Raw genomic sequence first — 56,977 nt, 5'->3', positions numbered from 1 at the left:
GTGACCATAAGCTCTCCCGAATCAGGAGAGCAGATTAACCCCTGGATCTAATTTCAGGCGTCGGATATGGATCACTTTCGCACCGTTGGTAACAAAAAAGCCTGAACCTGTGGATGTTCCAGATTTCACCATTGATATGTTTATTCAATCTGCAAAAGCCGGGCGCTGGCTCTACGACTGATCATCCGTATCAAAGGTTTTGGCATAGGGGCAGGAGCCTTTAGTGATGTACGTGAATATGTAATTGCTGTTCTCATAGATGCAGAGCGTTTTCCCGTTCTTCGCCTGTTCCTGGGCTGACCCCACAACTGTAGACATATCCTGTCCTCACGACGAGGCCTGTTCGAAGGCCTCCACTCAGGATGAAGCCCCTCAACCACAAGTGAGAATAATTATCGTTTCCTCTTGTGTATGATATCTCTTTGGTCTGATAATACTTCACCATCATTTCCTGATTTCCAATGACTAATATGACCAACCACCACGCCGCCACGCCGTCGCGACAATCATTCCTGGTTGAAGACTTCTTCGATTTTGGCGAGCGTTATGGGATCGACTACCGTTTCCCGGCGCTGACGTCGCGCTACGATTGCGATAAATATCGGCGCATTGTCGTACGGGGGAGCGTGGAAGAAACTCTGCTGCCATCCGGTATTCAACTCACCCATTCCCACGTGCAGGTTATGCAGCCGTATGAATCGACCTCGCTGCGTAGTTCACCGATGTACACGCTGATCGTTCTGGAGGGTTGCTTACGCATCCGGCTGGGCGAACAGTATTTTATCGTGCGTCCGGGAACGGCGTTAACCACTCGGCTGGGCGAGCAATGGGTGATGAACGTCAGTCATCTGGCGGATGCGCAGTTGAAGACCATGGTGCTGGGGTTCTCTCCTGAAACCCTGCAGCTATCGTCAGCGGTGGCCGAACTGCTTTCCGTCTGGGGACAGATGAAACGTCCTTGTTGTCTATGGTCGGTACCGGAGTATTTACTGACCAGCATCCATGCCGCCCTGGCGTGCCAGGCCCCGCTCATCACGCGCCGGCTGCTGTTGGACGGGGTGGCGATGCAGGTACTGGGGTATGCAATGAGGGAGGAATGTCCGGTATCGCCGCAGTTCTCCGCCAGCGAATGGGGGCGGCTTGAAAGCGTGCGCCAGCGGCTGGAGCAGCAGCCGCAGCAGGAGCATACGCTGTGCGATCTGGCGCGCAGCGCGGCCATGAGCTCCAGTAGCCTGAGCGCCAAATTCCGTCAGGCGTATGGCGAGTCAGTGTTCGATTACCTGCGTGACTGTCGACTAGCACTGGCGTATCACCACCTGCAGCAGGGTTGCAGCGTCCAGCAGGCGGCCTGGATGTCCGGTTATCAACACGCCACCAATTTTGCCACCGCTTTTCGCCGTCGCTACGGTATCGCGCCAAGCGCGATACGCAATAGCTAACCCTCTTTTGTTGTTACTCATACATAACTCATCGCCGCGCATAGCCTGTGGATAGTACGCCGCAGCGATAATGGTGCCTCCTGTACTTTAAATAATGAGGTGTTGATAATGGGAATCGCCTTTATCCTGAAACGTTCTGTTCTTCTGTGTGGTCTGGCAGTCACCTTCCCGTCCTGCGGCTTTGCCGAAGATAGCATGACGGTTATCGGCTCTACGGCGGACTTTGCGGATGCCCCGACCAGCGGCTATACCGCTACCAGCAGTAAAGGAGCGACCAAAACAGACAAACCGTTAATCGTCACCGGGCAGTCGATTTCAGTCATAACCCGTCAGCAGATGGAAGATCAGGGCGCTTTAACGGTTAATGAGGCGCTAAACTACACCGCCGGCGCTTTCACCAACTTTGCCGGAGCGGCGACACGCTATGACACGGTGTCTCTGCGAGGGTTCCACGGTAGCGACGTCGACAACGTTTTCCTCGATGGCCTGCGGCTGATGAGCGATGCCGGTAGCTATAATGTGTTACAAATCGACCCGTGGTTCCTGGAACGTATCGACGTGATTAAAGGGCCCTCCTCTGCGCTGTATGGCCAGACCGTCCCCGGCGGTCTGGTGATGGAAACATCCAAAAATCCGCTGTTCACGGAACAGGGCCATATCCGCTTGCTGGGCGGCAGCAATAACACCCAAGGAGCCGCTTTTGACTACACCAACGCGATTAACGAACGGCTGGCGTTTCGCCTGACTGGTCTGACGCGTTCCAGCGATACGCAGTACCAGCACACGCGTGAAGAAAAATACGCCATTTCGCCGTCGCTGCTCTGGCAATCCGGTGAAAATACCTCTCTGCTGCTGCGGGCCTATCTGGAAAAAGCGCCTTCCGGGGGTTACCACAGCGCGGTTCCGGGCGAAGGCAGCATTACCGAACATAACGGCTATAAGCTGAGCAAGGGTTTCTATGATGGCGACAGTAGCCTCGATCAGTTCAAACGCCGTCAGCAGATCTACAGTCTGGCGTTTGCGCACCGCTTTAACGAAACCTGGGCATTCCGCACTAACGCCAGCTATTCCCACGCGAATGTCGATCTCGATCAGGTGTATCAGATCGGCTGGGACGCCAGCAATTCGGATCTGTTGAATCGCTACTACTCCGGCTCGCGATCGTCCCTCGACGCCTGGGCGATCGATAACCAACTGGAAGCGGACTTCAACACCGGCGATCTCCAGCATAAAGTCGTGCTCGGCGCGGAATACCATCAGTACAAAAACGATCTCAGAGACGCGAGTGGCTATGCCAATCAGCTCAACGCCCGTACCGGGGAAACCGTAGGCCCCCGCTATGGTTACGACTTCTATGGTAGCCAGCGGCGTTACTATCAGACGGGGATTTATCTGCAGGATGAGATAGCGTGGAACCGCTGGCACCTGGATCTTTCTGGCCGCTATGACCGCATTGTGTCACAGACGGATACCGACACCACCGACATAAAACATCGCCGTCAGGACGACCATGTCGGCGGCCGCGCCTCGCTGCTTTACGCCTTCGACCACGGTATCTCACCTTACATCAGCTACAGTCAGGCCATTACGCCACAGTCCCTGTCCGGGCAGGACGGCAGCATCCTCAAGCCCACCACCGCAGAGCAGTATGAGGCCGGGGTGAAATACCAACCGATCGGCACCAGGGATCTCTACAGCATTGCGATATACGATCTGACCCAGAAAGACGTGGGGAACCGCATCGTACGCGAGGCTTACTACGAGCCGGTCGGGAAAGTGCATTCGCAAGGGATTGAACTGGAAGCGCATAACCAGCTGACGTCAAATTTGAGCCTCATCGCCAATTATACCTTGAACCGGGTACGCTTTAAGGACGCGGTTGACGGCAACGATGGCCACACGCCGTACCTGACCCCCAATTCGATGGCTTCCGTCTGGGGGCGCTACCAGTTTGATTATGGTTTGTCCGCAGGCGCAGGCGTGCGCTACATTGGTAAACAGTGGGCGGATAACGAAAACAGTACCCGTTTAGCGTCTGTCACGCTGATGGATGCCTCCGTACGCGCCGATCTCGGCGCCTGGAACAGCAGCCTGAAAGGAGCCTGGCTACAGGTGAACGCTAATAACTTGACCGATCGTAAATATGTGGCCGCCTGCTATGGTACCGGCTATTGCTACTGGGGAGCGGAACGTTCAATTGCTGCCACCGTGGGTTACGATTTCTAATCGTTATCGCCTTGAGCTCTTCTATGACCAGGGTATCCGTACCTGCAGCAGGAAGGGCCATTAAGCAGCCTGGGATTTCGGGAACACGACCATCTGCAGGAGTGGCAGGCAAAAAATCCTCAGGCACCAGCCATACCACGCCCGAGACGAGCGGTTAAAGCCCAAGGGCGCTTTAGGCAAAAAAATAGGCTTCATCCCCCGGCGACTGCTGTCGCCGGGTAGTATGCAGGCTTAGTCCACCGTGCCGCGTGCGACCAGCGCCACGGCGCGAATCGGCGACGCCGACCCTCCTTTTATCTTCAGAGGCAGCGCCAGGAAAATAAACTGATTCGGCAGCTGACGCAGCTGGGTCAAATTTTCAATAATCAGGATCTCGCGATTAAGGAACACGTCGTGTGCCGGGTAGCCCTCGTGGACGAAGGCATCGATGGTCATGACGTCGGTGCCTACGGCGCGGATCCCTTTATCCGCCAGATAGGTCGCCGCCTCGCGGGAGAGGCCCGGCCAATCGCGCAGAAAGCGTGGTGGTTCGGCCGTCGCGCCCACCGGTCTTCATAGCCCGTATAAAAAATCACGATATCATTGGCTTTAATCGGCCGATTTGCTTGTTCCCACTGCTCGATATGCGAACGGGGCAGCGAACTGCTGGCCGGCGCCATCGACATATCGATTTTTACCGCCGCGCTGAACAACGTCAGCGGCGCAACGTGGTCGATAGTCTTGCCATCGCGAACAAAATGGGCGGGCGCATCCACATGGGTGCCGCAATGCTCGCCCAGGCTAATCTGGTTCAGAAACGCCTCATCTCCCTTATGCAACGATTCAACACCGTTGATAAAAAAACGGGGATGCGTTGGCCAGACGGGCATATCTTCTTCCAGCGCATGCGTAAGATCGATAATACGATAGTGCGTTAACAGATCAAGAATACTGCTGGTCATCTTATAAACCTCATCAATTAATGAACCGCTTTACTTACCGTCTCTTTGACCAGATACAGCGGGATACACCCCAGCACCAGTACGGCGGTGATTGCCAGATAATGCGCGGTGAAGCCGAAATCAGTAATAATCCAGCCGGCGATCGGCGCCACCAAAAAGCCGGCGCTGCCAACGGCCAGGCCAATCATCAGCCCCATACTGGACGCCGCCGATTTCGGCGCTGAATCAATCAGCAGCGCGTAGACCACCGGAAACGGCGAATTGCGGAACAGCCCCCATGCGATCAGAATGATCCAGCCGCTGGTCGCCGAGGTGATAAAATTGCAGGCCAGCGTCGCGGCGATCCACCCTGCCGTGATAATCCACAGGCACATCTTGCGGCCCTTAACATCAGAAAAACTTCCCCAGCCAATTTGCCCAAGCCAGCCGGTCAATCCGGAGGCGCCGGAAATGATCGCCGCCGTTGCCAGATCCAGTCCCACTTTCTGAGTAAGCTGCAACGTCAGGAACGTTGAAATCCCCATTTCCGCCCAGATGAAGCAAAAAATAATGGCGATGGCCGCGAGGCAATTGCGGTTTTTTAAACATGCCAGCCCGGCCAGCAAGGACTGTCGGAACGAAGGGCGTTCACTTTGGCTGACATCATCGGGCGGAGTCATCCCATTTTCCGCAATCCAGCTATAAACCTTATCCTGGCGCTTTCTGGTGGCAATACAGAGCTGAATGATAATAATCGGAATGCCGAGCAGCGGGATAAAAAGGAAGGCATTACGCCATGACGACGTCAGCGCAATCACCAGCCCAATCAGCACCGGTCCGATAAACTGCCCCAGGGGAAACCCGGTATGGTGTACGCCCAGCGCAAAGCCGCGGTTTTCCTTCTGCCACCATTCGCCAATCAGGGCGACATTGATCGGCTCCGATCCCCCGCTTCCCAGCCCCATGAAAACACGCAGCGCCTGGAACAGACCGTAGGAGCGGCTAAAGGCACTGGCGACGCCGGCCACAATCTCAATCAATACCGCGACGATCCAGCTCCAGGCGCGCTTGTAACCGGTGCCAATATAGTCTGATGCAAACCCGAGGATCAGCGCGCCGAGAAAAGTCCCGACGAAGCTTAGCGAATTCAACCAGCCCGCCTGCAGCGTCGTCAGATGGAACTCATTAATAATGGCTGGCATGAGCGTCGGTAGGATCAGCCGGTCAACCGAGTTCATCAGGATAGCCAGCGTCGTGACCAGCAGCATCAGCCACGAGACCGGATGGGCGCGCGGCAGAAATTTAAACAGACCTTTTTGGGGCGCAGCCGCAGCTTCTTTTTCTATTACATTACTCATAAAACCCCTCGCGTTGATTCACGGCATCGTACCGCGTTAAAAAGCAGACAGGTTGAATACTCCCGATGGCATCCGCTGATACGTTCCCGTCATGCATGAACGTGCTCTACTGCGTACGTTTGCCGCTATTTTTCAGTTTTCTATCCGGGCACGAGTGCAAAGCCGCCGGCGCCTGCGGCTCTCTTTGCGCGCCGTTCGCTATAACGTACCGATCGCGATAATTCTTGTCGGATCATCGCTGCCTTAACGCCAGCCGGTAAAACAGCCCAGCTTAATGATGATTTTCAGTAGGTTATAATTATCCCCCCTTAATTAAAGGACTAATGGTCAGGCCATTAAAGCGATAAATTTACCCGCATCTGCGGGTTTAACGTACGTCTCAAGTTTCCGAAGACGTATCAGGTCATGTTGATGTTAACAAAAAGTAATCAGTACATTTTTGTTAACCACCTGATTACATCAAAGCCACCGTATTGCCAAACAGCGGAGTAAAAAAATGCATGCTGAACCGATTAAATGATAAAAAATATCGCGATGAACGAAGGCTGCCTTAGACCCGCGACACGCAAAAATGTCTCGCTTCCGGCGCCCTGCCTAACGTTGATTTTTTCGCTCAGCGTGCGATTATGCGGCTACTCAATGGGGATCATGCCGGCGTTTTCGCCGACGATACGCCCTGGTTAAGCGAGGAAAGCCGAAACACAGGCAATATCAAATATGACGAGTAGATAAGGACAGAAGGATGAGTTCAGGAGAGATTATCAGCATCGTTGCGATCCCGCTGACAGCACTGCTTTCGTTTTCCCTTTTTATTATCAGTACCGCCAGGATCCCAAAAACCCGGCGCAAAAAAATCAGCGCCGCCGTCGCGAAGGCCAACATTGGCGAAAATTTTTTCCTGCGCCTCAAGACTTTTTGGCTAAACTATTTTTTCACCTGCTTTGGCCGACGCTTTCTTGCTAAAAGACAGCTAATAACTATTCCGCTATTTTCCCTGCTGTTTTCCGCATTTCTTTTTATCATCTGGTTCCTGTATGCGCTGTTCTTTCTCAACCCGCAGCATATTATTCCTACCCGTCTCCCGGTCGCCATTCGCGTCGCCGTACATGACTATTACCATTTTGGGCTCGGATACACCCTGCTGCTCGATGCGATTGTTATACAGCTCAGCCGATTTTATATTTTATCTATCGAGAAGCGTGGCTTTACGTTTAAATCATCCATACTTTATTTTATCAGCGCTATTATATTGGTCCTGCTGAGCCTTTCCGCGATTATTCTGCAGCTACAGCGAGAGGCGACCGATGCGCTATATACTGGTCTCGGCCTCTATTTTGAAGCGCGGGAATATCCGGTCTTCAACCCCGTTGATATTATCGCCTCATCTCTCAATCTGATTCATAATCACACGATGATTCACTTCACCTCAAAAGGCCCGTATTCCACCTATTTCGTGCCACAATCAGTGATGCTCTACTGCAGTGTATTTTCGCAACTGGCACTGTTTTTTATTATTCTGTCATGTTCGAGTATCAAACTTCTGGCTGGCATTAAACTCTTTTCGCTGCAGGCGCTGAATAAGATCGGCACGCCCACGCTGACCGCTTATGGATTATTAATCACGACGGCGCTGATTATCCTTTTGTCGATAATCAGTATCTTCGCCATCATAGCAATCGCTTAACGCTCGGGGCCCGGGCGCGGCGGGCCGCTTTGCGCCATCAGCCCTGGCCGAAAATAGCGATGACCGCATCCAGATGCTCTTTCATGGCCTTTTTCGCCGCCCGGGGATCGCGCGCCTCAAGCGCGGTAAGGATAGCAAGGTGTTCAATTTCAGAACGATGGGGCATATCCTGCGGCGTATAATGCAGCTGCAGCGCGCGGAACATCGTGCCGTATCGGTGCCCCAGCAGGTGGGCGATAATAAACGCATACGCCGGGTTACCGCTGGCCTGGGCGATTCGAATATGAAACAGCCGATCGCCGGGATGCGTCGCGGAACCCTGTCGGTTATCACGGCAATTCTGCTCATAGGCCTGGCGAATGGTGGCCAGCTCTTCATTTGAGGCATGACGCGCCGCCAGCGCCGCGGTCTCAGGCTCAATGAGTCGCCGGGTTTGCAGCAGGGAAAACGGCGGCAGCTCAGCGGTAAAATCGAGCTCGATATTGAGTTCGTCATCCACATCCGTCCACTGGTTTCGCCCCGCTCGCGCCATCACCGGCTCCTGCGGCTGCGCCACTGGCTGTGGTGAAGGCTCGCGCACGATGACGCCGTTTCCCACCCGCACGTCCACCAGCCCGATCACCTCCAGAGCGATCAGCGCTTCACGTACCGACGCCCGGCTCACCTGCAGCTGGCTGGCCAGCTCACGCTCCGCCGGCAGGCGGCTGCCGGGAGGAAACTCTTTATTATCGATTAACGTCTTGAGCTGATCTGCTATCTGCCTGTAAATCCTTGGGTTTTCTAATTTTTTTATCGGCATCTCTCACCTGCGACGTTTTATCAGTTAAGCGATTCAGCTTGCATTTATGCGACAAAAATCTTGCTGATTACAAATAGACATGTAAAGAATTGGTTAAATAAAAAAGCGTTCAGCAGGATATACATCGCACATCTTAACAAAAACAAACGGGCGGAAAGCGCTTTTTTTTATGCGCTCAATGGCCTGACCATTAGACCTTAAATTTTACTCATCGCTCGAGGAGCAAGCATGAACCTGACAGGCAAAAGAGTGCTGATCACTGCAGCCGGACAAGGGATCGGTTTTCATTCTGCGACCCTATTCGCTGGACATGGTGCCGAGGTCATCGCCACCGATATTCATATTGACGCGCTCAGCGGCATTCCGGGCGTCGAGGCCAGGGTACTGGACGTAACCAATCCGCAGGCTATTGTGGAGACCGTCGCCGCCATCGGCCCGATCGATGTCCTGTTCAACTGTGCGGGCGTGGTACACAGCGGGGATATCCTCTCCTGCAGCGACCGCGAATGGCAGTTCGCCCTCGATCTCAACGTCACCGCGATGTTCCACACCATTCGCGCCTTTTTACCCGCTATGCTCGAACAGCGCAGCGGTTCAATCATCAACATGTCTTCGGTCGCCTCCAGCGTCAAAGGGGTCCCAAATCGCTTTGCCTACGGCGCCTCTAAGGCCGCAGTGATCGGCCTGACCCGTTCCGTTGCCGCCGACTACGTCGCCTGCGGAATTCGTTGCAACGCCATCTGCCCCGGTACGGTGGAATCCCCGTCCCTACGCCAACGTATCGCTGCTCAGACCGCCGCAGAAGGCCGTAGCGAAGAGGCCGTTTACCAGGCATTCGTCGCCCGCCAGCCCATTGGCCGGATCGGAAAAACGGAAGAGATCGCGCAGCTGGCGCTGTATCTGGCATCAGATAGCAGCGCCTTTACCACCGGCACGATCAATATTATCGACGGCGGCTGGAGTAACTAACCGCCTGGACTTTGCATCAACACAAGGATTTTGCCATGAAATTGCTACGTTACGGACCCGCAGGCAAAGAGCGCCCAGGGTTACTGGACGCTCGCGGTATGCTACGCGATCTCTCGGCGCACGTTGACGACATCAGCGGTGAATGTTTACACCCCTCCACTCTGAACAAGCTACGTCAGCTGGACCCGAACGACCTGCCGCTCGTCGCGGGTGAACCGCGCATCGGCGCCTGCATTGGGCGGATCGGCAAATTTATCTGTATCGGGCTGAACTATGCCGATCATGCGGCGGAAACCGGGGCAGCCATCCCGCAGGAGCCGGTGGTCTTCAACAAATGGACCAGCGCCGTCGTCGGACCGAATGACGATGTGGAAATCCCCCGCGGTTCGCTGAAAACCGACTGGGAAGTCGAACTCGGCGTGGTGATTGGCACTGGCGGGCGCTACATCAGCGAAGCCGATGCGATGTCGCACGTGGCTGGCTACTGTGTAATCAACGATGTCTCAGAGCGCGAATACCAGATCGAACGCGGCGGCACCTGGGACAAGGGGAAAGGCTGCGACACCTTTGGCCCCACCGGGCCATGGCTGGTCACCGCGGACGAGGTGCCCGATCCGCACCAGCTGGATATGTGGCTGGAGGTGGACGGCAAACGCTATCAGAACGGCAATACCCGTACCATGATATTTACCATCCCGGAAATCATCAGCTACCTGAGCCGCTTTATGAGTTTGCAGGCAGGCGACGTTATCTCTACCGGTACGCCCCCCGGCGTAGGTATGGGGCAAAAGCCGCCGGTCTATTTACGCGCCGGACAGAAGATTCGTCTAGGTATCGCCGGCCTCGGCGAGCAGCGACAGAAAACCGTACAGGCTTAATAACCATACTCTTTTCCCCTTTAGGACACTGGAGCCGTAGCTCATGACCACTATCACTGCAGTCCGCGTAGAAGATATACGCTTTCCAACCTCGCTATCGCTTGACGGCTCGGATGCCATGAATCCCGATCCCGACTATTCTGCCGCCTACGTCATTTTAGAAACAGATAACGCCGCGCTTCGCGGCCACGGTCTAACGTTTACCATCGGCCGCGGCAATGAAATCTGCTGTACCGCTATTCGCGCGCTTGAACATTTACTCGTCGGCCGTCATCTTGCCGATATCACTGCGGATATGGGAAAGTTCTGGCGCGATTTGACCAACGACAGCCAGCTGCGTTGGATCGGGCCTGATAAAGGGGCTATCCATCTTGCCACCGGCGCTCTGGTCAACGCCGTCTGGGATCTGTGGAGTAAAGCCCAAGGCAAACCGCTGTGGCGGCTGGTGGCGGAGATGTCCCCCGAGGAGCTGGTGCGCTGCATCGATTTTCGCTACATCACCGACTGCATTACGCCACAGGAGGCGCTCGTGCTGCTGCAGCAGAGGGCGGAAGATAAAGCCCTGCGCATGGAGAAACTGCAGGCTGAAGGCTACCCCTGCTATACCACCTCGGCGGGCTGGCTCGGCTACCCGGATGATAAACTGCGCCGCCTGTGCCAGGAAGCCGTGGACGCAGGCTTCGATTATCTGAAACTGAAAGTCGGGCGCGATCTGGAGGACGATATCCGCCGGGTGCGCATCGCCCGGGAGACGATCGGCCCCGACCGTAAGCTGATGATCGATGCCAATCAGGTCTGGGAGACCAACGAAGCGATCCCCTGGGTTAAGGCGCTGGCCTTCGCCAATCCGTGGTTTATCGAAGAGCCGACCAGCCCGGACGATATCGAGGGGCATCGCCGCATCCGCGAGGCCGTCGCGCCCATCAAAGTCGCTACCGGCGAAATGTGCCAGAACCGCATTATGTTCAAACAATTCATCATGCGTGAGGCCATCGATGTGGTGCAAATAGACGCCTGCCGCATGGGCGGTGTTAACGAGGTGCTGGCGGTGATGCTGATGGCGGCAAAATATCAATTGCCGGTTTGCCCGCATGCCGGCGGCGTTGGGCTATGCGAGTACGTTCAGCACCTGTCGATGATCGACTACCTGTGTATCGCCGGGACGCATACCGGTCGGGTAATCGAATATGTCGACCATCTGCACGAACATTTTATCAATCCTTGCGTGATCAAGGGCGCAGCATATATGCCGCCGCAGGCGCCAGGCTTCTCAATTGAGATGTATCCCGCCTCCATTGAGAAATACCGCTACCGCGCCGGATAAACAGCAGCCTGGTGGTGAGTCCGTTCGCATCCGATGACCCGACGCCCCGGATTGAAGAGATACCTTGGTCCGGGGAAACGATCTGCTGTGCAACCCGCCACACGGGCAGCGCCATGCCACACCGCCTTTTCGCCTCTGCTGACTTCGCCTTCCATCCTCGCCACCCCATTGACAGCGCCAACTGTAACGTTACACTAAACCGCTATGGCGGAGTCATTCCATCAAAGAAAGCGATGCGGGATGAGGCTTGCAGACTCCGCGTCAGGAGGCCTGGATGAGACCCGGGGTCTATCACTCGCCCATTGCTGCAAAGGAGATGTATGGCAAATATTCGTGATGTCGCGAAACATGCTGGCGTATCTGTCAGTACCGTATCCAACGTACTCAATGGTCGTACCGATCAGATGCGCGAAGAGACCTTGACGCGTATTCAGCACAGCATGCAAACGCTGAATTACTTCCCTAACCGTGTCGCCCAGCAGCTTAAAACGGGTCAGGCCAAAATGATCGGCCTGCTGGTGCCGTCCATCGTTAACCCCAGCTTTGCCTCCCTGGTCCGCGAGGTGGATCTTGCCGCCAAAAAGCGCCATTACCGGGTGCTGATCGGTAACACCTACCGGCAAATCGAAGAAGAAGAAGCCTTTCTGGAAGATATGTTCGCCCACGGGGTGCGCGGCATTATCGTGGCCTCCTGCGATATTGAAAAAGCGCATTTTTCCCGGGCCGCCGCGCAGGGCATGATGATGGTCAACTACGACGGTCGGATGCCGGCCAGCGCCGTATCCGGCGGCCTGGCTCTCGACAGCGTCTCGATGGATAACGTCGAAGCCGGGCGCATGGCGACAGAACATCTGATTACCCGCGGGTGTCGGCATCTGACCTTTGCCACCGTCGCCGGTATGACCCCCAGCCGCGCGCATAAAATCGAAGGTTTTCTCAGCGCTGTACAGCAGCATGGCTTATTGCAGGAAGGGACGATCGTCGAAGAGAAAACGATGGCGGCCTATGGCGACACTGAAATGACCGAGCTGGGCCGATCGCTGGCGCAAAAAATCTGCCGACAGGCGCACCGCCCCGACGGGATCGTCGCCATTAATGATGCGCTCGGCATTGGTTTAATGGCCGGTCTGCACGAAGCCGGGATCAGCGTCCCGGGGGAGATCTCTATCATCGGTATCGATAATATTCCGTTATCCGGACTGGTCTATCCGCGATTGAGCTCGGTGATGCCGCCGCTGGCCGAGATGGCGGAGGTCATGGTGACGCGGCTAATTGAACGCATAGAAAACCCGGCCCTTCCGCCACAAGAGTTTTTGTTTCCCCCGGCTCTGGTGTGTCGCCAGTCGGTACGAGACGCCCCCTGAAAGCGGAGCCGGAGAAGAGCGATCGACTCTTCTCCGTCACTCACAGCACCGTCGGGCCAACGGTCAGCAGAATATTGGCAAAACGCCGGGTTTCGCCAGAGGCGATGGCTAACACCGTGTCCGATGATTTCGCCAGCGCGTAGAACGCCTCGCGCTCGACATACTCCAGTTCACTCGCCGCTGTCAGTAAATGGCGATATTCCCCGGCGATGGTATTATTAAAATCCGCCGGGCTGGACATCAGCCGCGCTTTTTCAATACTGATATAGCCGAGTATTTTTTCCAGAATCACCACGCTGCTGATTAATCCTGGGGAAAAATTAAGATAAATAATACGGGCCCGCGGTGCGGTGTTCGTCAATAAAGAATAATTGGCATCGGCAAGCAGAATCTGGGCTTTATGGCCACACTGCGCCAGCGCCTGAAGTAAATCCGGGTGAATAATATCTGACCTGATCATCAGTAAGCTCGCTTAAATTGGGCGGGGACATCCCCGCCCTGAGGTTTATGCCCGGTAAATACCGCCGTTAATATCGAGGGTTGCCCCGGAGATAAAGCCATCATATTCGGAGGCGAGGAAACAGATCGCCCGGGAAACATCTTCAGGCGTACCGACTCTTGCCAACGGAATGTCCGCGATGGTGCGGTCGGCTGACGCCTGCGTGGTATGCTGGTTATGAAAACGGGTCCCCAGAATCAACCCCGGCGCCACGGCATTGACCCGAATCCCAAACTCGCCCAGCTCGGCGGCAAGGGAGCGCGTCCACGTCAGCACCGCGCCTTTGGTCATCGAATAGACCAGGGAGCCGGAGTGTCCGCCGGAGCGCCCGGCTAATGAGGCCAGATTGACGATACTTGCGCCGTCCGGCGCGGCTTTTAACCACGGCAGCGCCGCCTGGGTGACATTGAGCATAGTGGTCATATTGACATCAATCACCGTACGCCAGAACTGCGGGTCGATCTCTCCGAGCCATTTACGGGCAATAATTCCACCGACGTTATTCACCAGAATATCTATCCCGCCTAAAAACTCCGCCGCTTCAGCAACGCAGCGCGCCGCATCCGCCTCATTCGTTAAATCGGCATACCCGCTGGCCGCTTTACCTCCTCGTTGTTGCGCAATCGCCATTAATTCCCGGGGGCCCTCTTCACCGCTAAAATAGTGAATATAAATATCGCATCCGGCTTCAATCAGCTTTCTGGCGGTCTCTTTACCAATACCTTGCTCCGCGCCGGTAATAAAGACTTTCTTTCTTGTTAACGATCCCATGGCCTGCTCCTTTTATTTCGCATAAAGCGCTAGCGGCATAGTCTATTTATCACTCGCGAGATATTCAGGGCGTGGACATCCCCACCCGCAGGCGTGTTAAATAGCACCGTCTGAGCGCGACTTTATTGATTGACAGAACGCCCCGCGGCGGGACGTATCAACACCGCAACTGCATCAGATACTGCATTCGCAATTAATAACCGGCCAGCCCCGGCAGCCAGGTAGTTAAGGGGGGGACCATCGCCACGATAATTATGCCGACAAACACCACCGCCAGATATTTCGCCATTGGCCGGATAACATGTTTCATTTCCACGCCGCAAATTGCGCAGGTGGTGTACAGCCCGAGCCCGATCGGCGGTGAAAAGAGGCCAAACCCCATGGCCAGAATCATAATGATGCCGAAATGGAGTGGGCTGAACCCCAGCTGAACCGCGATAGGCACCAGAATCGGCGCAAAGATAATCAGCGCCGGCGCACCTTCGAGAACCGCACCGAAAATAATCAGGATGACGATGGTTAAGAGCAGGAACAGCCAGGCCCCCTGTTCAACCCCAATACTCACCAGTAATTCAGCGATTTGCTGCGGGATCATCTGTATCGTCAGCGCATAAGAGAGGCTGGTGGCGCAGGCGACGATAAACAGTAGCACCCCGGACATGGCGGCGATATCGATGAACATTTTCACCGTCGCTTTAAACGTCAGCTCGCGAAAGGCAAGGCGGCCCACTACGATGGCGTAAATCACCGCAAAGGCGGAAATCTCCGTCGAGGTGGCAATCCCCATCATCACGCCGCGGCCAATCATAAAAATCATCACCAGCCCCACGGCGGCGCCAAGATAGAGCTGCGTGCGCGGACGTAAGACGGGATAGGCTTCGCTGACGTTGATTTTGCCGCCAAAACGGTTAGCGGCAATCATCAGCAGCACCAGTAAACAGGCCGCCGGGACCAGACCGGCAATAAACAGAGCGCCAATCGAAATGTTCGCCACGAAGCCCATGACAATCAGGTTAACGCACGGCGGAATGGTTTCCGCCATCACCGCCGAGGCGGCGAACACGCCCGCCGCTTCTTCGCCGTCCTGCTTCGCCCGGCGTACAGCGGGCATCAGCACCCCGCCCACCGCGGCCACATCCGCCAGCTTCGAGCCGGAGATCCCGGAGAAGAAGGCCATCGACAGTACGGTGGTCATATTTAAACCGCCGCGAAAACGTCCCATTCCCCGGACGATAAGTTCAACGAGGCGCGTCGACATCCCGTTGATCTCCATGGCGGCGCCGGCAAGCAGGAAGAACGGAATCGCCAGCAGCACAAAGTGATCCACCCCGGCGGCGACCTGCTGCGAGAAAAAGACAAACGGCAGAGAGGGATCGCAAATGAAGAACACCATCGCCGACATGCCGAGGGTGAAGGCAATCGGCACGCCGGCCAGGATACCGAGAACGAAACAGATCAGCATCAGCCCTGCCGCGGCGCTGGCGGGGTCGGCCATCAGCGACAGTTTCAGATAGCCTATCGCCGCCAGCGCCACGATCCCCAGCCCGCTGAGCAGCACCACCCGCAGCCGTTCGCGCAGCGCAAGTTCCAGTGCCGCCACCATCATCACCAGCGAGCCAATCAGCACCGGAATAACGTAGATCGTCTGCGGTAGCCCGCTCTCTGTGGTTTGCAGCCGCGCCGCCTGCACCAGGTCATAGCTGGAAATCACCAACCCAACCGAGACCAGAAACAGGATCCAGCGGCTGGCGTGCACCACGTAAGGTCGAATCCGTTCCGGCAGAAAACGCAGGAATAGATCGACGCCAATATGACCGCCTTTCGCCGTTGAAGTCGCCACCCCAAAAAACACCAGCGCAATCATCAGCGCCCGCGCCACCTCTTCCGCCCAGTGAATGGGGGAGTGCAGCGCATAGCGCCAGATCACGGAGGCAAACACCACCAGCACGTTGATAAACAACACCAATGCCCCGGCCCAGGCGGTTAGGGTGGTTAAAAACCGGCTCAGCTTGCCCAATAGCGTAAGGGCAACGCACTCATCCTTTGCTTTAGCTTTAATCGAGATATCTGCCATGTTGAGTTCTCTCCACAAGGTTGGCAAATCTCACCGCTTGCGTCAGCCAGAGCGCGGCCGGGCAAGCGGCGCGGATCATGACGGGTCTTTCGCCGCTGCGGTGATGCCGAACTGGATAAGGCGGTGGAGGGCGCGATGGCCTCCAAGTTTCGTAACGCCGGGCAGACCTGCGTCTGCGCCAACCGCCTGTATGTGCAGGACGGCGTGTATGAACGCTTTGCCGAAAAACTTCAGCAGGCGGTGGAAAAACTGCACCTCGGCGACGGCCTGCAGGCGGGGGTGACGACCGGGCCGTTGATCGATGAGAAAGCGGTTGCCAAGGTACAAGAACACATCGCCGATGCCGTCGGTAAAGGCGCGAGGGTGATAACCGGCGGGAAAGCGCATCAGCTGGGCGGTAATTTCTTCCAGCCAACCATTCTGGTCGATGTTCCCGCTGATGCGAAAGTCGCGAAAGAAGAGACCTTCGGTCCGCTGGCACCCCTGTTCCGTTTCAAAGACGAAGCGGATGTTATCCAGCAGGCCAATGATACCGAATTCGGTCTGGCCGCCTATTTCTATGCCCGCGATTTGAGCCGCGTCTTCCGCGTCGGTGAAGCGCTGGAGTACGGCATCGTCGGTATCAACACCGGACTCATTTCTAACGAAGTCGCGCCGTTTGGCGGGGTGAAAGCTTCCGGTCTCGGGCGCGAAGGTTCGAAGTACGGCATCGAAGATTACTTAGAAATTAAATACATGTGTATTGGTCTGTAAGCACATCGGCCGGGGCAGCGTCGATCATGGCGCCGGGGCTTCCCGGCCGCCGGCCGCCGGCGCGCCCTCTGCGCCTTCACCGCGCAGCACGTCGCGAAAATGGGTCACCAGCGGGCGTCGGTTAGCTTTATGCCACGCCGCCCACAGCTGCGTGGAGTAGCCCATCCACGGAATTTCACGCAGCGCGACGCCTTCCGGCGCATTATGCCGCAGGCTGTTTTGGATCAGCGCCAGGCCGAGACCCGCCGCCACCAGCCCAAGCGCGGTTAACGGCTCTCCCGCTTCCAGGCGAATATCCGGGTTAAAGCCCGCTCTGACGCAGGCGGCCACAAAATCATCGCGCGAATGCGCATCATCGTTATGGATCACCGCAATCCACTGCTGATCGGCCAGTTGCTCCGGCAACACGTTTTTCGCCTGCGCTAACGGATGGCTTTGCGGCAGCGCCAGCAGCATGCGGTCATCCAGCACCTGAATATATTCCAGATCCTGCTCGCCTTCCGACGGCGGCATATCCACCAGCGAAAAATCCAGGCTGCGCTGGCGTAAACCTTCAATCTGCGTGGCGGGAGGCTGGCTATAGAGCGCGATATGTACATCCGGGCGCGAAATACGCAGCGTGCGCAACGCAGTAGAGAGCACACCGGAGTGCATGGCATTTTCGATATAGCCAATACACAGCCCGCCGTCTTCGCCCCGCCCTAACCGCTTGCCCAGCGACTCCAGGCGGCTGGCGTGGGTCAGTAGCGAGCGCGTTTCCGCCAGAAAGGTTTGCCCGTCAGCCGTCAGGCGGATGCGCTGCTGGTTACGCTCGAACAACATCAGGCCCAGGCGCTCCTCAAGCTGGGCAATCTGGCGGCTCAGCGGCGACTGCGAAATATGCAGACGCTCGGCGGCGCGGCCCACGTGCTCTTCTTCGGCAACCACTACAAAGTATTTCAACTGGCGTAAATCAATCATGTTAGACCTCGAAGGACTTAAGTCAGACGAATTATGTCCTATCAAGTCACAACATCGCAAGTTATTGTGATCCTCGTCACAGGGATGAAGCATAAATCCCCTGAATGAACCCCTCCCATAGCGGGAAAAAATATTGAGGACATCTTAATGAGCATTAGACATATTCTTCCAGGCAACATCGGTTTAGGCGGCGCGCCGCTGGGCAACATGTACCGCGCCATTCCCGAAGAAGAGGCCCACGCCACCGTTAGCGAAGCCTGGAAACTGGGTATTCGCTACTTCGATACCGCGCCGCTGTATGGCTCCGGTCTTTCCGAAATCCGTATGGGCGAGGCGCTTTCTCAGTATCCGCGCGATGAATTCGTTCTGAGCAGCAAAGTCGGCCGCATTATGCTGGATGAACTGGAAGATCCGGCAACCCGCGACTTCGGTGAGAAAGGCGGTCTGTTCGAGCATGGGCGGAAAAATAAAATTCTCAACGACTACTCCGCCGACGCCACCCTGCGTTCGATCGAAGATAGCTTAACGCGTCTGAAAACCGACCATCTGGATATCGTCTGGATCCACGATCCGGCGCAGGATTTCTACGGCGATAGCTGGCTGGAGCAGTTCAATATTGCCCGCACCGGCGCCTTCCGCGCCCTGACCCGCCTGCGTGACGAAGGGGTGATTAAAGCCTGGGGCCTCGGCGTGAACCGCGTGGAGCCATGCGAACTGACGCTCGCGCTCGACGAACCCAAGCCAGACGCATTCCTGCTGGCTGGCCGCTACTCCCTGCTGGATCACAAGCGCGCGCTGCAGCGCCTGATGCCGGAAGCGCTGGAACAGAATGTCGATATCGTCGTCGGCGGCCCCTATAGCTCCGGCGTCCTGGCGGGGGGCGACCACTTCGAATACCAGCTGGCATCGCCGGCGATTCGCCAGCAGGTTGCGCAGATCCAGGCGCTTGCCGCCCGCTTCCAGGTTGATGTGAAGGCCGCTGCGCTGCAGTTCGCGCTGGCTAACCCGGCGGTTGCCGCGGTGATCCCGGGCTCCAGCCGTCCTGGCCGTATGGCGGAAGATCTGGCTGCGCTGCAGGTCGCTATCCCGGCAGAATTCTGGGACGAAATGCGCCGGCAGAATCTGGTTGCCAGCAACGCACCGCTGCCGACACGTTAATTTTTGCGGGGCCGAAAGGCCCCTTCCAGAAGATGGGAAATAGCATGAAACTGGATCTTTCCAATAAAGTCGCGGTGGTCAGCGGTTCCACATCCGGTATCGGTCTTGGCATCGCCAAAGGGCTGGCGCAGGCGGGGGCCAACGTCATTATCGTTGGTCGCCAGCAGAGCAGCGTCGATAGCGCGATGGCCGCAGTGACCAGCGAGCTGCCGGCCGCGCTGCTGCGCGGCGTCGTCGCCGATCTCAGCACCGAGCAGGGCGTTGCCACACTGTGCGCGGCGCAGCCACGGGCCGATATCGTCATCAACAACCTCGGCATCTTCAACGATAAGGACTTCTTTAGCGTTCCCGACGCGGAGTGGATGCACTTTTATAACGTCAACGTGCTGTCCGGCGTACGGCTGTCGCGCCACTACGCCGGGGGAATGGTCGAACAGGGCTGGGGACGCATTATTTTTGTCTCGTCGGAGTCCGGCGTGGCGATCCCTGCCGACATGATTAATTACGGCGTGACCAAAAGCGCCAATCTGGCGGTGTCGCACGGCCTGGCAAAACGCCTGGCAGGTACCGGCGTGACGGTGAATGCCATTTTACCCGGCCCGACCTTTACCGAAGGCTTGCAGACGATGCTGGCGGATGCCGCCGCGCAGTCGGGCCGTAGCCCGCGCCAACAAGCCGATGAGTTCGTTAAAACCGCGCGTCCGAGTTCCATCATCCAGCGCGCCGCGGATGTCGAAGAGGTGGCGAATCTCGCGGTTTATCTCGCATCACCGCTTTCTTCCGCGACCACCGGCGCCGCCCTGCGCGTCGACGGCGGTGTCGTCGACACCCTGGCAATGTAAATCTAATCAACTGAAATTAAGAGAGAAAATAATGGCTACGACCACTGTATCGATTGAAATCCCGACCTCTGCCGACAGCGTATGGCAGCTGATGGGCGGCTTTGACACCCTCCCTGACTGGCTGCCGTTTATCCCGCAAAGCGTTATCACAGAAGGCGGACGTGTACGCACCCTGACCACCGCCGACGGCGGTACCGTTATCGAGCGCCTGGAAGCCTTCGATAACCGGCAGCGCAGCTATAGCTATTCGATTATTCAGGCGCCGTTCCCGGTTGCCGATTATCTGGCGACGATCTCGGTTCACGCCACCGCCGATCGCGATATCAGCCGCGTGGAATGGAGTGGAAGCTTTACGCCGGTCGGCGTCAGCGAAACAGAAGCCGAAGCGCTGTTCTTCACCATTTATCATGACGGCCTGCAGGCGCTGAAAAACAACTTTTCCGCCTGATCGTATGATGCCATCCGGGGTGCGTCGGCCTCTCCGCCGCCCCCCTTCTTTATGAACAAAAGTAGAAAAGTATATTGTCCGTCGCTTTCTTTTTCCGCCGGCGGCTGCGCTTTACTATTTACGACATCAGGCAGTTCCACCGTAAAGGAGTGCCTTACATCACCAATGACAGGATAATGAACATGAAAACGATGACCGCTTTTCTTGCCGCAAGCGTACTTTCCCTGCTCGCCTTTGGCGCTTCCGCGCAGACCGTGACGGCCACAGGCAATACTCTGGATTCCGCAGAAGCGGCAATTGCCAAAAAAGCGAAAGAGCTGAATGCCACCGAGTATAAAATCACCAGCGCCCGGATGGGGAATAAAGTGATGATGAGCGCAGAGCTCGATAAATAAGCTGGCCGTATCCGCGGCCCGTCTTAACAATGTTGCCGCCGCAAGCAGCCAACATTGTCACGACGTGGTCTGGTAAAAAGCGCTCTCAGGGGAAGCGGTTTTTCTTCCCCTGACCCGTTCACCGGATGTTGCCATCACCGCCGCCGATGAACGACATATCGCCCGGCAGGGGTAACCGGACGGATAGGGCAGATATCAGGCCCGCAGCCTGATGGGTTCACTAAAGTCGTCGGCGGGTTCCAGCTTCAGGCTGAATGTCGCCAGCAGCGCGTTAGCTCGTTCGCGGAAATCACGCAGCGTTTTTTCCAGTTTCTCGCTCACTTCAGGGTCGTCGATAGCGACCGGTCGCCAGACCCCTTCTTTATCGAACAAACCAAACTGATAGCTGTAAGTAAAGCGTGATTCCTGCGCTTCCATCTCCATCCACCATCCCCAGAACTCCCGTTTTTCCGGCGCCGGTTTGACATTGACGCAGACTGCCAGGCAATCGAAAAAGAAGCGGTTGTCTTCACACTGCTCTTCGCGAATATAGGGGCCAAGAGCCGTGAATTTCTTAATCAGCTTACTCTTCAGGTGTCCACTCGGTAACGTCATTGCGATCTCCTTTAGTGATGCAACTGTTTTACCAAATCAATAAAATTTAGCAATATATTAACTAAATCTATGGTTGATCCAGCGGGCAATCTGTCGCAATGCGTGATCGAAATTGCGATAAATGGGCTTAAATGGGATCTCCAGCAGTTTGCCATCGGCAGATGACGAGGTGATTAAACGAGACTCCTCTTCCGGGCTGAAAGGATCGTTTTTCCAGAAGCCGGATAGCATCGGCGTCGGGCAGCGGCGCCCCAGAAGCCCCTGGGTTTTTAATGAATAGCGGTTCAGTTCGACGCGCAGCGCCTCGTCGGAAGCATCATGCATCCCCAGGCGCGACGCCAGAACGTCGAGATACATTTCCGGAACCCGGCCCTGATGCAGCGGATCCACCAGCAGGTTGTGCACCACCGGACCGAGACAGGCCACCGCTTTTAAACGCTGTGGCTCCAGATAGCCCAGACGCACGGCGATATTGGCGCCAAAACGGAAACCAAAGGTCGCCACCCGGGTATGATCGACCCACGGGACGTTCGGTAAATGCCTCAGCACATGTTGATGCAGCTGGCTGGTTTCCTGGGTTAGCTTCCATTTCGACGAGAGGCCGATCGAGGGCATATCCAGAGTCAACATGGCGATCCCCAGCGGCGCGAAGTAGTTCTCATACAGGCTGTAGTTGTCCGTCTGCAGCGCATCCAGGCCGCCGCACATCAGCACCACCGGGAACGGGCCTTCACCTTTCGGCATATGTAAAAAACCGGTCACCGGCGCACCGCCGGGAATCGGGAACTCCAGCTCGCGCAGTTCGCCCGGCAGGCGTCGGGCCGCCTCTTCATACGCGCGATAGGCCAGCACCTGCGCCTGTTCGGCCAGCTCATCACCTTTAATATGCGGGTAGGCGGCAATACTGTAGAGGTTCGACGCCCGCAGCCAGTGACGACCGCTCGCTATCGGATCGTCTTCCTGGCCGGCCTTCTGCTGCCAGGCCATCGCCTGCTTAGACCATTCAAAAATCCAGTTGCCGCCGCGATACCCCACCACGGTGTCGTAAAGTTCCGGATCCGTACGCTCCGCATCGCTCATGACAATGCGTGCCTGCACGTCAAGGATCTCCTGCGGCGACACGCCGCGCCAGGCCCACATCAGACGATTGATCAAGCGATACCAGTGGTCGACGTTGCTACCGTCGAGCGCAGAGTGGATCGGCTGTGGCGCACCGGAGGCAAACCGGCGCACCAGCGTCGAGGTTTCGGGATGTTTGAATCGAGGTTTAAACAGCGTTTCGCTAAGGTTAGCCTGGGACATGTGCAGCCTCCATCATGTTGCCACTCAGGCTATTGTAACCTGCATACGGGTAAAAAAAACCACGCCCGGCATAACCGGGCGTGGTAAATAGCACTGACCTTATCAATTAACGACCTGAGATCGGCGGTACGAACACCACGCCCATATCCCACGGTTGTTCAATCCAGGTATCCTGAGGAATATCAACAACATAATCATCAACCAGCGGGCGACCCGCCGGTTTAGCGAAAATGGTGACAAAATGTGCTTTTGGGTACATTTCGCGAATAGCGACGGCGGTACCGCCGGTGTCGACCAGGTCATCGATCACGATGAAGCCTTCACCATCACCTTCAGCACGTTTCAGGACGGTCAGCTCGCGCTGGTTGTCATGGTCGTAGCTGGAGATGCAAACGGTATCAACATGACGAATACCCAGTTCACGCGCCAGCAATGCGCCCGGCACCAGACCGCCGCGGCTCACGGCAATAATGCCTTTCCATTGTTCAGAAGGCATCAGACGATTGGCCAGTTTGCGGGCGTGAATCTGCAACATGTCCCAGGTGACGACGTATTTTTCGCTCATGTGAAGTGTCCCAGCCTGTGTTATACGGCTTAAATGATGTTCGAGGGGGAAAATGGTTGCGCGAGATTATAGAGATCTGACGCGCTAAAAACCAGTGTTAAGCGGCCATAGCGACGCTTTTTGCGTTGTTTACACTACCAGTCCGCGTGGAAAGTGGTATTCTCAACCCCACTGCGCAAGCCTGCGCTTGTGGTACTTTTTATTGCTAACCCTCGACCTGTAAAAGACTTTTGCAGGCGATCGTAAGGAGACTCATCGTGTCTGAATTGTCTCAATTATCCCCGCAACCGCTATGGGATATTTTTGCCAAAATCTGCTCCATTCCCCATCCGTCCTATCACGAAGAACAACTCGCTGAACACATCATGGGCTGGGCAAAAGAAAAAGGGTTACACGCAGAACGCGACCAGGTTGGCAACATTCTGATTCGTAAGGCCGCCACTGCCGGTATGGAAAACCGTAAACCGGTTGTTCTGCAGGCGCACCTCGACATGGTTCCGCAGAAAAACAACGATACCGTGCATGACTTTACCAAAGATCCGATCCAGCCATACATCGACGGCGAGTGGGTCAAAGCGCGCGGTACCACCCTCGGTGCGGATAACGGCATCGGTATGGCTTCCGCACTGGCGGTGCTGGCCGATGACAGCGTGGTTCACGGTCCGCTGGAAGTGCTGCTGACCATGACCGAAGAAGCCGGTATGGACGGCGCATTTGGTCTGCAGGCGAACTGGCTGCAGGCCGATATCCTGATTAATACCGACTCTGAAGAAGAGGGCGAAATCTATATGGGTTGCGCCGGCGGTATCGACTTTACCTCAAACCTCGCCCTGAGCCGTGAAGCGCTCCCGGCGGATTTCCAGAGCTTTAAGCTGACCTTAAAAGGGCTGAAAGGCGGCCACTCCGGTGGTGAAATCCACGTGGGTCTGGGCAACGCCAACAAGCTGCTGGCCCGTTTGCTGGCAGATTATGCCCAGGAGCTGGATCTGCGTCTGGTGGATTTCAACGGCGGCACCCTGCGCAACGCGATTCCGCGTGAAGCGTTCGCCACCATCGCCGTCGCGGCTGATAAAGTCGATGCGCTGAAAGCGCGGGTCAATGCCTTCCAGGAAATTCTGAAAAACGAACTGGCGGCAAAAGAGAAGAACCTGCTGCTGCTGCTGGATGCCGCCGCCAATGACAAAGCGGCGCTGACGGCGCAATCCCGCGACAGCTTCGTGCGTCTGCTGAACGCCACGCCAAACGGCGTGATCCGCAACTCTGACGTGGCCAAAGGGGTGGTTGAAACCTCCCTGAACGTTGGCGTCGTCACCATGACCGATGACAATGTCCAGATTCACTGCCTGATCCGTTCGCTGATCGACAGCGGTAAAGACTATGTTGTTAGCATGCTGGATTCACTGGGTAAACTGGCGGGCGCGAAAACCGAAGCCAAAGGCGCATACCCCGGCTGGCAGCCGGATGCGAACTCACCGGTGATGCATCTGGTGCGTGAAACCTACCAGCGTCTGTTCAACAAGACGCCGAATATCCAGATCATTCACGCCGGTCTGGAGTGCGGCCTGTTCAAGAAACCGTATCCGAATATGGATATGGTCTCCATCGGGCCAACCATTACCGGCCCGCACTCCCCGGATGAGCAGGTGCATATCGAGAGCGTTGGCCAGTACTGGACGCTGCTGACTGAACTGCTGAAAGCTATTCCGGCGAAGTAAGCTCCTGCCAGAAAAGAGAGCCCGGGTGGCGGCGCGTTGCGCCTTATCCGGGCCCTCTCACCTTCGCCATCAGATAATTGATAAACCTCTCGCCACGGGCTTCCACCTGCTGTTCTTCCACCACCCTGAAACCATGACGCTCAAAGCACGGTTTCGCCGTGATACTGGCCTCAACCGTTAGCGTCCCCTGCGGTATCTGCACAAACAGTTCCCTGAGCAGCGCGCTGGCCACGCCACGACGGCCGTAGTCCGGCGCGACAAACAGTAAGTCGATATGGCAGCCCACGGCGGTAATAAACCCAACGACCTGCTGGTCAAGCACCGCCACTCCTATCCAGGAGTGCTGTATTTTTTGCCGCCAGCGCGCCTCATCGACCTGCGCCCAGGCGGCAATTTGCGCCGGAGAATAATCGTGGCAGGCGGTCTCCCGGACCGCGCGTAGAAAAATGGTGACCAGGGCAGAAAAGTCGTCAGCCCGGTATGGCCTGATAATCGGCATCGTCATAATCCCAGTACCAGCTGCCGCTCCAGCTGGGGATCGAGCAACGTCACATGTAGCCCCACCAGCCGCACGCCGCGGCCGCCCCGCCGTTCATGCCAGGCTTTGCAGGCAGTGGCGAGCAAATCATCTTTATTCAGCCGCGGCCAGACGTGTTCCTGAGTGGTCTGCTGAAAATCATTGAATTTCAGTTTTACGCCCTGGCGGGCAATCAGCAGATCCGGCTTGACCTTCACCAGCCGTCTCTCCAGCTCCTGATACAGGTTCTCGATAATCGCCTCACACTCGGCCCATTCGTGGATATCCGCCACCAGCGTACGCTCGACGCCAAGTGATTTACGCTGCCGCGTATTGTTGATTTCCCGCTCATCGATCCCCTGACTGCGCTCCCATAAGATCCGGCCAAATTTACCAAAGCGGCGGAGCAGCATCGCCAGATCGCTTTTCTGCACATCCTCGCAGGTACGCAATCCCATATTTTCCAGTTTTGCGGCAGAAACTTTGCCCACGCCGGGGATCTTTGCCAGCGGCAGCGTTTTCACAAATTCCGCCACCTGGTGCGGCGCAATCACAAACTGGCCGTTGGGTTTATTCATATCGGAGGCAATTTTCGCCAGAAACTTTACCGGGGCGATACCGGCAGAGGCGGTCAGTTGAAGTTCGTCATAGATCGTCTGGCGGATCTCTTCCGCCATCAGCGTGGCTGAACCTTGACAGTGTACGCTGTCGCTGACGTCAAGAAACGCCTCATCCAGCGACAGCGGTTCAATCAGCGAGGTATAGCGCGAGAAAATTTCCCGGATATGGGACGACGCCTCTTTATAGGCGTCAAAGCGCCCGGGAAGCAGCGTCAGATGCGGACAAAGTTTAAGCGCCATCGCGGTTGGCATCGCGCTGCGCACGCCAAACTGACGCGCCGGATAGTTGGCGGTGCTGATCACGCCTCGCTGCACCCGGCTACCGCCGATGGCGATGGGGATATCCCGCAGCGCCGGATTGTCACGCATCTCGACCGCCGCGAAGAAGCAGTCCATATCGACATGGATGATTTTACGCATAGTTAGCCCTCACCTACCACTGGACAAGTATACAGCACAACTCTGTCAGATGAGAAGAGAGCGACCCCGGCTCGGCGTAGGGTCCTTTTTTGTTACGTGGAAAATAAGAGGGGACAGGAGATATCGCCCGGCGCCGCTGCTCTCGACCGGGCGACAGAAGGAGGCGTAATCAGAGGATCCGCCTCTGCTGGCGCTGCGCTTCGCGGGCCATGCGTTTTTTCCGCGCATCGCACGGCTCAGGACAATCACAGATCTTTTCCAGCCCGAGCGCGGCAATCCCGCCGCAGCTGCCCTGGATGCTTTTGCGTCTAACCAGATACCCCAGAGACATACCCAGGATCACCAGCGCGAAAATAACAAAGGTTGCCACGAACACCGTCAACATCATCAACCTCCAAAGTCATCCAGCATGATGTTTTCATCCTCGACGCCAAGCTCTTTCAGCATTTTAATAACTGCCGCGTTCATCACCGGCGGCCCGCACATATAAAACTCGCAGTCCTCCGGCGCCGGGTGATCGCGCAGATAGTTCTCATACAACACGTTGTGAATGAAGCCGGTGTGACCGGTCCAGCCATCTTCCGGCTGCGGATCGGAAAGCGCCACATGGAAGGTAAAGTTCGGATTTTCACGGGCCAGCTGGGCAAACTCATCGTCGTAGAACATCTCGCGCAGCGAACGCGCGCCGTACCAGAAGCTGATTTTACGCGTGCTGTGCAGGCGCATGAGCTGATCGAAAATATGCGAACGCATCGGCGCCATACCGGCTCCGCCGCCGATAAAGACCATTTCCGCTTCGGTATCTTTGGCAAAGAACTCGCCGAACGGCCCGGAAATCGTCACCTTATCGCCGGCTTTCAGCGACCAGATATACGAGGACATGATCCCCGGCGGGGCGTCCGGCACTTGCGGCGGCGGCGTGGCGATACGCACGTTGAGCATAATGATGCCCTTCTCATCCGGGTAGTTAGCCATCGAGTAGGCACGCAGCGTTGGCTCTTTAACCTCGGAAACATAGCGGAAGAGGTTAAATTTATCCCAGTCCGCGCGATACTCGTCCGGCACGTCGAAGTCAGCATACGCCACCTTGTGCGACGGACACTCGATCTGGATATAGCCCCCGGCGCGGAACGGTACGGCTTCGCCGTCCGGCACGCGCAGCTTCAGCTCTTTAATGAACGTCGCTTTGTTATCATTGGAGATAACTTCGCACTGCCATTTTTTCACGCCGAAGATCTCTTCCGGCAGTTCGATCTTCATGTTTTGCTTCACCGCGACCTGACAGGCCAGCCGGCAGCCCTCTTTCGCCTCACGTTTGGTAATATGGGAAAGTTCGGTCGGCAGGATATCGCCGCCGCCCTCTTTCACCATCACCCGACACTGGCCGCAGGAACCGCCGCCGCCGCAGGCGGAGGAGACAAAGATCCCGTTGCTGGATAGCGTATTCAGCAACTTATCGCCCGCTGGCGTGTGGATCTGTTTATCCGCCTCGTTATTGATTTCAATGACCACGTCACCGGCGTTGACCAGCTTCGAGCGCGCCGCCAGGATCAACCCTGACAGTACCAGCACGATCAGCGTGAACATGACGACGCCAAGAATAATTTCCATACTTTCCGCCCTTATAGCTGCACACCGGAGAATGACATAAAGCCCAGCGCCATCAGACCCGTGGTAATAAAGGTGATCCCTAACCCGCGCAGACCGGCGGGCACATTGGCGTATTTCATTTTTTCACGGATCCCCGCCATCGCCACAATCGCCAGCATCCAGCCGATACCAGAGCCGAAGCCATACACGATGGACTCCGGGAAGTTATAGTCACGCTGCACCATGAAGGAGACGCCGCCAAAAATCGCGCAGTTCACGGCGATCAGCGGCAGGAAAATCCCCAGCGCGTTGTATAACGCCGGGAAATATTTATCGAGGATCATCTCGAGGATCTGCACCAGGGCCGCAATAACGCCGATAAAGGTAATAAAGTTAAGGAAGCTTAAATCGACGCCTTCCACCAGCGCCCCGTCACGCAGCACCAGGTTATAGACCAGGTTATTGATAGGCACCGACAAACCCAGCACCACGGTGACCGTCAGGCCGAGGCCAAAGGCGGTCGAGACCTTTTTCGAGACCGCCAGGAAAGTACACATCCCGAGGAAGAAGGCCAGCGCCATGTTTTCCACAAACACCGCGCGCACAAACAGGCTGATGTAATGAGCCATAATCGGTTACTCCTTTTCCTGCTGTTCAGGCTTCCAGCTACGCAGCGCCCAAATCAGCAAACCGATGATAAAGAAGGCGCTCGGCGCCAGCAGGAACAGGCCGTTCGGCTGATACCAGCCGCCGTTTTGCACCGTCTCCAGCACGGTGATGCCAAACAGTTTGCCGCTGCCGATAAGCTCGCGCAGAAAGCCGACCATCATCAGGATTGCGCCATAGCCCAGACCGTTGCCAATACCGTCCATAAAGCTGGCCAGCGGCGGCGACTTCATGGCATACGCTTCGGCGCGCCCCATCACGATACAGTTGGTAATGATAAGCCCGACAAATACCGACAGCTGTTTAGAGGTCTCATAGGCAAAAGCGCGCAGCAGCTGGTCCACCACAATCACCAGCGAAGCAATAATCGCCATCTGGACGATAATGCGCACGCTGTTGGGAATATGGTGACGGATCATAGAGATAAACATACTGGAGAATGCCGTCACCAGCGTCACCGCAATGGTCATCACCAATGCGGTTTCCAGTTTGGTGGTCACCGCCAGGGCCGAACAGACCCCCAGGACCTGCAGCGTGATGGGGTTATTGGCCAGCAGTGGCCCCACCAGCACGCGCTTCATTTCTTTCATATCGCCCAGTTCAGCCATTATTCAGCCCTCCCTCACGAACTTTTTTCAGCAACGGGCCAAACCCCATATCACCCATCCAGAAATCAAAGCTATGCTGCACGCCGTTCGAGGTCAGCGTCGCCCCGGACAGCCCATCAACGGCATGGACATCGCCCGGACGCGCCCTGCCCTTCACCACTTTCAGCGCCGGATGGCCGCGATCGTCAAGCACCTGCTTGCCGACAAACTGCTGACGCCAGTTGGGATTTTCCACCTCCCCACCTAACCCCGGCGTTTCGCCGTGATCGTAGTAGGTAATCCCTTTCACCGTACGACCGTCGGTGTCGAGGGCGACAAAGGCGTACATCACCGACCACAGGCCGTTGCCATAGATGGGCAGCACCACTTCCTGAATCTGCCGCTGCTCATCGCGCACCAGGTAAATTTCGACAATATTACTCCGGCGTTTAATGCCTGCCGGGTCCTGGCTGACATCCAGCGCGATACTTTGCTGTGGGTCTTTCAGCGCCTGCGCCTGGTTGAATTTGCCCGGATCTTTATCCAGCAGTTCGCCGGTGGCTAAATTCACCAGCCGCGGGGAAATACGGGCAGCAAAGACGGAAGCCACCTCATCCGCGCTCATCTCCGGCTGCATCAGCCCGGCAACCGCGAGAATATTGCGTTGTTTATCCAGCGCACGTTGCTCCTGCTGGCGCGACTTCAGACCCACGGCGGACCCGGCGACTACGATGGAGCACACCAGGCAAAGCACCAGCACCACCAGCAGCGTTTTGCCGATGCTATCGTTACTTTTCTTCTCAGCCACGCGACTTCCTCCGCTTAATATTGGCCTGCACCACCAGGTAATCGAACAGCGGCGCAAAGAGATTGGCGAAGAGGATCGCCAGCATCATCCCTTCCGGATAGGCCGGGTTGACCACCCGAATCAGCACGCACATCACGCCGATCAGCAGGCCATAGCTCCATTTCCCTTTATCCGTAAACGATGCAGACACCGGGTCCGTCGCCATAAACATCATGCCGAAGGCAAAACCGCCGAGCACCAGATGCCAGTACCACGGCATGGCGAACATCGGGTTAGTGGCCGAGCCGATGAAATTAAACAGCGTCGCCGTCGCCATCATGCCGATCATCACCCCGGCAACGATGCGCCACGAGGCAATGCGCGCGAAGATAATGATTGCGCCGCCAATCAGGATCATCAGCGTCGAAACCTCGCCGATGGAGCCGGGAATATTGCCAAGGAAAGCCGCCATCCAGCTGACCGGCTGGCCGCTGGTCACATTCACCAACGCCTCGCCGCCGCCGCTTGCCCACTGGGACAGCGGCGTCGCGCCGGAGAAACCCTCCGCGGCGGTCCACACCAGATCGCCGGAAATTTGCGCCGGCCAGGCAAAGAACAGGAAAGCGCGCCCCGCCAGCGCCGGGTTGAGAAAGTTACGCCCGGTCCCGCCGAAAATCTCTTTGGCAATCACCACGCCGAAGGTAATCCCCAGCGCCACCTGCCACAGCGGCAGCGTAGGCGGGACAATCAGCGCGAAGAGAATCGAGGTGACGAAGAAGCCTTCATTGATCTCGTGCTTACGCACGATAGCAAACAGCACTTCCCAGAAGCCGCCGACGATAAAGACGGTCATGTAGATGGGCAGGAAGAACACCGCGCCCAGCGTTATCATGCTGATCCAGCCCGCATCGGCGCTGAAGCTGACTCCCAGCCACTGCGCGAGGCTGTAGTGCCAGTCTGCGGCGATCACCTGCTGCAGCTGCTCTGCGCCGTACAGTTTATGCAGCGCCGGCAGGGTTTGCAGGCCGACGTTATACATCCCCCAGAACATCGCCGGGAAGACGGCAAGCCAGACCAGAATCATCATACGCTTGAGGTCAATAGCATCACGAACGTGAGCGGCGCCGCGCGTCACCTGGCCCGGGGTGTAGAACAGCGTCGCCGTCGCTTCGAACAGCGGGTAGTATTTTTCCAGCTTGCCGCCGTGAGTAAAGTGCGGCTCAAGTTTGTCAAACAGTTGCTTTAAGCCCATCACTTAGCCTTCCTGCTCAATCTGGGTTAACACGCTACGCAGCGCCGGGCCGTATTCATACTTGCCGGGACAGACGTAAGTGCACAGCGCCAGGTCTTCTTCATCCAGTTCCAGGCAGCCCAGCGCCTGCGCGCTATCTCTGTCGCCCGCGAGCAAATCGCGCAGCAGTATGGTGGGCAGAATATCCAGCGGCATTACCCGCTCATAGTTACCAATCGGCACCATGGCACGCTCGCCGCCGTGGGTATCGGTCGAGAAGTTAAACAGCTTGCGCTTGAGGAAGTGGCCCAGCGTGGTGCGGGTAATGGAAAATTTGTCTTTCCCCGGCATCACCCAGCCAAACAGTTCCTTGTCACGCCCCTCTTTGACCACGCTGACCTGCAGATGAAAACGCCCGAGGAAGGCATGAGGCCCCTGCGCACGGCTGCCGCTCAGGACCGAGCCGGAAATGACCCGGTTTTCACCTTCCTGTAGCTCGCCAGCCAGCAGTTCATCAAGGCTAACGCCGCTGCAGGTTTGAATCAGCCGCGGCTCTTTAACCTGCGGGCCGCCGAGCGCGATCACCCGTTCGCTACACAGTTCCCCGTCGAGGAACAGCCGGCCGATGGCGATAACATCCTGATAGTTAAGGTGCCAGACCTGTTTGCTGAGGCTGACGGGCTCAAGAAAATGAATGTGAGTGCCCACCAGCCCGGCAGGATGCGGCCCGGCGAACTGGTTAAAGGTCACCTGCCCTGACGGGTGACCGCCCAGCTTACCGCCGCTGGCCTGGCAGACATGAACTTTGCCCGCCGTCAGGCGGGTCAGTATGGTGAGGCCGGCGTCGAAGGCCTCGCGCCGGGCGCGAATCAGCGGCTGAGGATCCGCCGCCAGCGGCTGGGTATCGATGGCGGTAACGAATATCGCCGCCGGCACGCTGCCTAGCGCCGGGGTTTTACTGAACGGGCGAGTACGCAACGCCGTCCACTGACCGGATTCCAGCAGCTGTTGCTGGACGGTTTCCCGCGCCAGCCCCGCCAGCTCGTCGGGCGCATAGCGGGAGAACTGCACGGCCTCGTCGCCGTCGACATCAATCACCACCGATTGCAGAACCCGACGTTCGCCGCGATGGATAGCGCTAATGACCCCGGCGGCAGGCGCGGTAAAGCGGACGCCAGGGTTCTTTTTATCTTCGAACAGGGTTTGCCCTTTTTGCACCCGGTCGCCTTCGCGGACCGCCATTGAGGGGCGCATACCGACATACTCTTCGCCCAACAGCGCGACGCGTTTAACCGCGACGTTCAAAGTGATCTGCTGTGATGGCATGCCAGCTATGGGCAAATTCAGCCCTTTCGTGATTTTAATCATATCGTTAGCAGGTATCCGTAACCTAAACCCCGGCATCAGGCCGAGGCCAGCAACATTGATGGGAAATCAGAGAAAAAGGAAAAGCGAGGTCCTGGTGATTCACCAGACGGGAGAGAAGCATCCTTTCTTACCCTGATCATTTAGCGGCGTAAGTGTAACATTTCGTAAGCGGAGGCTATAGGTAAACCACGATTAACTCGCTATAAAATGAGACATGTTGCGCAAAGTTCTCACTGCACTTTGACGCCAGATTGGTTATAAAGGAAAACTAAATTGTAAACGCGGTGCGGCCGCGCTTGCGAAAAACTGCCGTGATGCTAATGTGAGCGCTCTAAATCCAGAAAAGTCTGATTTCGGGTATCTCTTGCCGTCCTGGCAATGTGGTTTTTGATTTATCAAGGAACAAGCAGTATGCGCAAAATCGCATTCTTTATTGCGATGCTTCTGTTGCCGTGCGTTTCATTTGCTGGGCTACTCAGCAATAACGGCCCGACGACGCCGGTTAGCAAAGAATATAAGCAACAATTAATGGGTTCCCCGGTTTACATTGAGATCTTCAAAGAAGAGCGCATGCTCGATCTTTACGTCAAAATGGGCGAAACCTGGCAACTTCTCGACAGCTACCGGATCTGTAACTACTCCGGCGGCCTCGGACCGAAACAGCGTCAGGGCGACTTCAAAAGTCCGGAAGGGTTTTATAACGTGACGCGCAATCAGCTAAAGCCTGACAGCCGTTTCTATAAAGCCATTAATATCGGCTTCCCGAATGCTTACGACCGCGCGCATGGTTATGAAGGTAAATACCTGATGATTCACGGCGCCTGCGTATCCATCGGCTGCTATGCGATGACCGATACCGGCATCGATGAGATTTTCCAGTTTGTCACCGGCGCGTTAGTGTTCGGCCAGCCCAACGTGCAGGTCAGCATCTATCCCTTCCGCATGACCGATGCCAATATGGAACGCCACAAGTACTCTTACTATGCGGATTTCTGGAAACAGCTGAAGCCCGGCTACGACTATTTCCAGCAAACCCACAAGCCGCCTGTTGTCTCGGTGATGGATGGCCGTTACGTGGTGAGCAAACCGCTCAGCCATGAAGTTATTCAGCCGCAGCTGGCGTCAAACTACACGGTCCCCCAGGCAAAATAGCGCCCACTCACCTGGCATAATCTTATTCCAGGTCTCATTGCCGGTCAGCGGCTGAGTGGCGATAACGGTGACCACATCATCAGGTGTGGTCTCTCGTTGAAAGTCGATTTCCACATCCTGATCCAGCAGCGTTGCCACGCCAAACGGCGCCCGGCGCGTAATCCAGTGCAGGTTCGTCGAGCAAAACGCCATCACATAGCGCCCGTCCGACAGCAGCATATTGAACACGCCTTTTTCCCGCAGCTCACCCGCCAGCGTCGCGATAAACCTGAACACGTCCACCATATCGTCCGGCGTGCCCGCATAGCGCTCGGTCAGGCAGTGCAGGATCCAGCAGAAGACTTTTTCGCTGTCGGTCTCGCCGATCGGCTGAAGATTCCCCGTCTCCAGAGACTCATAGCCTTCCAGCTGACCGTTATGCGCGTAGGTCCAGTTGCGCCCCCACAGTTCACGGGTAAACGGATGGGTATTTTCCAGGGCGACGATACCGCGGTTAGCCTGGCGAATATGGGCGATGACCGAGCACGATTTGATCGGGTAGTCCTGTACCAGCTTCGCTATTGGCGACTGAAAACTGGGCTGGGGATCTTTGAATGTGCGACAGCCTTTACCTTCATAAAAGGTAATGCCCCAACCGTCTTTATGGGGACCGGTTCCTCCACCGCGCTGGACCAGCCCGGTAAAGCTAAAGCAAATATCTGTTGGCACATTCGCGCTCATCCCGAGCAATTCGCACATACATCACCTCACACCACTCAGCTTAAACACAAAAGGCGTTATTACCGCCGCCGCTCTGAACACGGCCAGCGCGCAACAACCGTAGCGAATGTACGCGAGGGTTTGCGCGCTGGCCCGGTGCAAAATGGCAAACAGAGTCGCCTTTTAAGCCTTCACCATCTCTTTTTCGATCAGCATAATCAGAATATGAATCACTTTAATGTGAATTTCCTGAATGCGGTCGGCATAACCAAAATGCGGCACGCGGATTTCAACATCGGCGGATCCCGCCATTTTACCGCCATCTTTACCGGTCAGGGTAATCACTTTCATCCCCTGCGCACGGGCAGCGTCAATCGCTTTAATCACGTTACCGGAGTTGCCGGAAGTGGAGATCCCCAGCAGCACATCGCCGGCGCGACCGACGGACTCGACGTAGCGGGAAAAGACGTACTCGTAACCAAAATCGTTACTGACGCAGGACAGGTGGCTGACATCTGAAATCGCAATCGCCGGATAGCCGGGACGATTCTCACGATAGCGCCCGGTCAGTTCTTCCGCAAAGTGCATCGCATCGCAGTGGGAACCGCCGTTGCCGCAGGAGAGGACTTTGCCACCGGCCTTAAAGCTATCTGCCAGCAGCACCGCGGCACGCTGGATGGCGTGAATATTGGCTTCGTCCTGCAGAAAGTTAGCCAGCGTTTCCGCCGCTTCGTTCAGTTCGTTACGAATAAGATCCTGGTACATGAGGATAATCCTTCAGTATTGGTGGAATAACCCTGGCAGTGTACCGGATAGCCGCCGGGGCGAGAAGCAGCAGGCGCGCTTATCCGCCGGGGTTTTGATTTTACGTGCCGCTTTTACGTACAACAATGTGAGCAAGGTTGTAATTATTTTGTAAACACATTGCTAAAACAAATTACATCCACTACAACCATATCATCACAAGTGGTCAGACCTCCTACAAGACAGGGAGCATTTCTCTATGATGATTTTGAGTATTGTTGCAACCGTTGTTCTGCTCGGTGCACTCTTCTATCACCGAATCAATCTCCTGCTCAGCAGTGCGATTTTACTCGCCTGGACCGCCGCGCTTAGCGTGGCCGGGCTGTGGAATATCTGGCTGCTGGTACCGCTGGCGATTATCCTGCTGCCGTTTAACTTCGCGCCGATGCGTAAGTCGATGATGTCGGCACCGGCATTTCGCGCGTTTCGCAAAGTGATGCCACCGATGTCGCGCACCGAAAAAGAAGCGATTGACGCGGGCACCACCTGGTGGGAAGGCGATCTGTTCCGCGGTAACCCGGACTGGCAAAAGCTGCATAACTATCCACAGCCGCGCCTGACCGCCGAAGAACAGGCGTTCATCGACGGCCCGGTAGAAGAAGCCTGCCGCATGGCTAACGACTTTGAAATTACCCATGAGATGGCCGATCTGCCGCCGGAACTGTGGGCGTATCTGAAAGAGCATCGCTTCTTTGCGATGATCATTAAGAAAGAGTACGGCGGCCTCGAGTTCTCCGCTTACGCTCAGTCCCGCGTGCTGCAAAAGCTCTCCGGCGTTTCCGGCATTCTGGCGATCACCGTCGGCGTACCGAACTCTTTAGGCCCGGGCGAACTGCTGCAACATTACGGTACTGAAGAACAGAAAAATCACTATCTGCCGCGTCTGGCCCGTGGCCAGGAAATTCCATGCTTTGCCCTGACCAGCCCGGAAGCGGGTTCAGATGCCGGCGCGATTCCGGATACCGGCGTCGTCTGCATGGGCGAATGGCAAGGCGAGCAGGTACTGGGCATGCGCCTGACCTGGAACAAACGCTACATTACCCTGGCTCCTGTCGCGACCGTGCTGGGACTGGCCTTTAAACTCTCTGACCCGGATCGTCTGCTGGGCGGGGAAGAAGAGCTGGGAATTACCTGCGCGCTGATCCCAACCACCACGCCCGGCGTGGAGATTGGCCGTCGCCACTTCCCGCTGAACGTCCCGTTCCAGAACGGACCAACGCAGGGTAAAGACATTTTCGTACCGATCGATTACATCATCGGCGGCCCGACGATGGCCGGTCAGGGTTGGCGGATGCTGGTAGAATGCCTCTCCGTGGGCCGCGGTATCACCCTGCCGTCTAACGCCACCGGCGGGCTGAAATCCGTGGCGATGGCGACCGGCGCTTATGCCCACATTCGCCGGCAGTTCAAAATTTCTATCGGTAAAATGGAAGGTATCGAAGAGCCCCTGGCACGCATCGCCGGTAACGCGTATGTCATGGATGCCGCCGCTTCGCTGATTACTTACGGGATCATGCTGGGAGAAAAACCGGCGGTGCTGTCGGCTATCGTGAAATACCACTGTACCCACCGCGGCCAGCGTTCAATTATTGACGCCATGGATATCACCGGCGGTAAAGGCATTATGCTCGGTGAAGGTAACTTCCTCGCCCGCGCCTATCAGGGTGCGCCGATCGCCATCACCGTGGAAGGAGCCAACATCCTGACCCGCAGTATGATGATCTTCGGTCAGGGGGCGATTCGTTGCCATCCGTACGTACTTGATGAGATGGCCGCCGCGCAGAACAACGATGTGGACGCGTTCGACAAGCTGCTGTTTAAGCATATCGGCCACGTCGGTAGCAATAAAGTGCGCAGCTTCTGGCTGGGCCTGACCCACGGCCTGACCAGCAGTACGCCGACCCGCGACAGCACTCGCCGCTACTATCAGCACATGAATCGTCTGAGCGCGAACCTGGCGCTGCTGTCCGACGTCGCCATGGCGGTGCTGGGCGGCAGCCTGAAGCGTCGCGAGCGGATTTCCGCCCGTCTCGGCGATGTCCTGAGCCAGCTCTATCTCGCCTCGGCGGTACTGAAGCGCTATGACGATGAAGGGCGCAATGAAGCCGACCTTCCACTGGTTCATTGGGGGGTTCAGGATGCGTTGTATCAGGCGGAGCAGGCGATCGACGATCTACTGAAAAACTTCCCGAACCGTTTCGTCGCTGGCGTAATGCGCCTCGCCATCTTCCCGACCGGCCGTCACTACAACGCGCCGTCCGATAAGCTGGACCATAAGGTGGCGAAAATCCTGCAGGTGCCGAGCGCCACGCGTTCCCGCATCGGCCGCGGCCAGTATCTGACCCCGAGCGAACATAACCCGGTCGGTCTGCTGGAAGAGGCGCTGCTTGATGTCATGGCGGCCGACCCGATCCACCAGCGTATCTGCAAAGAGCTGGGTAAAAACCTGCCGTTTACCCGCCTGGATGAACTGGCGCGTAACGCCCTGACCAAAGGTTTAATCAATCAGGATGAGGCCACGATCCTCACCCGCGCGGAAACCAGTCGCCTGCGCAGTATTAACGTGGATGATTTCGCGCCGGATGAGCTGGCGACCAAACCGGTAAAGTTGCCGGAGAAAGTCCGCAAGATTGAAGCGGCCTGAATCATAAATTAATCACATCACGATCGGGGCGGGGGTTTTCCCCCGCCTTTTTTTAGCTCCGTCACCGGCGGACGCATCACCAGCATTAGCATTTTTTTAACAAAATATTCCTCTCACCATCCTGCGGCTGATATGGTATTAAAATAATGATAACGCCCTAATGATACTGGAGTTCACCACCGTGCCTGGCCTGAAAATTACGTTGCTGCAACAACCTCTGGTGTGGATGGACGGTCCCGCCAACCTACGCCATTTCGATCGTCAACTGGAAGGTATTACCGGGCGTGACCTGATTGTTTTACCGGAAATGTTCACCACCGGCTTCGCTATGGAAGCGGCAAAGCAGTCGATGGCGCAGGAAGAGGTCGTTGACTGGATGCGGGCAAAAGCGATGCAAACTCATGCCCTGATCGCCGGTAGCGCCGCGCTGCAAACCGAGCGCGGGCCGGTTAACCGCTTCCTGCTGGTGGATCCCGACGGCGCCACGCGCTTCTATGACAAGCGGCATCTGTTCCGGATGGCCGGAGAACATCATCATTATGAGGCGGGCAGCGAACGGGTTGTTTTTGAGTGGCGCGGCTGGCGGATTCTACCGCTGGTCTGCTATGACCTGCGTTTCCCGGTGTGGTCACGCAACCATAACGACTACGATTTAGCGCTGTACGTGGCCAACTGGCCCGCGCCGCGCTCGCTGCACTGGCAGTCGCTGCTGGTAGCCCGGGCCATTGAAAACCAGGCCTACGTCGCCGGTTGTAACCGCGTCGGCACCGACGGCAACGGCCATCATTATCGCGGCGACAGCCGTATCATCAGCCCACAGGGAGAAATTCTGGCCACCGCCGAGCCCCATCAGGCCACGCGCCTTGATGCCGAGCTGTCGCTGACGGCGCTCACCGAGTATCGCGAGAAATTTCCCGCCTGGCAGGATGCGGATCCTTTTACCCTCGGGTAAAGCGAGATCCAAAAGGGGGCGCTATTCGCCCCCTTTTTACGCCACCAGGATTTAGCTCACCAGCGCCTGCCCGTCCTTGCGGCTTTCGGTCGCGGCGACGTAATGGCCCTCCGGCAGGCGATAAATCGCCTGTGCGCCGCCGAAGTTGTAGTCCTGCAGCGGGTCCTCCACCACAATCTGATGCCCGCGCTCGCGCAGCCCCGCAATCACGTTGCGGCTGAAGGTCGATTCAACCACCACCTCCCGCCCCTGCACCACCCGCCAGCGCGGCGCGTCGATCGCCGCCTGCGGGTTTTGTCCATGCAGCATAATGCGCAGGGCCATCTGCATATGCCCCTGCGCCTGCATCGGACCGCCCATCACGCCAAACGACATCAGCGGCTTGCCATCGCCATCTAACGCAAAACCGGGAATGATGGTATGGAACGGCCGCTTGCCGCCCGCCAGCGCGTTCGGGTGGCCGGGATCGAGCACAAAGCCGCAGCCGCGGTTTTGCAGGCTGATGCCGGTATCAGGGACCACGACCCCGGAGCCAAAGCCCATATAGTTGGACTGAATAAACGACACCATCATTCCGCTGGCGTCGGCCGTCGAGAGATAGACCGTTCCGCTCTGGGTCGGAGAACCGTAGGTAAAATCGGAGGCCTGCTGCGGATCGATCAGCGCGGCGCGGGATTTCAGATACTCGTCGCTTAACAGCGTCCCGGCAGCAAACTCCATATGATCTTCGTCGGCAACGTAGCGATCGAGGTCCGCCAGCGCCAGCTTCATTGCCTCAATCGACAGATGCAGCGACTGTACCGAATCGGGGTCGTAGCGACCGATATCACACTGTTCGAGGATCCCGAGCGCAATCAGGGTGGCGATCCCCTGGCCGTTAGGCGGCAGCTCCTGTACCGAACCGCCGGCAAAATCACGCGACAGCAGTTCAACCCAATCGGCGCGGTGGTTAGCCAGATCGTCCGCCGTCAGATGCGCGCCGTGCTCCCGGGCGAATGCCGCAATCTTCTGCGCCAGCTCGCCGCGATAGAACGCCTCCCCATTGGTTTCGGCGATCAGCGCCAGGGTTTTCGCCTGCGCTGGGTTACGGAAAATCTCGCCGACCCGCGGCGCGCGGCCTTGCGGCGCAAAGCAGGCGCTGAAGCCCGGCTGATCTTTCAGTTTGTTATAGCCCCGCTGCCACAGGTGACCAATCAGCGGCGAAACGGGAAAGCCGTTACGCGCATAGTCAATGGCCGGCTGCGCCAGCGTGGTGAGCGGCAGCGAACCGAAGCGTTCCGCCAGCGCCACCCAGCCGGAAACCGCGCCCGGGACGGTGACCGCATCCCAGCCGATTTCCGGTACCGCGCCTTTGCCGGCGAACAGATCGGCATGCCAGCTGGCGGGAGAGCGCCCGGAGGCATTCAGGCCATGCAATTTTTCACCGTCCCAGATAATGGCAAACGCATCGCTGCCGATACCGCAGCCGGTCGGTTCCACCACGGTGAGAGCCATCGCGGTGGCAATCGCCGCATCAACCGCATTGCCGCCCAGCTGCAGCATCCGCATCCCCGCCTGCGCCGCCAGCGGCTGCGACGTCGCCACGGCGTTGCGCCCCATCATCGGTGGGCGACGTGAAGCATAACCGGTCGAGAAATCAAGCGCTTTTGTCATTATGACTCCTTAGTCATGGCGCGGATCGAGCGCATCGCGCAGCCCGTCGCCGAGTAGATTAAAACCCTGTACCGCCAGGAAAATAGCGACGCCGGGGAACACAGACATCCACGGCGCCTGTTCAAGAAAACCTTTTGCCGTATTGAGCATCGAGCCCCAGGAAGGGTTCGGCGGCTGCTGGCCAAGGCCGAGGAAAGAGAGACTGGCCTCGGCGATAATTGCCGAAGCAATCGCCAGCGTGGCCTGCACCAGAATCGGCGACATCACGTTAGGAAGGACGTAGCGCAGAACGATCCACCGGTCCGGCAGGCCGATGGCCCGCGCGCCGTCGATATACTCTTCGTTACGAATGGCGATCGTCTGGCCGCGGGTCAGACGGGCAAAGATCGGCATCGCCGACAGGCCGATGGCGATCATCGCGTTACTCAGGCTCGGTCCTAAAAATGCGCCGAGGGCGATCGCCATGATCAGAAACGGACAGGCGAGCAGCGCTTCGATAAAGCGTGATATGACGCCGTCCCAGATCCCCTGAAAATAACCCGCCACCAGCCCGAGCGGAACACCGATAACCACCGCGATAAGTACCGACATACAGCCGGCCATCAGCGAGGTGCGCGCTCCCCAGACAATCCGCGAGAGAATATCGCGCCCCAGCTCATCGGTGCCGAACCAGTACATCTCCGATGGTGGCTAACGCACCATCAGAAAATTGGCCTTGACCGGATCGAACGGCGCGATCCACGGCGCCAGGAGCGCAATCAGCACGAAGATGCCGACCACCACCGCGCCGATCACCGCGCTTTTATTGGCGAGAAATTTCTTCAGTACCCGGTTTTGCGCACGCGGCTTGACGAGCGCCACGCTCTGCGTTGTGAATTCCGCCATGGTTAGCCTCGCATTTTCGGGTTAATGAGGACGTAGAGCACATCGGCCAGCAGGTTGAGCATCAGGAAACCGATCGCCACGATCAGCACCACGCCCTGCACCACCGCGTAATCGCGGTTAAACACCGAATCGACGATCATCTTGCCGAAGCCGGGAATGGTGAACACCTGCTCGGTCAGGACCGCGCCGCCCAGCAGCTCGCCAAACAGCAGCGTGGTCAGCGTGATGACCGGCACCAGCGCGTTGCGAAAGGCATGCTTTAAGATCACCGCTTTTGGTAGTAGCCCTTTTGCCCGCGCGGTACGTATATAGTCCGCTTTCAGCACCGCGATCATCGAAGCGCGGGTGTGGCGCATCAGCGTGGCCGCCAGACCGGTCCCCAGCACCGCCGCCGGCAGCAGCAGCGTGCGCAGATTTTGCAGCGGCGCCTCGCTAAACGGTACAAATCCGGAGGCGGGCAGCCATTGCAGATTGACCGAAAAGACCAGGATCAGCAGGATCCCTAACCAAAAATGCGGTATTGAGATCCCCGAGATCGCCACGAAGTTCGCCCCGTGATCGATCCAGCTGTTTTTGTTCACCGCCGCCAGAATCCCCATGCTGATGCCGACGATCAGGGCAATAATCATTGCCAGCAGCGACAGTTCCAGCGTCACCGGCAGCTTGCTGGCGATAAGCTGCGTCACCGGCTCATGAGTACGTAACGAGACGCCGAGATCGCCTTGCAACGCGCGGGTCAGCCAGTGGTAGTACTGCACCGGGATCGGCGCATCGAGGTTTAACTCCGCTCGCAGCTGGGCAATCACTGCCGGATCGCGCTCCTCGCCCGCCATGGCGATCAGCGGGTCGCCGGGCAGCAGTTTCTGTAGCCCAAACACCATCATGCTCACCAGCAGCAGCGTCGGTATCGCGAGCAGCAGCCGTTTGCTAATCAGTTCCAGCATGGTTTCTCCTCACGCCTCGATTATTGCGTCAGCGACAGACCCGCTACGCGTACGATGCCGTCCGGGTAAGGTTTAAAGCCCTGTACTTTTTTGTTGAGCCCAAAAATGCGCGGCTCAAAGTAGAGATAGGCGATCGGCATGTCGGTTTGCAACTGGTGAACGACCTTGTCATACAGCGGCTGGCGAACGGCCTGATCGTTGCTCAGTCGCGCCTGAGTCAGCCATTCATCGACCTGTCCGTTGCTGTAACGGCCGTCGTTGAGGGTGCCCTTGCTATGAATAAAACCGTAGATACTGCCGTCAGGATCCGGACGTCCCGACCAGCCGGAGAAGCTCAACTGGTAGTCACCGCTCTGCTGGCGATCGAGCAGCGTGGCAAACTCGGTCATCTGCAAATTGAGGTTAAAGCCCGCTTCGGCGACCATCGCCTGCAGCACCTGCCCCACCTGCTGCGAGGTCGGGTTATTCGGTACCAGCAGATTGACGTTCAGCGGCGTGGAGACTCCCGCGGCTTTCAGCAGCGCCTGCGCTTTTTCCACATTACGCGGTGCAACCGGAAGCTTGACGTGATACGGGCTAACCGGCGAGAAGGCCTGATTTGCCGGAGTATATAGCCCTTCGAATACCACCTGGTTAAGCGCATCGCGGTCGATAGCTAAGGAGAAGGCTTCACGAACGCGGGCATCTTTAAACGGATCGTTGGCCGCTACTTTGCCGTTATTAATGTTGAAAGTGATACCCTGATAGCCCAGCCCCGTGACTTTAGCGAGCGCCAGTTTGCTGTCGGCTTCAACGGTTTTTACGTCGCTGGCGGCGATACCTTCCGTCAGCTCGAGATCGCCGGCGCGCAGGTTAGCCAGCCGGACCGAAGCATCGGGGATCGGCAAATAGATAAGCTTGTCAAAGTGGTAGGCGCCTTTATTCCAGTAGTTGTCAAAACGGCTCAGGACGATACGATCCTGAGAAACCCGGCTGTCGAATTTGTAAGGACCGGAACAGACCGGATGAGCGGCAAAATCCGCTTTTTTCGCCGCTTCCGGCGCCATCATCGCCCCGGCGCGATCGGTCAACTGCATCAGCAGCGCGGCATCCGGCGTTTTCAGATGCACAGCGATTTGCAGCGGGCCGGTCACCGCCACCGATTCGATTGAGGAGATCTCGCTTTTGCGCAGTGAGCCTTTCAGCGTCAGCGCGCGATCGAGGTTATATTTTGCCGCTGCGGCGTCGAACTTCTCGCCGTCGTGGAAGGTGACCCCGTCGCGCAGGTTCATGGTCAGCGTTTTACCGTCATCGCTCCACGACCAGTCCGTCGCCAGCCCCGGCACGATCTTGAGATGCTCATCGACGTCCACCAGCCTGTCGCACAGCGAGGCGAAAACAAAGCGGCCGTAGTAGGTGCGCGCCAGATGGGGATCGAGCATATCGGGATCCGCCCCCAGGCCGATGCGCAGTACGCTCTCTGCATGCGCGGGCAGCGCCGCACCAAGCAACATAACACTTCCCAGAACGGTCAAAAGAGAATTACGCATTGTCATTATCATGAGTTCCTTGCAGCAAGGGATGAGTGAGTGGCCGCGTGTTCAAACAGCGCGCGGCGGCGCAGAAATGCGGCGGACGGCGGAGCAATCTGGATCACGCTGCGATCGCGGTTGATCTCCTGCCAGCGGTGGCAGGCGATCTGCCGTCCGCCGTCAAGCAGCTGGTTAATCGGTTCGCTTTGCCGACATTGATCGCTGACGTACGGGCAGCGGGTATGGAAACGGCAGCCCGTCGGCGGGTTGGCCGGATTAGGTAGATCCCCCTGTAGCAGCGGAGCCTCACGCTGCACGCCCGGTTGCATTTGCGGCGCCGAAGCGATCAGCGCCTGGGTATACGGGTGCAGCGGCGCATCGAAGATCTCATCGACCGTCGCCAGCTCAACGATTTGCCCGAGGTACATCACCGCCACGCGGTCGCTCATATGGCGGATGACCGCCAGTCCGTGGGCGACAATAATCATCGTCAGGCCAAGCTGATGCTTAAGACTCTCCAGCAGATTCACCACCTGCGCCTGGACGGAAACGTCCAGCGCCGACACCGGTTCATCGCCCAGCAGCAGCTTAGGCCCGGAGGCCAGCGCGCGGGCGATACCAATACGTTGGCGCTGGCCGCCGGAAAACTCATGTGGATAACGGTCGGCCCATGCCGCCGGTAGCCCCACTGTTTTCAGCAGTTCAGCGACGCGGTAGTGCCGATCGGCCTTTTTCATATTCTGATGTAGCCACAGCGGTTCGCCGACGATCTGCTCCACGGTCATCCGCGGGTTCAATGACGCAAAGGGATCCTGAAAGATGATCTGCAGCTCGCGACGCAGCTGGTTGAGTCGGGTTCCCGTCGCGTCAGTAATTTCCTCGCCCTGCCAGAACACCCGCCCCTCGCTTGCGGCCAGCAGACGCAGCAGCAGGCGGCCAAGCGTCGATTTCCCCGAACCGGACTCGCCAACAATCGCCAGCGTTTCCCCCGGCATAACCGCCAGCGACACCCGATCGACGGCGGTGACATGACGCGCTGGCGCGAAGAGCTTTTTCGGCCCGGGAAACCATTTACTCAGATCGCGGGCTTCAAGAATGGGTAGGGTCATGCGATTTCTCCCAACGCAATATGCTGCTCCAGCGGAGCACGGAAACAGGCGACCTGATGGCTGGCGCCTAAGGTCTGTAATGGCGGCTTCTGCTCATGACAGCGGACCTGCGCGAACGGGCAGCGGCTTGCAAAACGACATCCTTTCGGCATCGCTTCCGGCAGCGGTACGGAGCCCGGGATAGTCGAAAGCGCCCCTTTCCGGGCGCTGAGGGAGGGAATCGACCCCATCAGACCGATGGTATAAGGGTGCTGCGGGTCAGCGAAAATCGCCTCGACGCTCCCCTGCTCCACCACCTGTCCGGCATACATCACCGCGACCTGCTGGGCGACTTCCGCCACCACGCCTAAATCGTGGGTAATCATCAGTACCGCGGTGCCGGTCTCTGCTTTCAGGTCATTCAACAGCGTCAGGATTTGCGCCTGGATCGTGACGTCCAGCGCGGTGGTCGGCTCATCGGCGATAAGCAGCCGCGGATGGTTAATTAACGCCATGGCGATCATCACCCGCTGGCGCATCCCGCCAGAGAGCTGATGGGGATACGCCTTCAGGCGCATTTCCGCCGCCGGGATCTGCACTTTTTCCAGGATCTGCAGCGCGGTTTTCATCGCTGCCGCGCGCGGCATCTTCTGGTGGCGCATCACCGCTTCACTTAGCTGATCGCCAAGGGTGAAAGCGGGATTCAGCGAAGTCATCGGTTCCTGAAAAATCATCGCCAGCTCGTTGCCCCGCAGATCGGCATATTCCCGCGGCGACAGCTTGCGCAGATCGTGGCGGCGAAACTGCATCTCGCCGCTGACAATTTGCGCGCTGGCGGGCAACAGCCCCATCAGCGCCAGCGAGGTGATGCTTTTCCCACAGCCGGACTCTCCCACCAGCGCCAGCGTTTCCCCCGCCTGGACAGTGAGGGAAATACCGTCCAGCACGCTGACCAGCGAACCGGCGAATTTAACGTTGAGGTTTTGCAGGCGCAGTACCGGCACGGCTTCCTTAAAGGGGATCGTCGTCATGGCGTGTATCGTCCTCAAGATGAATGGCCTGGATCAGGGCATTTTGCAGGGAGAGCAGATGCTCGCGCATCGCGGCGGCAGCTTCATTGGGCTGGCGTTGAATAATGGCGTTGATGATGGTGTGGTGGTGAGAGTTATAGTTATTAACGCGTTCCGGCGTACGCGCCAGCTCGCGTAAATGCTGCCAACCCGGTTCGCGGCGAACGGCATCAATGGCGTCAAACAGGCCCAACAGCAGACGATTGCCGGCAGCTTCGGCAATGGCGCGATGAAACGCGCTGTCCCACAGCTCGTTAAGGTCGCGATCGTCAGGGCTGACCTTATTAATCCGTTCCAGCAGGCGCTGCATCAGCGCAAGATTTTCCCCGGTAGCGCGCAGGGCTGCGAGGCGAGCCAGTCCGGGTTCGAGCTGCAGACGCGCCTCCATGACCTCCAGCAAATTGGTTTGCTGCACCAGCCCCTGAAGCACCAGCGGCTCAACGGGGGCCGCAGGCCCAATAAAGGTGCCCTTCCCTTGTTTGCGCCAGATGCGCCCCTCCTCTTCCAGGACGTCCAGCGCCCGACGAATCTCGCGTCGCCCTACGCCCAGCGTCTCCGCAAGTTCGCGTTCGGTGGGCAGCGGTACGCCTGGGGTCGATTCATGCTGATTGATAAGCCCGCGCAGTTGCTCCAGCGCAGTGCTGGAATTTGCCAGAAACGGTGACGCCTTTTCCATATTGGTTCGCCTGCTTTCATCATTTCTTTGGTTTTATTAACAATAAGTTATTGATATAGATGTGTACCTGAGACCATAGAGATCAAGCAATTTCCGAACCAATCATCTATTGGTTCGGAAATTATTTGAAATATCTGGATAAGGCCATGAATAAAGGCAGGTTTATTATTACGATTTTGTTGCGTTAGGGGAGCGGATAATGACCATGCCAGAGGGCGAGCGCACAAAAACGGTGCATTACATGCACCAAAACTGATCACATGTTAAATAATTGCACCTAGATTATTAACTTTTTGTTAATAGAAAGCATAAGGGAAATGGGTGGGGGGCTAAAACGACGAAAGCCTGAATCATTGCTGATTCAGGCTTTCTGAATAGTGGCGGAACGGACGGGACTCGAACCCGCGACCCCCTGCGTGACAGGCAGGTATTCTAACCGACTGAACTACCGCTCCACTTACTGTTCCCCTAGGAACGAGGCGAATATTACGGACTCCCCGTAACGCCGTCAACGCTTTTTCTTCACTTTTGAATCGTTTGCTGCAAAAATCGCCCACCCGGCTATTTTTAGCGCATATTCCAGCGAATCAGGCGCGCCACAGGCAACTGCCACCCTTCTTTTGGACCAGATCGAGGCGGGATTCATGGTTCGCGATCTCTTCATCAGAGGCATAAACCACCCGCAATTTACTGGCAGCACGGACAACGCGCTGTATTCCCATTTCTCCCGTCTGCTGCTGCCCCTCGCCTTCCATCGAAAATGCCATCGTCGTCTGACCGCCGGTCATCATCAGATAAACGTCGGCCAGAATCTGGGCATCGAGTAACGCCCCGTGCAGCGTTCGTTTGCTGTTATCTATTTCATAGCGTGAACACAGCGCATCGAGGCTGTTACGCTTGCCGGGGAACATTTTCCGCGCCAGCGCGAGGCTATCGGTTACCTTGCAGAAGGTATTGGTTTTCGGAATACCGCGATTCAGCTTGCTGAATTCATAATCCATAAAGCCGATATCGAACGACGCGTTATGAATGACCAGTTCCGCGCCGCGGATATAGTCCATAAACTCTTCAGCCACATCGGCAAACACCGGTTTATCCATCAGGAACTCATCGGCGATTCCGTGAACGCCGAACGCTTCCGGATCCACCAGCCGGTCCGGCTTCAGATAAACGTGGAAGTTGTTGCCGGTAAGGCGACGGTTAATCACCTCCACCGCACCGATCTCGATGATCTTATGTCCTTCGTAATGCGCACCGATCTGATTCATACCGGTGGTTTCCGTATCGAGAACAATCTGTCGTGTAATTGCAGTGCTCATATCAGTCATTTATGTCAGACTTGCCGTTTACATATCGATTTCAATTACAGGAAGTCTACCAGATATGCTTAAACAGGTAGAAATTTTCACCGATGGTTCGTGCCTGGGAAATCCAGGCCCCGGCGGTTACGGTGCGATTTTACGCTATCGCGGGAAGGAAAAAATCTTTAGTCAGGGTTATCACCTCACGACCAATAACCGGATGGAGATGATGGCGGCAATTGTCGCTCTGGAAGCGCTGAAAGAGCAGTGCGAAGTGATACTCAGCACCGATAGCCAGTATGTGCGCCAGGGGATCACCCAGTGGATTCATAACTGGAAAAAACGCGGCTGGAAAACCGCTGACAAAAAACCGGTTAAGAATGTCGATCTCTGGCAGCGCCTGGATACCGCGCTCGGCCAGCACCAAATTAAATGGGAGTGGGTCAAAGGCCACGCCGGACATCCGGAAAATGAACGCTGCGACGAGCTGGCTCGTGCTGCCGCCTCTAACCCGACGCAGAGCGATATCGGTTACCAGGCGGAAAACTAATTCTCCCCGTTGCGCCACTGCCGCGTGGCGCCAACGGTCTGCCGTAGCGGCGTTTTCGCTTTCCCTGATTTCAGCGGGTTTAAGGTCAGCGGGATCGTACGCTTACGGGCGACGATCAGCTGCAGACAGCCCAGCGCCGGCAGATGAGTACTCAGCAACTTACCGCCGTGCCTGGACCAGGGCAGCACCTGGTAGCGGCCATGGTGCAGCACTTCAAAATTCAGCAGCGCCAGCCAGTCCAGCTGGCGCATCAGCGTAAACATCCGGCTATTGTAGGGCGCGGTTTTACGCAATACCGGCACCAGTTTACGCAACCCCATCAGGCTCACGGGGTTAAAGCTGGTCAAAATCATCCAGCCGTCATCAATCAATACCCTGTCCGCTTCACGCAGCAAACGATGCGGGTCGCTGCACCAGGGCAAGGTATGCGCCAGCAGGCAGGCATCGACCGATTTTTCCGCAAAGGGCAGATGTAGCGGGTCGGCTTTCACCTGAATAGGGTTCCCCTGCAAAGAAACGTTCACCTGATGCGAGATAGCACAGGATTCCGTATTGATTTCCGCGCTCAGATTGCCAATCTTAAGTAAATGAAAGCCATATAATTTAGCCAGCCACGGTTTCATCTGCCGTTCCAGCGATTCGCGATAGTATTCGCCCCAGGGCATACTGGACCAGTGCTCTGGCGCTGTAACTGTCTGAGGTATCCTTGCCGGCTTCATCGTAACCTTCCGCTACGCTTTGAGAGGTAATTTATGAATCTTATCAGCATTCCCGCCTTCCAGGACAACTACATCTGGGTTCTCAGTACGGATAACGGCCGTTGTCTGATCGTCGATCCCGGCGAAGCGGCGCCGGTACTGGCCGCCATAGAGGCTAACCGCTGGCAACCCGAAGCGATTCTGCTGACCCACCACCACCACGATCACGTTGGCGGCGTAAAACAACTGCGCGAAAAATTCCCCGGACTCGTTGTTTACGGACCGGCAGAAACCCAGGATAAGGGAACGACCCACCTTGTCGCCGACGGCGATCGGCTGACTATTTTGGGCCGCGAATTTTCTATTTTTGCCACGCCGGGTCACACTTTAGGACACATCTGTTTCTATAGCGCACCTTATCTATTCTGTGGCGATACAATGTTTTCCGGCGGCTGCGGCAGGCTGTTCGAAGGAACGGCTGAGCAGATGTATCAATCATTTAAGAAAATAAATGCCCTTCCTGAGGATACTCTGATTTGTTGCGCACATGAGTATACTTTAGCAAACATGAAGTTTGCCTTGAGTATCCTGCCTCATGATGTGGATATAAGCGATTACTATCATAAAGTTAATGAGTTACGCGCGAAAAAACAAAAAACACTCCCCGTAACTCTGAAAAATGAGCGCCGCATAAATATATTTCTACGCACAGATGATAATGATTTAATTAAAGAAATTTCAAAAGAAACAAATTTGCAACACTCTGCACAGCGATTTGCGTGGTTAAGGTCAAAGAAAGATGACTTCTGACATTTAACGCTTGTCATTCGTAGCCTTCACCGTTATTCTTGCTCGTCTTTTAAGCAACTATTGACACACACATGAAGGCACGAGCGATTTTACTCGCCTCCGTCCTGCTGGTGGGGTGCCAGGCGTCTAAGCACGATGGTAACGTCCAACAGCACGCACAGAGCCTTTCTGCAGCTGGTCAAGGGGAAGCAGGTAAGTTCACAAGTCAAGCGCGCTGGTTAGATGATGGAACCTTCTACGCGCAAGACCAGGATCTGTGGACTTCCATAGGCGACGAGCTAAAGATGGGAATTCCGGAAAATCCCCGGATTCGCGAACAAAAACAGAAGTATTTACGTAATAAGAGCTATCTCCACGATGTAACTTTACGGGCAGAGCCGTATATGTACTGGATAGCCGGGCAAGTTAAGAAACGTAACATGCCAATGGAACTGGTATTACTACCCATAGTGGAGAGCGCTTTTGACCCGCACGCAACGTCTGGCGCCAATGCCGCAGGCATCTGGCAGATCATTCCGAGCACCGGGCGCAATTATGGTTTAAAACAGACCCGCAGCTATGATGCGCGTCGTGATGTCGTCGCCTCTACAACGGCGGCGCTGGATATGATGCAGCGTCTGAACAAGATGTTCGACGGTGACTGGTTATTAACCGTCGCCGCGTACAATAGCGGTGAAGGCCGGGTACTGAAAGCAATGAAAGCGAACCGTTCGCGTGGGAAACCCACCGATTTCTGGTCGCTGCCATTACCACGGGAAACCAAGGTCTACGTACCTAAGATGCTGGCTTTGAGCGATATTCTCAAAAACAGCAAGCGCTATGGCGTAAGACTGCCGACGGCAGACGAGAGCCGTGCGCTGGCGCGCGTGCGCCTCGACAGTCCGGTTGATATTAGCCAGCTGGCGGATATGGCAGGCATGCCTGTCGGCAAGCTGAAAACGTTCAACGCCGGCGTCAAGGGTTCTACCCTCGGTGCAAACGGGCCAAAGTACGTGATGGTGCCGCAGAAGCATGCCGCTCAGCTGCGTGAATCTTTGGCCTCAGGTGACATTGCCGCCGTACAGCCTACCCAGCTGGCGGACAACACGCCGTTGACCAGCCGTAGCTACAAGGTGCGTTCTGGCGATACGATTTCCGGAATTGCTTCCCGGCTCGGCATATCGACCAAAGATCTGCAGCAGTGGAATGGTTTGCGTGGTTCAGGTCTGAAAGTGGGCCAGAACCTGGTGATTGGCGCAGGAAGCAGCGCGGAACGTCTTGCCAGCAATAGCGATAGCATTACCTATCGCGTGCGTAAAGGCGACTCGTTATCGAGCATTGCCAAACGTCATGGCGTCAACACACGTGATGTGATGCGCTGGAACCGCGGCACCGACGATCTGAAACCCGGCGATCAGCTGACGCTGTTTGTGAAAAATAGCGAAAGGCCGGACTCCTGATACATCGGATAAAAACAAAGGCACCGTTTAGCGGTGCCTTTTTGCTTTATACCGCTTTATGCGCTTCAAACATAATCGTATCGCTGGTAAATGAGCCGTCTTCCTGCAAGGCAAAATAGGCTTTTACCTCTGCGGACGCACTCTCCTGATACAAGCGAATTGCCTCCACCAGCGGTGCCGGCGTGCGCATCCGCGCCACCCACGAGGCAAACTCCAGCGGCAGACGGTCGGTCAACAGATGATTGATAACCAGCCCGGCCTCATTCGCCAGCGCCAGCCACTCGCCGCTGGCGTAGTTGCGGACATGGGAAGTATCGCGCAGCGCTTCAACCGTTTGCAGCCAGACATCGCGCACCGGGTGGCCGGGCGACATCACATCCATAATCATCATCACCCCGCCAGGCTTCAGGACGCGTTTTACCTCCCGCAATGCCTGACCCACATCATGCCAGTGGTGAGCAGAATAGCGGCTTATCACCACCTCAAAGCTGGCATCCGCAAAAGGCAGCGTTTCCGCATAACCTTGCTGAGTCACAATATTCGAGAAACCTTTATCCTGCGCGGCCTGGGCGACAACCTCCAGCATCTGGCTGGATAAATCATAGGCCGTCACCTTTGCCACCTGCCCGGCCGCCGTAAAACTGGCATGACCCGCGCCACATCCCATATCCAGAACATGCGCATGGGGGAAATCAGCCAGCCGCTCGGCCAGGCGTTGCAGATCGCGTCCGGATGCATGGACCGCGCTGGTCAGGTAAGCGCTTGCCTGCGAGCCAAACTGCTTTTCGACGTTGTCATGATGAGAGCGTGTTGTCATTGGGTTGTCCTTCGGTTGTTTGAATAATAAAGGCGGCACCATGCTTACACAGGCCCGCCCCATGGCAGGCCTGACATACCTCTATTAATCAGGCTTGCCGGGACTGAATTCGACTAGTAGCGGGTTGTGGTCGGAGGCGCTGGTCACCAGCACGGAAGCGTCGTGAACGCTTAACCCCCGATAGAAGACAAAATCGAGCGGGCGACCAAACGCACGACGGCGCTGATCGTCCGGAAAGCGCACTTCGCGCAGCGCCATTTCGCGCGCAAAGCGATAAAGCGCATTCATTCTTGGGCGACTCCAGGTATTAAAATCGCCAGCCATAATCACCGGGCCGCTGTGATGAGCAATCTGGTCGCCGATGGGCAACAGCTGTTTACTGTAAACATCCACGCCCCAGCTGAAATTCACCGCGTGGATATTAACGACCATCAGCAAACGCGTATCCGGCAGCGGATAGACGGTGACCAGGGCCGACTTCGCCAGCCGCAGAATCGGCTCGCGCTCGCGTAACGGACAGCAGTAAACAGGATGGGCCGAAGCCAGGGTCATCACGCCGGAGGGATGCTGCGGCAGGACCAGAGCGGGTACCTGATCGGCAGCCAGGTAATTCGTGGTGGCGAATCTGACCAGTTCAGGAGTGGTTTGCGCTTCCTGTAACAGCACCAGATGGGCATCTTTACCAAAGTTTTTGAGAACCGACTTCCACTCAGCGCGCTGCTGCTTAAAGATATTCCACACCAGGACGCGGATTTTTTCATCCGCGCTTAACGGGACGCCGGCAGGAAATGCCTGGCCAATGCTTGCAAACGACCCCGGAGGCAAAATTCTCTCCGCGGGCTGTCCGGCGACATAGCGCATAGCATAAGTATTCTTTCGCAATTTAGGCATCAAACCTCGATAACAGGAAACCAGCCCGACTGCGGCTGGTTCTTCTGTTATAGGGACTTTCTTAGGCACTTTCAATGCAATTCGCGAGAAACCTTTACCCTTCGACGGAAACGGCCTTTGCCGGGCGGGAGTTATCCAGACGGCCGCTCAGCGCCACCAGCAGCAGCGCGACTAACACAATCACCGCGCCAATCCACGGCGTCTGAGCCAACCCATAGCGCTCGACGGTTTGACCACCAATCACTGAACCCAACGCGATACCGACATTAAAGGCGGCAATGTTCAGACCAGAAGCGACATCGACCGCGCCTGGCGTATATTGCTCGGCTTTTTGCACGACATAGACCTGCAGTCCCGGGACGTTGCCGAAGGCAAAAATGCCCATCACCAGTACCGTAGCCAGGGCTGCGTACTGAATGCTGGCGGTAAACTGGAATACCAGCAGCAGGACGACTAACGCCGCAAAGATAGCCTTTAGTGCCGCAACGGCGCCATATTTATCCGCCAGCTTACCGCCCCAGACGTTCCCAATCGCGACCGAGATCCCATATCCCAGCAGAATCCAGCTCACCGTTGCGGGGCTAAAGCCCGCCAGCTCCTGCATCATTGGCGCGAGGAAAGTAAACGCGGTAAAGACGCCGCCGTAGCCCAACGCGGTGATGGCATAGATAATCAACAAACGCGGATGTGTTAATACTTTTAACTGATCGGCCAGGCTAGCGCTGGCGCGGGCAGGAATATTATTGGGTACCAGAATCAGGCTACCGATCAATGCAATCACGCCGAGGATCGACACCGCAAGGAAAGTTTCACGCCAGCCAAAGTGCTGCCCGATAAAGGTCCCAATCGGTACGCCGGTTACCAGCGCCACGGTTAAACCACCAAACATAATCGCGATTGCCGAAGCGGCTTTTTCTTTTGCCACCAGGCTCGTCGCAATGGTTGAGCCAATTGAGAAGAATACCCCGTGCGCCAGACCAGTGAGCAGGCGCGCAAAGATCAGCGTTTGATAGCCCGGCGCCTGCCAGGCCAACAGATTACCGGCGGTAAACAGCACCATCAGCGCCAGCAGCAGTTGTTTACGCGGCATACGCCCGGTCAGCGCGGTGAGTACCGGCGCGCCAATCGCTACGCCCAGGGCATAAATAGAGACCAGCAGTCCCGCCGAAGGCAGCGAGATAGCCAGCTGTTCAGCGATGGTGGGAACCAGACCCACAATCACAAATTCAGTGGTGCCAATCGCAAAGGCACCGATGGTCAAGGCAAGTAACGCCAGTGGCATAATTTACTCCGTATCATCAGGATTTAGATGACACGTAGTATGAAGCGATGTTTAAATAACAAAAACTATCAAAGTCTCAATATAATTTTGCTACAGGTGCAATAATGAGAGCCACTTCAGAAGAGATTGCCATCTTTGTCGCCGTGGTTGAAAGCGGCAGCTTCAGCCGGGCAGCAGAGCAACTGGGACAGGCAAATTCTGCCGTCAGCCGGGCGGTGAAAAAGCTGGAAGGAAAACTGGGCGTCAGTCTGCTGAACCGGACAACCCGCCAGCTCAGCCTGACTGAGGAGGGAGAGCGCTATTTTCGTCGTATGCAGGGGGTATTACAGGAGATGGCGGCAGCGGAGAATGAACTACTGGAAACCCGGACGACGCCGAGGGGATTGTTGCGCGTTGATGCCGCCACGCCGGTGATGCTGCATTTCCTGATGCCGCTGGTGAAACCTTTTCGCGAGCGTTATCCGGAAATGACTCTGGCGCTGGTTTCTTCAGAAACCTTCATTAACTTGATCGAACGTAAGGTTGATGTTGCCATCCGTGCCGGCACATTGACGGACTCCAGCCTGCGCGCTCGCCCGCTCTTCAACAGCTACCGGAAAATTGTCGTCTCGCCGGAGTATCTCGCTCAGCATGGTACGCCAAAAAACGTCGCCGACCTCAAGGATCATCTCTGTCTGGGCTTTACCGAACCGGCATCGCTGAATACCTGGCCCGTCTCCTGCTGCGACGGCCAGCTGTTGGAAGTGAACTGTGGGATCTCGTCGAACAGTGGGGAAACCATCAAACAGCTATGTCTGGCGGGCAATGGCATTGCCTGTTTGTCAGATTATATGGTGGATCAGGAAATTGCTAACGGGCAGTTTGTGGAACTGCTGGCAGAGAAGCGTCTGCCGGTGGAGATGCCGTTTAGCGCCGTGTACTACAGCGACAGAGCGGTCAGCACGCGAATCAGGGCATTTATCGACTTCCTGAGCGAGCACGTAAAACAGCTCCCGCAGGAGCTGTAGCATCGGTAACTTCCCGGCTAACGCCTTCGCGACGCCAGCCGGGATTTATTCCTGATCTATCCGATCAGTCCCACTCAGGCGCCAGGCCTTCCGGGCTTACCAGACGATCGTTGCAATCCAGCGCGGCTATCGCTTGACGATCGGCCTCATCCAGCGTCAGATCCTGAGCTTTCAGGTTACTGGCCAAATTGTCACGCTTGGTTGATGAAGGAATGACCGCATAGCCTTCTCCCATAGCCCAGGCCAGAATCACCTGCGCCGGTGTCGCATTATGTTTTGCCGCAATCCCGGCAATCACTTCATCTTTCAGCGCCTTGCCATAAGCCAGCGTCATGTAAGAGGTGATATGGATACCGTGCTCGCGTGCCCAGTCCACCACTTTGCGGTTCTGCAGGTACGGGGAGAGCTCGATCTGGTTGGTGGCGATGTTGTCTGCGCCCACGGCGGCGATAGCACGCTCCATCAGCGGAATCGTAAAGTTAGAGATACCAATCTGACGGGTCAGGCCCAGTTTTTTTGCTTCCAGCAGCGCCGGCATAAACTCTTCGACAGCGACGGCATCATTCGGTGACGGCCAGTGGATCAGCGTCAGGTCGACATATTCCGTACGCAGTTTCTGCAGGCTCTCTTTCAGGCTCGCAACCAGCTTGTCTTTGCTCAGGTTTTCAATCCAGATTTTGGTGGTGATAAACAGCTCATCACGCGCCACGCCGCTCTCGGCGATCGCCTGGCCGACGGCGGCTTCGTTATCATAAATCTGAGCGGTATCGATCGTGCGATATCCCAGTTCCAGAGCCGTTTTCACCGATGCGATAACGACATCATCTTTCAGACGGAAGGTTCCAAGACCAAATGCAGGGATTGCCATAAAATTCCTCGTTATTTCGTAATGTTGGTTGATTGAGGCCATTATGGTTGATGTGGCGCAGGGGAAAAAGATCGATAAATGCAGAGGATTTGTGCTAAATCAGCAAAAATAGAGCAGCAGGAAAAGAAAAAGCCCTGAGCAAATGCTCAGGGCTTTTAATAAGTGGCGGAACGGACGGGACTCGAACCCGCGACCCCCTGCGTGACAGGCAGGTATTCTAACCGACTGAACTACCGCTCCACCGAATTTTTCTACAACGACTGATTTTTACATCAGCTTACTGCGTAATTTGATGCCTGGCAGTTTATGAATCACTCGGTGATCCACCCTTCGGGCCGTTGCTTCGCAACGTTCAAAAGCTTTCGCTTTTGTCCTACTCTCTTTCGAGTAGTGAACTGCCTCAAAGGTCAGTG

The 56,977-nt window shown here is 56.6% G+C and carries 52 protein-coding genes, 2 tRNA genes and 4 pseudogenes; 21 read left to right on the top strand and 37 right to left on the bottom strand.

Features of this window, described 5'->3' with window-relative positions; genetic code table 11:
• Positions 1-94: 94 nt before the first annotated feature.
• From ACI2JR_RS20965 to ACI2JR_RS20955, 3 genes and pseudogenes are all read left to right on the top strand, one after another.
• Positions 95-181 (top strand): annotated as a pseudogene (locus tag ACI2JR_RS20965) (DUF1493 family protein); the annotation flags it as partial.
• Between the two features lie 280 nt (positions 182-461).
• Positions 462-1,439, top strand: coding sequence for a helix-turn-helix domain-containing protein (locus ACI2JR_RS20960; RefSeq protein ID WP_347812714.1), 978 nt, complete (start codon positions 462-464; stop codon positions 1,437-1,439).
• Positions 1,440-1,634: 195 nt separating this feature from the next.
• Positions 1,635-3,665, top strand: coding sequence for a TonB-dependent siderophore receptor (locus ACI2JR_RS20955; protein ID WP_462479382.1), 2,031 nt, complete (start codon positions 1,635-1,637; stop codon positions 3,663-3,665).
• 231 nt (positions 3,666-3,896) lie between these two features.
• Here ACI2JR_RS20955 and ACI2JR_RS20950 read toward each other — a convergent pair whose 3' ends face one another.
• The 3 genes and pseudogenes from ACI2JR_RS20950 to ACI2JR_RS20940 form a co-directional block, all read right to left on the bottom strand.
• Entirely contained in the window at positions 3,897-4,100 is a 204-nt protein-coding gene (locus ACI2JR_RS20950) for a hypothetical protein (RefSeq protein WP_462479383.1), read from the bottom strand.
• A 45-nt stretch (positions 4,101-4,145) separates the two neighbouring features.
• A pseudogene (locus ACI2JR_RS20945) lies at positions 4,146-4,534 on the bottom strand (cyclase family protein); the annotation flags it as partial.
• An 89-nt stretch (positions 4,535-4,623) separates the two neighbouring features.
• A complete protein-coding gene (locus tag ACI2JR_RS20940) occupies positions 4,624-5,943 on the bottom strand; it encodes an MFS transporter (RefSeq protein WP_207896620.1) in 1,320 nt (439 codons plus the stop codon).
• Positions 5,944-6,685: 742 nt separating this feature from the next.
• On the opposite strand from ACI2JR_RS20940, the gene ACI2JR_RS20935 reads away from it, so the two are divergent.
• On the top strand, positions 6,686-7,627 hold the full coding sequence (locus ACI2JR_RS20935) for a hypothetical protein (protein ID WP_132728236.1): 942 nt from the start codon (positions 6,686-6,688) through the stop codon (positions 7,625-7,627).
• Positions 7,628-7,664: 37 nt separating this feature from the next.
• On the opposite strand, the gene ACI2JR_RS20930 is transcribed toward ACI2JR_RS20935, so the two are convergent.
• Entirely contained in the window at positions 7,665-8,426 is a 762-nt protein-coding gene (locus ACI2JR_RS20930) for a FadR/GntR family transcriptional regulator (protein ID WP_132728234.1), read from the bottom strand.
• Positions 8,427-8,654: 228 nt separating this feature from the next.
• Between ACI2JR_RS20930 and ACI2JR_RS20925 the strand changes: the two genes are divergently transcribed.
• From ACI2JR_RS20925 to ACI2JR_RS20910, 4 genes are all read left to right on the top strand, one after another.
• The gene (locus ACI2JR_RS20925) at positions 8,655-9,395 is read left to right on the top strand and encodes an SDR family oxidoreductase (RefSeq protein WP_462479380.1); all 741 of its coding nucleotides are present in this window, start codon (positions 8,655-8,657) and stop codon (positions 9,393-9,395) included.
• Positions 9,396-9,430: 35 nt separating this feature from the next.
• Positions 9,431-10,273: a fumarylacetoacetate hydrolase family protein gene (locus tag ACI2JR_RS20920; protein WP_462479379.1), complete on the top strand. Its 843-nt coding sequence runs from the start codon at positions 9,431-9,433 to the stop codon at positions 10,271-10,273.
• 43 nt (positions 10,274-10,316) lie between these two features.
• The gene (locus ACI2JR_RS20915; RefSeq protein WP_132728228.1) at positions 10,317-11,597 is read left to right on the top strand and encodes an L-fuconate dehydratase; all 1,281 of its coding nucleotides are present in this window, start codon (positions 10,317-10,319) and stop codon (positions 11,595-11,597) included.
• 320 nt (positions 11,598-11,917) lie between these two features.
• Positions 11,918-12,961, top strand: coding sequence for a LacI family DNA-binding transcriptional regulator (locus ACI2JR_RS20910; protein ID WP_462479378.1), 1,044 nt, complete (start codon positions 11,918-11,920; stop codon positions 12,959-12,961).
• Between the two features lie 40 nt (positions 12,962-13,001).
• On the opposite strand, the gene ACI2JR_RS20905 is transcribed toward ACI2JR_RS20910, so the two are convergent.
• From ACI2JR_RS20905 to ACI2JR_RS20895, 3 genes are all read right to left on the bottom strand, one after another.
• Complete coding sequence (locus ACI2JR_RS20905; protein ID WP_132728225.1) at positions 13,002-13,421, bottom strand: RbsD/FucU family protein; 420 nt, start codon at positions 13,419-13,421, stop codon at positions 13,002-13,004.
• A 45-nt stretch (positions 13,422-13,466) separates the two neighbouring features.
• Positions 13,467-14,231, bottom strand: coding sequence for an SDR family NAD(P)-dependent oxidoreductase (locus ACI2JR_RS20900; protein WP_462479377.1), 765 nt, complete (start codon positions 14,229-14,231; stop codon positions 13,467-13,469).
• Positions 14,232-14,424: 193 nt separating this feature from the next.
• Positions 14,425-16,305: a TRAP transporter large permease subunit gene (locus tag ACI2JR_RS20895; RefSeq protein ID WP_462479376.1), complete on the bottom strand. Its 1,881-nt coding sequence runs from the start codon at positions 16,303-16,305 to the stop codon at positions 14,425-14,427.
• Positions 16,306-16,407: 102 nt separating this feature from the next.
• On the opposite strand from ACI2JR_RS20895, the pseudogene ACI2JR_RS20890 reads away from it, so the two are divergent.
• Positions 16,408-17,058: pseudogene (locus ACI2JR_RS20890) on the top strand (aldehyde dehydrogenase family protein); the annotation flags it as partial.
• A gap of 24 nt (positions 17,059-17,082) precedes the next feature.
• Here ACI2JR_RS20890 and ACI2JR_RS20885 read toward each other — a convergent pair.
• Entirely contained in the window at positions 17,083-18,018 is a 936-nt protein-coding gene (locus ACI2JR_RS20885) for a LysR substrate-binding domain-containing protein (RefSeq protein WP_132728215.1), read from the bottom strand.
• Positions 18,019-18,165: 147 nt separating this feature from the next.
• On the opposite strand from ACI2JR_RS20885, the gene ACI2JR_RS20880 reads away from it, so the two are divergent.
• The 4 genes from ACI2JR_RS20880 (at position 18,166) to ACI2JR_RS20865 (ending at position 20,861) form a co-directional block, all read left to right on the top strand.
• Positions 18,166-19,176: an aldo/keto reductase gene (locus ACI2JR_RS20880; protein ID WP_132728213.1), complete on the top strand. Its 1,011-nt coding sequence runs from the start codon at positions 18,166-18,168 to the stop codon at positions 19,174-19,176.
• A gap of 44 nt (positions 19,177-19,220) precedes the next feature.
• Positions 19,221-20,018, top strand: a complete 798-nt coding sequence (locus ACI2JR_RS20875) for an SDR family NAD(P)-dependent oxidoreductase (RefSeq protein ID WP_132728211.1) — start codon at positions 19,221-19,223, stop codon at positions 20,016-20,018.
• A 31-nt stretch (positions 20,019-20,049) separates the two neighbouring features.
• Entirely contained in the window at positions 20,050-20,466 is a 417-nt protein-coding gene (locus ACI2JR_RS20870) for an SRPBCC family protein (RefSeq protein ID WP_462479375.1), read from the top strand.
• 182 nt (positions 20,467-20,648) lie between these two features.
• Positions 20,649-20,861, top strand: a complete 213-nt coding sequence (locus tag ACI2JR_RS20865) for a YdgH/BhsA/McbA-like domain containing protein (RefSeq protein ID WP_132728207.1) — start codon at positions 20,649-20,651, stop codon at positions 20,859-20,861.
• 195 nt (positions 20,862-21,056) lie between these two features.
• Here ACI2JR_RS20865 and crl read toward each other — a convergent pair whose 3' ends face one another.
• From crl to gpt, 3 genes are all read right to left on the bottom strand, one after another.
• Positions 21,057-21,455, bottom strand: coding sequence for a sigma factor-binding protein Crl (gene crl, locus ACI2JR_RS20860; RefSeq protein ID WP_132728205.1), 399 nt, complete (start codon positions 21,453-21,455; stop codon positions 21,057-21,059).
• Positions 21,456-21,512: 57 nt separating this feature from the next.
• Positions 21,513-22,757, bottom strand: coding sequence for an esterase FrsA (frsA, locus tag ACI2JR_RS20855; protein ID WP_132728203.1), 1,245 nt, complete (start codon positions 22,755-22,757; stop codon positions 21,513-21,515).
• A 106-nt stretch (positions 22,758-22,863) separates the two neighbouring features.
• Positions 22,864-23,322, bottom strand: coding sequence for a xanthine phosphoribosyltransferase (gpt, locus tag ACI2JR_RS20850; RefSeq protein WP_004858267.1), 459 nt, complete (start codon positions 23,320-23,322; stop codon positions 22,864-22,866).
• Positions 23,323-23,579: 257 nt separating this feature from the next.
• On the opposite strand from gpt, the gene pepD reads away from it, so the two are divergent.
• The gene (gene pepD / locus ACI2JR_RS20845; protein ID WP_462479374.1) at positions 23,580-25,037 is read left to right on the top strand and encodes a cytosol nonspecific dipeptidase; all 1,458 of its coding nucleotides are present in this window, start codon (positions 23,580-23,582) and stop codon (positions 25,035-25,037) included.
• A 43-nt stretch (positions 25,038-25,080) separates the two neighbouring features.
• Here pepD and ACI2JR_RS20840 read toward each other — a convergent pair whose 3' ends face one another.
• From ACI2JR_RS20840 to ACI2JR_RS20800, 9 genes are all read right to left on the bottom strand, one after another.
• The gene (locus ACI2JR_RS20840; RefSeq protein ID WP_462479381.1) at positions 25,081-25,536 is read right to left on the bottom strand and encodes a GNAT family N-acetyltransferase; all 456 of its coding nucleotides are present in this window, start codon (positions 25,534-25,536) and stop codon (positions 25,081-25,083) included.
• A 2-nt stretch (positions 25,537-25,538) separates the two neighbouring features.
• Positions 25,539-26,594: a DNA polymerase IV gene (gene dinB / locus ACI2JR_RS20835; RefSeq protein WP_132728199.1), complete on the bottom strand. Its 1,056-nt coding sequence runs from the start codon at positions 26,592-26,594 to the stop codon at positions 25,539-25,541.
• Positions 26,595-26,763: 169 nt separating this feature from the next.
• Entirely contained in the window at positions 26,764-26,979 is a 216-nt protein-coding gene (nqrM, locus tag ACI2JR_RS20830) for a (Na+)-NQR maturation NqrM (protein WP_165905690.1), read from the bottom strand.
• 2 nt (positions 26,980-26,981) lie between these two features.
• Entirely contained in the window at positions 26,982-28,205 is a 1,224-nt protein-coding gene (gene nqrF, locus ACI2JR_RS20825) for an NADH:ubiquinone reductase (Na(+)-transporting) subunit F (RefSeq protein WP_462479373.1), read from the bottom strand.
• Between the two features lie 11 nt (positions 28,206-28,216).
• Complete coding sequence (gene nqrE / locus ACI2JR_RS20820) at positions 28,217-28,813, bottom strand: NADH:ubiquinone reductase (Na(+)-transporting) subunit E (protein WP_123706666.1); 597 nt, start codon at positions 28,811-28,813, stop codon at positions 28,217-28,219.
• A 6-nt stretch (positions 28,814-28,819) separates the two neighbouring features.
• Complete coding sequence (locus tag ACI2JR_RS20815) at positions 28,820-29,458, bottom strand: NADH:ubiquinone reductase (Na(+)-transporting) subunit D (RefSeq protein ID WP_132728193.1); 639 nt, start codon at positions 29,456-29,458, stop codon at positions 28,820-28,822.
• On the bottom strand, positions 29,451-30,245 hold the full coding sequence (locus tag ACI2JR_RS20810; protein WP_132728192.1) for a Na(+)-translocating NADH-quinone reductase subunit C: 795 nt from the start codon (positions 30,243-30,245) through the stop codon (positions 29,451-29,453). The genes ACI2JR_RS20815 and ACI2JR_RS20810 overlap by 8 nt, the downstream gene beginning before the upstream one ends.
• Positions 30,238-31,476, bottom strand: a complete 1,239-nt coding sequence (locus ACI2JR_RS20805) for an NADH:ubiquinone reductase (Na(+)-transporting) subunit B (RefSeq protein WP_462479372.1) — start codon at positions 31,474-31,476, stop codon at positions 30,238-30,240. Before ACI2JR_RS20805 ends, ACI2JR_RS20810 begins: the two co-directional genes overlap by 8 nt.
• 3 nt (positions 31,477-31,479) lie before the next feature.
• Positions 31,480-32,823 (bottom strand): Na(+)-translocating NADH-quinone reductase subunit A, encoded by a 1,344-nt coding sequence (locus tag ACI2JR_RS20800; RefSeq protein ID WP_462479371.1) that lies wholly within the window; start codon positions 32,821-32,823, stop codon positions 31,480-31,482.
• Positions 32,824-33,234: 411 nt separating this feature from the next.
• Between ACI2JR_RS20800 and dpaA the strand changes: the two genes are divergently transcribed.
• Positions 33,235-33,975: a peptidoglycan meso-diaminopimelic acid protein amidase gene (gene dpaA, locus ACI2JR_RS20795; protein ID WP_462479370.1), complete on the top strand. Its 741-nt coding sequence runs from the start codon at positions 33,235-33,237 to the stop codon at positions 33,973-33,975.
• On the opposite strand, the gene ACI2JR_RS20790 is transcribed toward dpaA, so the two are convergent.
• A complete protein-coding gene (locus tag ACI2JR_RS20790; RefSeq protein WP_132728184.1) occupies positions 33,946-34,713 on the bottom strand; it encodes a class II glutamine amidotransferase in 768 nt (255 codons plus the stop codon). The two genes, dpaA and ACI2JR_RS20790, sit on opposite strands and share 30 nt — an antisense overlap.
• A gap of 144 nt (positions 34,714-34,857) precedes the next feature.
• The gene (gene lpcA / locus ACI2JR_RS20785; RefSeq protein WP_132728182.1) at positions 34,858-35,439 is read right to left on the bottom strand and encodes a D-sedoheptulose 7-phosphate isomerase; all 582 of its coding nucleotides are present in this window, start codon (positions 35,437-35,439) and stop codon (positions 34,858-34,860) included.
• Positions 35,440-35,677: 238 nt separating this feature from the next.
• Here lpcA and fadE point away from each other — a divergent pair, with 238 nt between their 5' ends.
• Both fadE and ACI2JR_RS20775 read left to right on the top strand, forming a co-directional pair.
• Entirely contained in the window at positions 35,678-38,122 is a 2,445-nt protein-coding gene (gene fadE, locus ACI2JR_RS20780; protein ID WP_132728180.1) for an acyl-CoA dehydrogenase FadE, read from the top strand.
• 181 nt (positions 38,123-38,303) lie between these two features.
• Entirely contained in the window at positions 38,304-39,074 is a 771-nt protein-coding gene (locus ACI2JR_RS20775) for an amidohydrolase (protein ID WP_132728988.1), read from the top strand.
• Between the two features lie 51 nt (positions 39,075-39,125).
• Here the strand turns inward: ACI2JR_RS20775 and ACI2JR_RS20770 are convergent, their stop codons facing one another.
• The 9 genes and pseudogenes from ACI2JR_RS20770 to dnaQ all read right to left on the bottom strand — a co-directional run bounded on the left by ACI2JR_RS20770 (position 39,126) and on the right by dnaQ (position 48,220).
• Positions 39,126-40,727, bottom strand: coding sequence for a gamma-glutamyltransferase family protein (locus ACI2JR_RS20770; RefSeq protein ID WP_132728171.1), 1,602 nt, complete (start codon positions 40,725-40,727; stop codon positions 39,126-39,128).
• 9 nt (positions 40,728-40,736) lie between these two features.
• Positions 40,737-41,612, bottom strand: a pseudogene (locus ACI2JR_RS20765) (ABC transporter permease).
• Positions 41,613-41,614: 2 nt separating this feature from the next.
• Entirely contained in the window at positions 41,615-42,556 is a 942-nt protein-coding gene (locus ACI2JR_RS20760; protein ID WP_462479369.1) for an ABC transporter permease, read from the bottom strand.
• Between the two features lie 20 nt (positions 42,557-42,576).
• A complete protein-coding gene (locus tag ACI2JR_RS20755; protein ID WP_462479368.1) occupies positions 42,577-44,091 on the bottom strand; it encodes an ABC transporter substrate-binding protein in 1,515 nt (504 codons plus the stop codon).
• Between the two features lie 2 nt (positions 44,092-44,093).
• The gene (locus tag ACI2JR_RS20750; RefSeq protein ID WP_132728165.1) at positions 44,094-45,176 is read right to left on the bottom strand and encodes an ABC transporter ATP-binding protein; all 1,083 of its coding nucleotides are present in this window, start codon (positions 45,174-45,176) and stop codon (positions 44,094-44,096) included.
• Positions 45,173-46,186: an ABC transporter ATP-binding protein gene (locus ACI2JR_RS20745; protein ID WP_462479367.1), complete on the bottom strand. Its 1,014-nt coding sequence runs from the start codon at positions 46,184-46,186 to the stop codon at positions 45,173-45,175. The genes ACI2JR_RS20750 and ACI2JR_RS20745 overlap by 4 nt, the downstream gene beginning before the upstream one ends.
• Complete coding sequence (locus tag ACI2JR_RS20740) at positions 46,167-46,901, bottom strand: FadR/GntR family transcriptional regulator (protein ID WP_462479366.1); 735 nt, start codon at positions 46,899-46,901, stop codon at positions 46,167-46,169. Before ACI2JR_RS20740 ends, ACI2JR_RS20745 begins: the two co-directional genes overlap by 20 nt.
• Positions 46,902-47,279: 378 nt before the next feature.
• A tRNA-Asp gene (locus ACI2JR_RS20735) sits at positions 47,280-47,356 on the bottom strand.
• A 132-nt stretch (positions 47,357-47,488) separates the two neighbouring features.
• On the bottom strand, positions 47,489-48,220 hold the full coding sequence (dnaQ, locus tag ACI2JR_RS20730) for a DNA polymerase III subunit epsilon (RefSeq protein ID WP_207896617.1): 732 nt from the start codon (positions 48,218-48,220) through the stop codon (positions 47,489-47,491).
• Positions 48,221-48,284: 64 nt separating this feature from the next.
• Here dnaQ and rnhA point away from each other — a divergent pair, with 64 nt between their 5' ends.
• A complete protein-coding gene (rnhA, locus tag ACI2JR_RS20725) occupies positions 48,285-48,752 on the top strand; it encodes a ribonuclease HI (protein WP_132728158.1) in 468 nt (155 codons plus the stop codon).
• Here the strand turns inward: rnhA and ACI2JR_RS20720 are convergent.
• The gene (locus tag ACI2JR_RS20720) at positions 48,749-49,471 is read right to left on the bottom strand and encodes a class I SAM-dependent methyltransferase (RefSeq protein ID WP_462479365.1); all 723 of its coding nucleotides are present in this window, start codon (positions 49,469-49,471) and stop codon (positions 48,749-48,751) included. The genes rnhA and ACI2JR_RS20720 overlap by 4 nt on opposite strands.
• Before the next feature lie 33 nt (positions 49,472-49,504).
• On the opposite strand from ACI2JR_RS20720, the gene gloB reads away from it, so the two are divergent.
• Positions 49,505-50,260: a hydroxyacylglutathione hydrolase gene (gene gloB / locus ACI2JR_RS20715; RefSeq protein ID WP_462479364.1), complete on the top strand. Its 756-nt coding sequence runs from the start codon at positions 49,505-49,507 to the stop codon at positions 50,258-50,260.
• A gap of 71 nt (positions 50,261-50,331) precedes the next feature.
• A complete protein-coding gene (gene mltD / locus ACI2JR_RS20710; RefSeq protein WP_462479363.1) occupies positions 50,332-51,699 on the top strand; it encodes a murein transglycosylase D in 1,368 nt (455 codons plus the stop codon).
• Between the two features lie 46 nt (positions 51,700-51,745).
• Here mltD and ACI2JR_RS20705 read toward each other — a convergent pair whose 3' ends face one another.
• The 3 genes from ACI2JR_RS20705 to ACI2JR_RS20695 form a co-directional block, all read right to left on the bottom strand.
• Positions 51,746-52,516 carry a class I SAM-dependent methyltransferase gene (locus ACI2JR_RS20705; RefSeq protein ID WP_132728152.1) on the bottom strand — a complete coding sequence of 257 codons (771 nt, stop codon included), beginning with the start codon at positions 52,514-52,516 and terminating at the stop codon, positions 51,746-51,748.
• 84 nt (positions 52,517-52,600) lie between these two features.
• Positions 52,601-53,398: an endonuclease/exonuclease/phosphatase family protein gene (locus ACI2JR_RS20700; protein WP_132728984.1), complete on the bottom strand. Its 798-nt coding sequence runs from the start codon at positions 53,396-53,398 to the stop codon at positions 52,601-52,603.
• A 103-nt stretch (positions 53,399-53,501) separates the two neighbouring features.
• Positions 53,502-54,689, bottom strand: coding sequence for an MFS transporter (locus ACI2JR_RS20695; RefSeq protein ID WP_462479362.1), 1,188 nt, complete (start codon positions 54,687-54,689; stop codon positions 53,502-53,504).
• 104 nt (positions 54,690-54,793) lie between these two features.
• Between ACI2JR_RS20695 and yafC the strand changes: the two genes are divergently transcribed.
• Entirely contained in the window at positions 54,794-55,696 is a 903-nt protein-coding gene (yafC, locus tag ACI2JR_RS20690) for a DNA-binding transcriptional regulator YafC (RefSeq protein ID WP_462479361.1), read from the top strand.
• Between the two features lie 64 nt (positions 55,697-55,760).
• Here the strand turns inward: yafC and dkgB are convergent, their stop codons facing one another.
• Positions 55,761-56,564 carry a 2,5-didehydrogluconate reductase DkgB gene (dkgB, locus tag ACI2JR_RS20685; protein ID WP_132728148.1) on the bottom strand — a complete coding sequence of 268 codons (804 nt, stop codon included), beginning with the start codon at positions 56,562-56,564 and terminating at the stop codon, positions 55,761-55,763.
• Between the two features lie 163 nt (positions 56,565-56,727).
• Positions 56,728-56,804 (bottom strand) — tRNA-Asp (locus tag ACI2JR_RS20680).
• Between the last annotated feature and the right edge of the window lie 173 nt (positions 56,805-56,977).

Origin of the sequence: Klebsiella sp. NPDC088457, from assembly GCF_044900465.1 — a bacterium.
GTDB lineage: Bacteria > Pseudomonadota > Gammaproteobacteria > Enterobacterales > Enterobacteriaceae > Klebsiella.
This window is presented reverse-complemented; position numbering and strand designations above follow the sequence as displayed.

What these genes read in the sequence shown, in the direction of transcription:
- ACI2JR_RS20805 (WP_462479372.1), bottom strand. Translation starts at nt 31,476, where the DNA reads ATGGGCTTAAAGCAACTGTTTGACAAACTTGAGCCGCACTTTACTCAC.
- ACI2JR_RS20885 (WP_132728215.1), bottom strand. Translation starts at nt 18,018, where the DNA reads ATGATTGATTTACGCCAGTTGAAATACTTTGTAGTGGTTGCCGAAGAA.
- crl (WP_132728205.1), bottom strand. Translation starts at nt 21,455, where the DNA reads ATGACGTTACCGAGTGGACACCTGAAGAGTAAGCTGATTAAGAAATTC.
- ACI2JR_RS20800 (WP_462479371.1), bottom strand. Translation starts at nt 32,823, where the DNA reads ATGATTAAAATCACGAAAGGGCTGAATTTGCCCATAGCTGGCATGCCA.
- ACI2JR_RS20815 (WP_132728193.1), bottom strand. Translation starts at nt 29,458, where the DNA reads ATGGCTGAACTGGGCGATATGAAAGAAATGAAGCGCGTGCTGGTGGGG.
- ACI2JR_RS20925 (WP_462479380.1), top strand. Translation starts at nt 8,655, where the DNA reads ATGAACCTGACAGGCAAAAGAGTGCTGATCACTGCAGCCGGACAAGGG.
- dnaQ (WP_207896617.1), bottom strand. Translation starts at nt 48,220, where the DNA reads ATGAGCACTGCAATTACACGACAGATTGTTCTCGATACGGAAACCACC.
- ACI2JR_RS20770 (WP_132728171.1), bottom strand. Translation starts at nt 40,727, where the DNA reads ATGACAAAAGCGCTTGATTTCTCGACCGGTTATGCTTCACGTCGCCCA.
- ACI2JR_RS20695 (WP_462479362.1), bottom strand. Translation starts at nt 54,689, where the DNA reads ATGCCACTGGCGTTACTTGCCTTGACCATCGGTGCCTTTGCGATTGGC.
- ACI2JR_RS20840 (WP_462479381.1), bottom strand. Translation starts at nt 25,536, where the DNA reads ATGCCGATTATCAGGCCATACCGGGCTGACGACTTTTCTGCCCTGGTC.
- ACI2JR_RS20910 (WP_462479378.1), top strand. Translation starts at nt 11,918, where the DNA reads ATGGCAAATATTCGTGATGTCGCGAAACATGCTGGCGTATCTGTCAGT.
- ACI2JR_RS20895 (WP_462479376.1), bottom strand. Translation starts at nt 16,305, where the DNA reads ATGGCAGATATCTCGATTAAAGCTAAAGCAAAGGATGAGTGCGTTGCC.
- ACI2JR_RS20915 (WP_132728228.1), top strand. Translation starts at nt 10,317, where the DNA reads ATGACCACTATCACTGCAGTCCGCGTAGAAGATATACGCTTTCCAACC.
- ACI2JR_RS20750 (WP_132728165.1), bottom strand. Translation starts at nt 45,176, where the DNA reads ATGACCCTACCCATTCTTGAAGCCCGCGATCTGAGTAAATGGTTTCCC.
- yafC (WP_462479361.1), top strand. Translation starts at nt 54,794, where the DNA reads ATGAGAGCCACTTCAGAAGAGATTGCCATCTTTGTCGCCGTGGTTGAA.
- ACI2JR_RS20935 (WP_132728236.1), top strand. Translation starts at nt 6,686, where the DNA reads ATGAGTTCAGGAGAGATTATCAGCATCGTTGCGATCCCGCTGACAGCA.
- dpaA (WP_462479370.1), top strand. Translation starts at nt 33,235, where the DNA reads ATGCGCAAAATCGCATTCTTTATTGCGATGCTTCTGTTGCCGTGCGTT.
- frsA (WP_132728203.1), bottom strand. Translation starts at nt 22,757, where the DNA reads ATGTCCCAGGCTAACCTTAGCGAAACGCTGTTTAAACCTCGATTCAAA.
- nqrF (WP_462479373.1), bottom strand. Translation starts at nt 28,205, where the DNA reads ATGGAAATTATTCTTGGCGTCGTCATGTTCACGCTGATCGTGCTGGTA.
- ACI2JR_RS20955 (WP_462479382.1), top strand. Translation starts at nt 1,635, where the DNA reads ATGACGGTTATCGGCTCTACGGCGGACTTTGCGGATGCCCCGACCAGC.
- ACI2JR_RS20745 (WP_462479367.1), bottom strand. Translation starts at nt 46,186, where the DNA reads ATGACGACGATCCCCTTTAAGGAAGCCGTGCCGGTACTGCGCCTGCAA.
- gloB (WP_462479364.1), top strand. Translation starts at nt 49,505, where the DNA reads ATGAATCTTATCAGCATTCCCGCCTTCCAGGACAACTACATCTGGGTT.
- rnhA (WP_132728158.1), top strand. Translation starts at nt 48,285, where the DNA reads ATGCTTAAACAGGTAGAAATTTTCACCGATGGTTCGTGCCTGGGAAAT.
- fadE (WP_132728180.1), top strand. Translation starts at nt 35,678, where the DNA reads ATGATGATTTTGAGTATTGTTGCAACCGTTGTTCTGCTCGGTGCACTC.
- ACI2JR_RS20755 (WP_462479368.1), bottom strand. Translation starts at nt 44,091, where the DNA reads ATGACAATGCGTAATTCTCTTTTGACCGTTCTGGGAAGTGTTATGTTG.
- ACI2JR_RS20790 (WP_132728184.1), bottom strand. Translation starts at nt 34,713, where the DNA reads ATGTGCGAATTGCTCGGGATGAGCGCGAATGTGCCAACAGATATTTGC.
- gpt (WP_004858267.1), bottom strand. Translation starts at nt 23,322, where the DNA reads ATGAGCGAAAAATACGTCGTCACCTGGGACATGTTGCAGATTCACGCC.
- ACI2JR_RS20705 (WP_132728152.1), bottom strand. Translation starts at nt 52,516, where the DNA reads ATGACAACACGCTCTCATCATGACAACGTCGAAAAGCAGTTTGGCTCG.
- ACI2JR_RS20875 (WP_132728211.1), top strand. Translation starts at nt 19,221, where the DNA reads ATGAAACTGGATCTTTCCAATAAAGTCGCGGTGGTCAGCGGTTCCACA.
- ACI2JR_RS20760 (WP_462479369.1), bottom strand. Translation starts at nt 42,556, where the DNA reads ATGCTGGAACTGATTAGCAAACGGCTGCTGCTCGCGATACCGACGCTG.
- ACI2JR_RS20900 (WP_462479377.1), bottom strand. Translation starts at nt 14,231, where the DNA reads ATGGGATCGTTAACAAGAAAGAAAGTCTTTATTACCGGCGCGGAGCAA.
- ACI2JR_RS20740 (WP_462479366.1), bottom strand. Translation starts at nt 46,901, where the DNA reads ATGGAAAAGGCGTCACCGTTTCTGGCAAATTCCAGCACTGCGCTGGAG.
- ACI2JR_RS20920 (WP_462479379.1), top strand. Translation starts at nt 9,431, where the DNA reads ATGAAATTGCTACGTTACGGACCCGCAGGCAAAGAGCGCCCAGGGTTA.
- dinB (WP_132728199.1), bottom strand. Translation starts at nt 26,594, where the DNA reads ATGCGTAAAATCATCCATGTCGATATGGACTGCTTCTTCGCGGCGGTC.
- nqrM (WP_165905690.1), bottom strand. Translation starts at nt 26,979, where the DNA reads ATGTTGACGGTGTTCGTGGCAACCTTTGTTATTTTCGCGCTGGTGATC.
- nqrE (WP_123706666.1), bottom strand. Translation starts at nt 28,813, where the DNA reads ATGGCTCATTACATCAGCCTGTTTGTGCGCGCGGTGTTTGTGGAAAAC.
- ACI2JR_RS20950 (WP_462479383.1), bottom strand. Translation starts at nt 4,100, where the DNA reads ATGACCATCGATGCCTTCGTCCACGAGGGCTACCCGGCACACGACGTG.
- ACI2JR_RS20865 (WP_132728207.1), top strand. Translation starts at nt 20,649, where the DNA reads ATGAAAACGATGACCGCTTTTCTTGCCGCAAGCGTACTTTCCCTGCTC.
- ACI2JR_RS20880 (WP_132728213.1), top strand. Translation starts at nt 18,166, where the DNA reads ATGAGCATTAGACATATTCTTCCAGGCAACATCGGTTTAGGCGGCGCG.
- ACI2JR_RS20870 (WP_462479375.1), top strand. Translation starts at nt 20,050, where the DNA reads ATGGCTACGACCACTGTATCGATTGAAATCCCGACCTCTGCCGACAGC.
- ACI2JR_RS20720 (WP_462479365.1), bottom strand. Translation starts at nt 49,471, where the DNA reads ATGAAGCCGGCAAGGATACCTCAGACAGTTACAGCGCCAGAGCACTGG.
- mltD (WP_462479363.1), top strand. Translation starts at nt 50,332, where the DNA reads ATGAAGGCACGAGCGATTTTACTCGCCTCCGTCCTGCTGGTGGGGTGC.
- lpcA (WP_132728182.1), bottom strand. Translation starts at nt 35,439, where the DNA reads ATGTACCAGGATCTTATTCGTAACGAACTGAACGAAGCGGCGGAAACG.
- dkgB (WP_132728148.1), bottom strand. Translation starts at nt 56,564, where the DNA reads ATGGCAATCCCTGCATTTGGTCTTGGAACCTTCCGTCTGAAAGATGAT.
- ACI2JR_RS20940 (WP_207896620.1), bottom strand. Translation starts at nt 5,943, where the DNA reads ATGAGTAATGTAATAGAAAAAGAAGCTGCGGCTGCGCCCCAAAAAGGT.
- ACI2JR_RS20905 (WP_132728225.1), bottom strand. Translation starts at nt 13,421, where the DNA reads ATGATCAGGTCAGATATTATTCACCCGGATTTACTTCAGGCGCTGGCG.
- ACI2JR_RS20960 (WP_347812714.1), top strand. Translation starts at nt 462, where the DNA reads ATGACTAATATGACCAACCACCACGCCGCCACGCCGTCGCGACAATCA.
- ACI2JR_RS20930 (WP_132728234.1), bottom strand. Translation starts at nt 8,426, where the DNA reads ATGCCGATAAAAAAATTAGAAAACCCAAGGATTTACAGGCAGATAGCA.